We start from the raw sequence: 57,671 nt of genomic DNA on the forward strand, positions 1-57,671 counted from the left end.
AACTGTGAAGATCAATGTCCTGTAATGAATGAGCATGTTGAAAAGGTAATTGATTTACGTCGTTATTTAGTTTTAACAGAAGGTAAGATGCAACCAGATGCTCAACGTGCAATGACAAATATAGAGCGTCAAGGAAATCCATGGGGATTAAATCGTAAAGACCGTGAAAACTGGAGAGAACTTGATGAAAGTATTCATATCCCAACTGTAAAAGAAGCTCAAAAAGCTGGAGAAGAAGTTGATTACTTATTCTGGGTTGGTTCAATGGGTTCATATGATAATCGAAGCCAAAAAATCGCATTAGCATTTGCGAAACTTATGAATGAAGCTGGAATTAAGTTTGCTATTTTAGGTAATAAGGAGAAAAATTCTGGTGATACACCTAGACGATTAGGTCAAGAATTCTTATTCCAAGAGTTAGCAAGTAATAATATAGCAGAAATTGAAAAAGCGGGAGTAAGTAAATTAGTAACAATTGACCCGCATGCTTATAACACATTTAAAAATGAATATCCTGATTTTGGTTTACAAATTGAAGTTTATCATCATACAGAATTATTATCTCAATGGGTTAAAGAAGGTAAGTTAAAGCCAGTTCATCAAGTAAACGAAGTGATTACTTACCATGATTCCTGCTATTTAGGTCGATACAATGAAGTTTACGAAGCTCCTAGGGATATTCTTCGTGCTATTCCTGGCGTCAAGCTTGTCGAAATGGAGCGTAAACGTGAAACAGGTATGTGCTGTGGAGCGGGTGGAGGATTAATGTGGATGGAAGAGCATGTTGGTAATCGTATTAATGTAACGCGTACTGAACAAGCACTTGCAGTTAGTCCAAATGTAATTGGAACAGGTTGTCCTTATTGCTTAACAATGCTATCAGATGGAACAAAAGCAAAAGAAGTCGAAGAAAGTGTTAAAACACTAGATATAGCAGAGCTTTTAGAGTTATCGATTTTTGGTGACAAACAAAACCAAGCTTCATAAAAGTTCTATAACTTTTCAATTTTCATAAATTAACAATGAAAGGTGTGCAATTTGTACACCTTTCAGACTGTAGTTAAGTTTTTCAATCAGTCTGAAAATCGAGTTTCTTGTTTTATAAAACTTTGTATACCTTTTATTTGGAGAATTGATTTTTATAGGATTTTTTTATAGAGGAGAAATTGATAAAATTTTAGGGGGAAAATGGGATGAGTAAAACAGTTATAGTAAGTGCAGTTCGTACACCATTAGGACGTTTTGGAGGCGCGTTAAAGGGCTTTAGTGCTGCCCAGTTAGGTGGTTTCGCAATTAAAGAAACTTTGAGCCGTGTTAACCATCCGTTAGAATCAATTGATGATGTAATAATGGGAACTGTTTTACAAGGTGGGCAAGGACAATTACCTTCAAGACAGGCACTTCGTAATGCAGGACTACCTTGGGAAACAAGATCAGAAACAATAAATAAAGTATGCGCATCTGGTATGCGTAGTGTGATGCTTTCTGATTTATTGATTCGATCTGGTGAAAGTAAACGTATAGTTGCAGGTGGAATGGAATCCATGAGTAATACACCTTTTTATCAAACCTCTTTAAGATGGGGAAATAAAATGGGGAATACAGAGTTAAAAGATGGTCTTCTAGTGGATGGTTTAACTTGTTCATTTACTGGAGTTCATATGGGTACATATGGAAGTGAAGCTGCTAAAATCGAAGACATATCTCGTGAGCAACAAGATGAGTGGGCACTTCGTAGTCATCAACTTGCGATTGAATCGATTAAAACAGGTAAATTTAAAGAAGAGATTGTAACGATTGAGTCCGTTGGCAAAAAAGGAGTCGTTACAAAAATTGAAGTAGATGAGTGTCCAAGGGAGGATACTACTATTGAAAAATTGGCTAAGTTATCACCAGCATTTGATCGTGACGGAACAATCACAGCTGGTAATGCACCTGGACTCAATGACGGAGCTGCAGCTCTTTTATTAATGAGTGAGGAAGATGCAAAACTAAATGGCTACTTACCATTAGCTACAATTGTTGCAACAGAATCAATTGCTGTAGAAGCAAAGGACTTCCCAAGAACTCCAGGATATGTTATTCAAAAATTATTACAAAAAACAAATAAAAAGATTTCTGATATTGACTTATTTGAAATTAACGAAGCATTTGCAGCAGTAGTTTTAGCAAGTTCGAAAATTGCGGATATACCTTTAGAAAAAATAAATGTAAATGGAGGCGCAATTGCTCTAGGACATCCAATTGGAGCAAGTGGTGCAAGAATCATCGTCTCATTAATTAATGCTCTTAAGGCAAGAGGCGGCGGCCTAGGAATTGCTGCAATCTGCAGCGGCGGTGGTCAAGGAGACGCAGTCTTAGTAGAGGTACGATAAGAGAGAAAAGCAAGAAATGCAGTGTATGGGTAGCAGGAAAGGTATGGAGGGAAATACATCCTTCTACCAAAATACTGCCTCCCTTAAGCTGTTATTTTTCTTGCTTTTCTATTTTTGCCTACTAACTTGATCTTGTTTTTCCTTCCTTCCAGACTTAAAAATTTTTCTACAAAAAATAACAGGAATTTTCAGATTTTTGTCTAATATTATACGAAGTAGACTATCTTTTTAGTCAAAGTAGAAAATATTTTGTTAACGCTTACAAAAATCGACAAAAACAACATGGCAGTGATAAGGAAGCAATTAAGTTAAGGGGAATAGGATATAAAATAATTATCTTTAATTAAGACCTTTCATTTGATTGTGATCCTTGTCCTAGCAAAAATCGGGGGAAATGATCTATGCAATTTCGTTTAAGTGAAGAACATGAAATGATTCGTAAAATGGTAAGAGATTTTGCTAGAAATGAGGTTGCTCCGTCAGCTGCTGAGCGTGATGAGCATGAAAAATTTGATCGTTCAATTTTTGATCAAATGGCTGAGTTGGGATTAACAGGTATTCCATTCCCAGAGGAATATGGTGGAATCGGTAGTGATTATTTAGCTTACGTTATCGCAGTTGAAGAGCTTTCTAGAGTTTGTGCATCAACAGGTGTAACTTTATCAGCACACACTTCATTAGCTAGTTGGCCGATATATAAATTTGGTACTGAAGAACAAAAACAAAAATTCTTAAAACCGTTAGCACAAGGAACAAAAATCGGTGCTTATGGATTAACTGAACCAGGATCTGGATCAGATGCTGGTGGTATGAGAACGACTGCTAGAAAAGAAGGAAACGAATATATTTTAAATGGTTCAAAAATATTTATTACTAACGGTGGAGAAGCGGAAATTTACGTAGTATTTGCGGTGACTGACCCTACAAATAAACATGGTGTTTCAGCATTTATCGTTGAAAGTGATACACCAGGTTTTTCAGTTGGTAAGAAAGAAAGTAAATTAGGTATTCGTTCATCGCCAACAACTGAAATTATTTTTGAAGAATGCCGTATCCCAGCTGAAAACCTATTAGGTGAAGAAGGTAAAGGATTTAAAGTTGCAATGCAAACTCTTGATGGGGGTAGAAATGGTATCGCTGCTCAGGCAGTAGGTATTGCACAAGGTGCATTAGATGCGTCAGTTGATTATGCTAAAGAGCGTGTTCAATTTGGTAAACCAATTATTGCTCAACAAGGTATCTCATTTAAACTTGCTGATATGGCTACAAGTATCGAAGCTTCTCGTCTATTAACTTATCAGGCTGCATGGTTAGAATCTAATGGACTTCCTTATGGTAAGGAATCTGCAATGTCTAAATTACTTGCAGGAGATACTGCAATGAAAGTTACAACAGAGGCAGTACAAGTTTTCGGTGGATATGGATATACGAAGGATTATCCGGTAGAGCGCTTTATGAGAGATGCTAAAATCACTCAAATCTATGAAGGAACACAAGAAATTCAAAAACTAGTAATCTCAAGAATGCTGTAAAAATAAAATATTTATTCTTCTTTTCGCATTACGAATGATTAGGATAGCTTGGTACAAGGAATATGGATTACCCTTTACCAAGTTTTCTTTTACAAAAAAAGGTAATTATAATTTCGGGGGATGATTAGTATGGTAGAAAAGTATCAAGCTAAGCACAAGATTCGTTTCGTTACTGCATCAAGCTTATTTGATGGCCATGACGTGTCAATCAATATGATTAGAAGATTACTGCAAGAAAATGGTGTTGAAGTTGTTCATTTAGGCCATAACCGCTCTGTTGAAGAAATTATTAACGCAGCAATTCAAGAGGATGTACAAGGTATTTCAATTTCTTCCTACCAAGGTGGACATATGGAGTACTTTAAATATATGTACGACTTGCTTCAAGAAAGAGGCGCTTCTCACATCAAGTTATTTGGTGGCGGTGGTGGCGTAATTTTGCCTAAAGAGCAAGAGGAGCTAGAAGCATACGGAATCACTAAAATCTATTCACCTGAAGACGGCCGTATAATGGGACTTCAAGGAATGATTAATCATATGTTACAAAGCACAGATTTTCTTCCACCTTTGAAAGACTTAGAGAACGTTCAAAAACTATCTGCTACAAATCATAAAGAAATTGCTAGATTTATTACTTTAGCTGAAAATAAAGGTTCTCTAGATTCAAGCTTAGAGATGGCTGCAACTTTAGAAAAATCAGAAACTAGTAAAAGTGTAGTAATTGGTATGACTGGTACTGGTGGAGCGGGTAAGAGTTCATTAACGGATGAGCTAGTACGCCGTTTTATTCAAGAGTTTCCAGAAAAAACAATCGGTATTGTTTCAATTGATCCAACAAAACGTAAAACAGGTGGAGCACTATTAGGTGATCGTATTCGTATGAATTCAATTCACCATCCAAATGTGTATATGAGAAGTTTAGCTACTCGAGATAGTCAATCTGAAATCTCAAATGCATTAGAGGATGCTATTTCAATCTTAAAATCAGCTGATTTTGACGTTATTTTTGTTGAAACAAGTGGTATAGGTCAAGGTGATGCTGCAATTACCCAATACAGTGATATTCATCTGTATGTTATGACAAGTGAATTTGGAGCACCTTCTCAATTAGAAAAAATTGATATGATTGACTTTGCGGATTTGATTGCAATTAATAAATTTGAACGTCAAGGGTCAGAAGATGCATTACGTCTTGTTCAGAAACAATATCAACGTAGTAGACATCTTTTCCATGATGATATAGCTACAATGCCTGTATACGGAACAATAGCTAGCCAGTTCAACGATGCAGGAACTAATAATTTATTTTTAGCTTTAACAAAATCAATTGAAAAACATACTGCAAATGAGTGGAATACGACATATATTAAGCCGGGTAATGTTGAGAAACAACATGTCATTATTCCAAGTAATCGTCGTTTTTATTTAAGAGAAATTGCAGAAACTGTAAGAAATTATCACGAAAACACTGAAGTTGAGGCAGCAAAAGCTTCAAAGCTTTATCAAATTGAAGGAACACTGTCTGAAATAGAGTCACAAAATATTGAAGACGCAAAACATACATTAATAGATTTGAAAAATAAATTTGAAGAATCTCTTGCTCCATCTACAAAACAAGCTCTAAATCATTTTAAATTGATTAAAGAAGCATATTCACAAGATCAACTAATTCAAAAAATTAGAGATAAAGAAATTAAAGTTGAGTTAACAACGACAACTTTATCGGGCACAAAAATACCGAAAGTATCTGTACCTACTTATCGAGATTATGGAGATTTATTAAGATGGGTAGCGAAAGAAAACGTGCCTGGATACTTCCCATTTACAGCTGGAGTTTTCCCATTCAAGCGTCAAGACGAAGATCCGAAGAGACAGTTTGCTGGTGAGGGACCGCCAAGCAGAACAAATAAACGATTCCACTATCTATGTGAGAATGACCCAGCTAAACGTTTAAGTACAGCATTTGATTCAGTAACTCTATACGGTGAAGACCCAGCAATCCGTCCTGATATTTTTGGGAAAATTGGTGAGAGTGGAGTAAATGTATGTACTTTAGATAATATGATTGAACTTTACAATGGCTTTGATTTATGTAGTCCTTCAACATCCGTTTCAATGACAATTAACGGTCCAGCACCAATTATTTTAGCTATGTTCTTAAATACCGCTATTCATCAACAAGTTGAAATAAAAGAAAAAGAACTGGGCCGAATTTTAACAGTTGAAGAATTCACTGAAATAAAGCGAGTAACTTTACAAAAAGTTCGTGGTACTGTTCAAGCTGATATTTTAAAAGAGGATCAAGGGCAAAATACATGTATTTTCTCAACAGAATTCGCTTTAAAAATGATGGGCGATATTCAACAGTATTTTATTGATAATAGTGTTCGTAATTATTATTCAGTTTCAATTTCTGGATACCATATTGCTGAAGCTGGAGCAAATCCGATTTCGCAACTTGCATTCACTTTATCAAATGGATTTACTTACGTTGAATATTATTTAAGTCGAGGCATGAAAATCGATGATTTTGCACATAATTTATCGTTCTTCTTTAGTAATGGACTTGATGCTGAGTACTCAGTAATAGGACGTGTAGCAAGAAGAATTTGGGCTGTTACTATGAAAGAAAAATATGGTGCATCTGAACGAAGCCAAAAACTTAAATACCATGTTCAAACATCAGGTCGCTCACTACATGCTCAAGAGATGGCGTTTAATGATATACGTACAACGTTACAAGCGTTACTAGCTTTATATGATAACTGTAACTCACTTCATACAAATGCATATGATGAGGCTGTCACAACTCCTACTGAGGAATCTGTACGTCGTGCAATGGCGATTCAGCTTATTATTCAAAAAGAAAATGGTTTATCGAAAAATGAAAATCCAATCCAAGGATCATTTATCATTGAGCAGCTAACAGACTTAGTAGAAGAAGCAGTCTTAAAAGAGTTTGAGAGAATCAGTGACCGTGGTGGCGTATTAGGTGCGATGGAGCTTCAATATCAACGTGGTAAAATTCAAGAAGAGTCACTTTATTATGAAACACTTAAACATAATGGTGATCTTCCAATCATAGGAGTAAACTCTTACATCAATCCTAACGAACAAATGGAATCAATCAATACAATGGAAATTGCTAGATCAAGCTACGAAGAAAAACAATCGCAAATTGATCATGTAGAGCAATTCCAAGTGAAACATAAATTAGATGCACAAGTCGCTCTAGAACAATTAAAACAAGTTGCTCGTCAAAACGGCAATTTATTCGAAGAGCTAATGAATACCGTTCGTGTTGCTAGTTTAGGACAAATCACTCAAGCGTTATATGAAGTGGGCGGACAATACCGTAGAAATATGTAAAATAGAATTGCGAGAAGCCGTTTGTTCTGCTTTAAGACAGCACAAGGGGCATGTGACTGTAGCTAGGTAGAATGGGCGTCTTATAGGCGCTCATTTTACTATTTTCGCGAAAAATTAGTCTAATATTGAAAAATATAGACAAGGTGCTAGCATATTTAACTTAGTTTTGTTTATAATGAAAGATATGTATTTTATAACTAACTAGTAAAATTTATACATAATGTTATTGAATTATGGTGAAAATATTATTTTTAAAGGAGTGCTTACCTTGAGTTTAAAGCAATACTCGGAAGAGCAATTAAAAGAATTATCGCTTATTGAATTAGCATATGAACTTTTTTCTGAAACAAAGGAACCTATTTCTTTTTATGATTTAGTTGACCAAATGGCAACAGTTTTAGGTGTAACTAGAGAGGCACTTTTAGAAAAACTTCCTCAATTTTATACAGAATTAAATATTGATGGCCGTTTCGTATGTTTAGGTGAAAATCGTTGGGGATTACGTGCTTGGTACCCATATGATCAAGCCGAAGAAGAAGTATTACCTGTTGCAAAACCTAAGAAGAAGCGTAAACAATTGGAAGAAGATGATGAGTTCGAAGATTATGACGCATCTGAAGAAGATGAGTTTGAAGAGGAAGAACTTGAATTAGACGAGTTAGATGAAGATCTAGTTGATGATGATGAAACTGATGAGTTTGATGACGAAGAAATCGATGAAGATGACGAAGACCTAGAAATAGATGATGAAGATTTAGAGCTAGAAGATGAAGAAGATGAAGAATTAGATGAATTTGAAGAGGAAGAAGAACTATAAGTTCTTGACTTTTAAGTACTGAATGAGTAGAATTCTTATTGGGCTCTTTAAAAAGAACGAAATATATTTTGACGCTCCCTATTTTAAATAGGGGGCGTCTTTGTTTTTTTACAAATGTAATAAAACAATAATGAAATGTTTGCTTTATATTCAAATGTTAAAAATTTGCATGAAAAAACCCAATTTTGGATGACAATAAAGCATGCATACAAAATGTTATTAAATAATTTTTTATAAAGGTTTAGCTTTGTAATTTCTTGTAAGGAAAAATAAAATACGAATGCTAAAAATGAAAGGGGCTCAATTATGACAAAGTATATTTTTGTAACAGGTGGCGTAGTTTCTTCTCTTGGTAAAGGGATTGTTGCAGCATCTTTAGGACGACTTCTAAAAAACAGAGGATTAAATGTAACAATTCAAAAGTTCGATCCGTACATTAACTTAGATCCAGGAACAATGAGTCCTTACCAACATGGTGAAGTTTTCGTAACAGATGACGGTGCAGAAACAGACTTAGACTTAGGACATTATGAAAGATTTGTTGATATTAACGTTACTAAATTCAACAATGTAACTTGTGGTAAAGTTTATTCTACAGTTTTACAGAAAGAACGTCGTGGAGATTACTTAGGAGGAACTGTACAAGTTATCCCACATATTACAAATGAGATTAAGGATAAAGTTTTCCGTGCGGGTCGCGAAACGAATGCTGATGTTGTTATCACTGAGATCGGTGGAACAGTTGGTGATATCGAGTCATTACCTTTTATCGAAGCTATTCGTCAAATTAAAGGCGACGTAGGTCGTGACAACGTAATGTATGTTCACTGTACACTTCTACCTTATATTAAAGCTGCTGGTGAGTTAAAAACAAAACCAACACAACACAGTGTAAAAGAACTTCGTAGTATTGGTATTCAACCAAATGTCATCGTATTACGTTCAGAAACATCTGTACCACAAGAAATGAAAGATAAAATTGCTCAATTCTGTGATGTAGATGCTAAAGATGTAATCGAATGTGTAGATGCAGATACTCTTTACGAAATCCCATTAGCATTACAAGCACAAGGATTAGACAGTATCGCATGTAATCATTTAAAACTACAAACAAATGAAGCAGATATGACAGAGTGGATTGCTTTAGTAGATAAAGTTAAAAACCTAACTAAATCAACAAAAATCGCTCTTGTTGGTAAATATGTAGAATTGCAAGATGCTTATATTTCAGTAGCAGAAGCATTAAAGCACGCAGGATATGCTTTTGATAGCGAAATTGAAATTAAATGGATTAATGCAGAAGAAGTTACATCAGCTAATGTAAATGAACTTTTAAGCGATGCAGATGGAATTCTTGTACCAGGTGGATTCGGAGACCGTGGTGTAGAAGGCAAAATCTTAACAGCACAATTTGCTCGTGAAAATAACGTACCATTCTTAGGGATTTGTCTAGGTATGCAAATTGCTTCAATTGAATTCGCTAGAAATGTTTTAGGTTTGAAAGGTGCTCACTCAGCTGAAATCGATCCTACTACTAACTATCCAATTATCGATTTATTACCAGAACAAAAAGATGTAGAAGATTTAGGTGGTACATTACGATTAGGTTTATATCCATGTAAATTAGTTGAAGGTTCAAAAGCATACGAAGCTTACGGAGAAGAAGTTGTTTACGAACGTCACCGTCATCGTTATGAGTTCAATAATGAATACCGTCAACAAATGGAACAAGAAGGATTTATCTTCTCAGGTACTAGCCCTGATGGTCGTTTAGTAGAAATTATTGAGTTGCCAAACCACCCATGGTTTGTAGCTTCTCAATTCCACCCAGAGTTTATCTCTCGTCCAAATAGACCACAACCATTATTCAGAGATTTTGTAGGAGCATCGCTACAAAACAAAGGTTAAGGAAATAAAAAGCACCCAACAGATTTTATTAAAGTCATGTTGGGTGTTTTTGCTATTTTAGAATTATTTTTTAGTCGAAATCTGATAGGATCTCACTCATTGTAAGTAATAGGCAATGATAAATAAATAATCCTGTGAGTAGGGTAGGTAAACAAATTCGGTCTCCCTCGTCAGTTGGTACAAGCTTCCTTGTTAATTCATAGTTAATAAATACATCGGCTAGTTCTGATAAATGGTCTTCTCCATTAATCGTGGTAGAGACGATAACTAATCCAATATTTGATTCTGAAAGTTTATTAGCAAGAAGAATAGCTTCTTGATCATCCGTTTGTCTTGTAAATAAAAGTACTCGATCTACTGGAGATAAAGACTGGATTTCGCCGTTAATCAACAAAGGTTTAATTGAGTCGTTGTGTTCTGCTCCATCAGTTATTTCTGCAACAATACCAGCAAATTCTTTTGTTCCATGAACATAAACAGTTCCTTCGCCTATAACTGCCTGTGCTAGGAAGCGTGAAGCATCTTCAAATACTTCCTCTTGCTTAACTATTTTTTGAAAAACTCCATTCAATTGTGTCGAAAAAATTTTTAACATTAAATAATACTCCCTCTTATAAAAGTATGTTCTAACCATTATACTGTAATTTAGGTAGATACAAAAAAATTAAAAAAGTAATTTTTTGTAAAATTTTCATGCTAATGCAGGAAAAAAAGGATTTAAAGTAGAATGTAAAAATTTAGGGGAATTTGTATTTTTTTAAGCAAAGTTATCTGGTTTAGAAAGGTGGTACTATTTTTGGGAAGTAAATTACTTATAGTAGACGATCAGTACGGAATTCGTTTGCTTTTACACGAAATTTTCAAAAAAGAAGGCTATGAGGTATTTCAGGCAGCTAATGGTTTTCAAGCAATTGATATTGTAGTGAAGGATTGTCCCGACTTAGTTATTCTTGATATGAAAATACCAGGTATGGACGGAGTGGAGATTCTAAAACGAATCAAAGAAATTAATAAAGATATTAAAGTTATTTTGATGACGGCTTATGGTGAACTCGATATTATTGAAGAAGCTAAAAAATTAGGAGCACTACAATATTTTCCAAAACCATTTGATATTGATGAAATTAAAAAGGTTGTTAGAGAACATACGTCACAACCACAATCTCAGCAGTAAAAAAGCAGATGGGTAGCGGACCATCTGCTTTTATTTTTATCCACTAATTGAAAGCGTTTTCGGGAATAGCGGATAAAACAAGTAGAAATATTGATTAATTGTCTAATATGTTACGATAATACGAACATTAGATGATATTTGTTGTGTTTTCATTTCATTTTTTGTATTCTTATGTTGTGATATAAATACCTTATAATTTACATAATAAAGAACAATTTGTAGCATTATATTCTTGTTAGTAAAATTATGGGTGCAGATTAATTTTCATAAAAGAGTATATAAGGAGGGCTTAAAATGCCTTTAGTATCTATGACTGAAATGCTTAATAAAGCAAAAGAAGGTAAATACGCAGTTGGTCAATACAATATTAATAACTTAGAGTGGACTTTTGCTATTCTTACTGCAGCTGAAAAAGAACAATCACCTGTAATTCTTGGTGTTTCTGAAGGTGCAGCTAAATACATGGGTGGATTCAATACTGTTGTAAAGATGGTAGAAGGTTTATTAATTGATTTAAAAATTACTGTACCTGTTGCAATTCACCTTGATCACGGTTCAAGCTTTGAAGCATGTAAAGCTGCAATTGACGCTGGATTTACTTCAGTTATGATTGATGCTTCTCACGATCCATTTGAACAAAACGTTGAAACAACTAAAAAAGTTGTAGACTACGCTCACTCTCATGGTGTATCTGTTGAAGCTGAATTAGGAACTGTTGGTGGACAAGAAGATCACGTAGTTGGAGACATTATTTATGCTGACCCAGCAGAGTGTAAAGAACTAGTTGAGCGTACTGGCATTGATTGCTTAGCTCCTGCTTTAGGTTCTGTTCATGGACCATACAAAGGTGAACCAAAATTAGGTTTCGACGAAATGGAACAAATCGGTAACGAGACTAATGTACCATTAGTTTTACACGGTGGAACTGGAATCCCAACTGAACAAATTCAAAAAGCAATCGCTCGTGGCACTGCAAAAATTAACGTAAACACTGAGAACCAAATTGCTTTCAACAAAGCTGTTCGTGAATTTGTTGCAAATGATCAAAAACAATACGATCCACGTAAAGTTCTTGGACCAGGTCGCGAAGCAATTATCGCAACAGTAGCTGGCAAAATCCGTGAGTTCGGTACTAGCAACAAAGCATAATATTTTAAGTTTTTTAGCTTAAAATATGATATATTATAATAAATTAAGCCGTCTAAATTATGTTTAGACGGTTTTCTTGTTTAACAAAGCCGTTTTTAGCAATAAATTCATATGTTTTTTCATTTAGACTTGAAGATATAAGATAATAATGATTAGAATTAGTTTAGGTTAGTTAAGAATTTACCAAATATCTATTTCTACTTTATTAACTAATCAAAATTTATTAAAGGTTTTACTCGATTTTTATTGAAATTCAAGATACTGTCATTAACCAAACCGAAGCAAAAGTCTTTACATTAGACTGTAGCTCTCGTATGAACTAAGATTAGAGAAGTAGAATTTTGGAGAAAATAGGTAGAAACTATTCGACAGTTGAGAAGTTTAAAAACTTTACTTCTCTACTATTTTCTTCTGCTCATTTAGAAGGGAGTATACTATGGAAAAGCTTGTATTAGAAGGCGGTATACCTTTAAAAGGGACAATTCGTGTTAGCGGTGCCAAAAATAGTGCGGTGGCTTTAATCCCAGCAACTATCTTAGCAAGCTCACCTGTAACACTTGAAGGAGTTCCTTCTATTTCAGATGTTCAAACACTATGTGACCTTTTAGAGGAAATAGGTGGTCAAGTAGAAGTATCTGATGAAAAAATAATGATTGATCCAACAAATATGGTTGCAATGCCACTTCCAAGTGGGAAGGTAAAAAAATTGCGAGCGTCTTATTATTTAATGGGTGCAATGTTAGGTAGATTTAAGCAAGCGGTTATAGGCTTACCAGGGGGATGTTATCTTGGACCAAGACCTATTGATCAACATATAAAAGGTTTTGAAGCATTAGGTGCAAAAGTAACGAATGAGCAAGGTGCAATCTATTTAAGGGCAGAAGAACTAAAAGGTGCACGTATATACTTAGATGTAGTTAGTGTTGGTGCAACGATTAATATCATGTTAGCAGCGGTTTTAGCAAATGGTAGAACTGTTATTGAAAACGCTGCAAAAGAGCCTGAGATTGTCGATGTAGCTACTTTATTAACAAGTATGGGTGCTAAAATTAAAGGTGCTGGTACTGATGTAATTCGAATTGATGGAGTAGAATCACTATCTGGCTGCACACATACAATTATCCCTGATCGCATTGAGGCAGGAACTTATGCAATATTAGCTGCTGCAACTGTGCAAGAAGGGGACAAGGTTATTGTTGATAATGTTATTCCTCACCATTTGGAATCGCTTATAGCGAAAATGAGAGAAATGAATATAGATATTGATACGAATGACGATCAAATAATCGTTTCAGGATCAAATAAAGAACTAAAATCAGTAGATATCAAAACTTTAGTTTATCCAGGGTTCCCGACTGACCTACAGCAGCCGTTTTCTGTGCTGTTAACGAAGGCAAATGGGACAGCCGTTATAACTGATACAATTTATGGTGCAAGATTTAAGCATATTGATGAGCTTAGAAGAATGAGTGCAACGATTAAAGTCGAAGGTAGTACGGCTATTATTTCCGGTCCTTCACAGTTACAAGGCGGTCGTGTAAAAGCTAGTGATTTACGTGCTGGAGCAGCGTTAGTTATAGCAGGCTTAATTGCAGAAGGTAAAACAGAACTAACTGGGTTAGAGCATGTTGACAGAGGATATGAGGATTTAGTTGAAAAGCTTTTAGGATTAGGAGCTAATGTATGGCGTGTTCAACTAACCAAGCAAGAAGTTGAACAATTCAAAAATGCGTAAGATTGGGTGTTTACATACTCATAACATAATTTTTAGATAGTTTTCATTTACATCAAAGGGGGAGTTTTGAATGGAAAGAAGTTTATCAATGGAGTTAGTACGTGTTACTGAGGCAGCAGCACTAGCATCTGCAAAATGGATGGGGTTAGGTAAAAAGGATGAAGCGGATGATGCTGCTACAACAGCAATGCGTGATGTATTTGATACGATTCCTATGAAGGGAACAGTTGTAATCGGGGAAGGCGAAATGGACGAGGCTCCAATGCTTTATATCGGTGAGAAACTTGGTAATGGATATGGTCCAAGAGTGGACGTAGCAGTTGATCCACTTGAAGGTACAAATATCGTTGCTTCTGGTGGGTGGAATGCTTTAGCAGTTATTGCAATTGCTGACCATGGCAATTTATTACATGCTCCTGATATGTACATGGAGAAACTTGCAGTAGGACCTGAAGCGGTAGGTAAAGTTGATATCAATGCATCTGTTCTTGAAAACTTAACAGCTGTAGCAGAAGCAAAAGGAAAAAATATTAATGAAGTCGTTGCAACAGTATTAAATAGAGAACGCCATGCGAAGTTAATTGAAGAAATTCGCTCAGCAGGCGCTCGAATTAAATTAATTAACGATGGTGATGTAGCGGGTGCAATTAACACAGCTTTTGATCACACAGGTGTTGATATTTTATTTGGAAGCGGTGGAGCGCCAGAAGGAGTTATCGCTGCAGTTGCTTTAAAATGCTTAGGTGGAGAACTTCAAGGAAAGTTATTACCTCAAAATGAAGAAGAGATCGAACGTTGCAAACGCATGGGTATAGAAGATCCAAACCGTATATTATATATGGACGATTTAGTTAAAGGTGACGACGCAATTTTTGCTGCTACTGGTGTAACTGATGGGGAATTACTAAAAGGTGTACAATACAAAGGGAATGTAGGTTCTACGCAATCGTTAGTTATGCGTGCTAAATCAGGAACTGTTCGTTTTGTAGATGGACGTCACAGCCTAAACAAAAAACCAAACTTAGTTATTAAATAATCAAATCGATTAATAGTTTGGTTTTGATGAGAGTTAATAATGAATCAAAATTCTTTGTTAACGAAATCTGAATCTATATATTAATTTAGTAGAATAATGACTCTTTCCTTTATTTACCAAGGGGAAGAGTCATTAAATAGTTTAGTCGAAAAATAGTTGGCATAAAAAACTCTTTCGAATTATAATCTCAATAGATAGTAAACCTATTAATTCTAATTACTTAGAATATTTTTAGGGGAAAAGGTTACACTAAAGAGTAATACTTTATGTAAGTTTCCTTCAAAAAACCTTCTAAATAACCTTCCGAATTAAGAAAACCCTAATTTGAACGAATAAAAGTAAAGAGTGGTGTTATATGAGTTTAACAATCTCTGCATTAGAAAACATGAAATTAAAAGATTTGTATGAACACGCGAAGGTAATGAAAATTTCGTATTACAGCAAATTAACGAAAAAAGAACTTATTTTTGCAATCCTTAAAGCGCAAGCGGAAAAAGACGGATTAATGTTCATGGAAGGTGTACTAGAAATTATCCCTTCAGAAGGATATGGATTCTTACGTCCAATTAATTATTCACCTAGTTCAGAAGATATTTATATTTCTGCATCTCAAATTCGTCGTTTTGATATGCGAAATGGTGATAAGGTTTCTGGAAAAGTACGTCCACCGAAGGAAAATGAAAGATACTTTGGTCTACTTCAAGTAGAAGCAGTCAATGGAGATAATCCTGAGAATGCTAAAGAACGAGTTCACTTCCCGGGATTAACTGCATTATATCCAAATAGACAAATGAAGCTTGAAACATCTCCTGCTAAGTTTTCAACAAGAATTATTGATATGATCGCCCCAGTAGGATTTGGTCAACGTGGTTTAATTGTTGCCCCTCCAAAAGCCGGTAAGACAGAGTTATTAAAAGAAATTGCAAATAGCATCACAACAAATCACCCAGAAGCTGAACTAATTGTATTGCTAATTGATGAGCGACCAGAAGAGGTAACGGACATTGAACGCTCTGTAAAAGGAGATGTTGTAAGTTCGACTTTCGACGAAACTCCTGATAGTCATATAAAGGTTTCTGAATTAGTATTAGAGCGCGCTATGAGACTTGTTGAGCACAAGAAAGATGTAATTATTTTAATGGACAGTATTACTAGGCTTGCTCGTGCGTATAATTTAGTTATTCCACCAAGTGGTCGTACGTTATCAGGTGGTATTGATCCTGCTGCATTCCATAGACCAAAACGATTTTTCGGTGCTGCACGTAATATCGAAGAAGGTGGAAGTTTAACGATTTTAGCAACAGCTCTAATCGACACTGGCTCACGTATGGATGATGTTATTTATGAGGAATTCAAAGGTACTGGTAATATGGAGCTTCACTTAGATCGTTCATTAGCTGAACGTCGTATCTTCCCAGCAATTGACATTCGTCGTTCTGGAACACGTAAAGAAGATCTATTAATACCAAAAGATCATCTGGACAAGCTATGGTTAATGAGAAAAACAATGTCAGATATTCCAGACTTTGTTGAACGTTATTTCAGAATGCTTCGTCAAACGAAAACAAATGAAGATTTCTTCAATACGATGACTGAAGAAAGTAGAAAAACGCCAGTCTCTAATAAATAGTTGGAAGATATAAGCAATCTGAAAGAGAAATAGTGGGTTGCATTCTCCCGGGTTAGTTGCTATAATTTCATTTGTATGTGAAATGTAAATTATGTGGTATACACATGGTTTCTTATAACTCTGATTTCAAGGATTTCAGGGCGGAAGGAGATGAAAAACATGAAAGCGAATATTCATCCTAATTACAAGAAAGTAGTGTTTATGGATATTAACACTGGTTTCAAATTTTTAAGCGGATCAACAAAATATTCTAACGAAACAATCGAATGGGAAGATGGCGAAACTTACCCTCTAATCAAAGTTGAGGTTTCTTCTGATTCTCACCCATTCTACACTGGACGTCAGAAATTTGCTAACGCTGCAGGACGTGTTGAACGTTTCAACAAAAAATACGGCCTTAAGTAATATTGATGAAAAGCAGGCGAGTTATTGCTACTTTGCCTGCTTTTTTTACGCATTTATAGTCAAATAACATATAAGTATAATTCCATTTAGTGAATTTTTAATATAAATAATTAAGATACTTACACGAATTATAAATACTGATGAATTAACCGTCGTTTAAAATAAATAAAATAGTCTTTGTACTGATCTAGAAAGGTGAGACACATAATGTTCTTTATGATGAAAAAAAATGGTTGGATTGAAATGATTTGCGGAAGTATGTTTTCTGGAAAGTCAGAGGAACTAATTCGCCGCGTTCGTCGTACGCAGTTTGCTAAGCAAAGCTGTGTTACATTCAAGCCATCAATTGATAATCGATACAGTGAAGTAGAAGTGGTGTCTCACACAGGTATGAAAGTACCAGCTTATGCAGTAACACACTCATCACATATACTTAAATACGTTACAGAAGAAGTTGAAGTAGTTGCAATTGACGAGATTCAATTCTTTGACGATGAAATAGTTATGGTAGTTCAACATCTTGCAAACTCTGGAAAACGTGTGATTTGCGCAGGTTTAGACCAGGATTTTAGAGGATTACCATTTGGTAAAGTACCTGAAATATTATCAATTGCAGAACATGTAACGAAATTAAACGCAGTTTGTGCTTCATGCGGATCACCTGCAAGTAGAACTCAAAGATTAATAAATGGTGAACCAGCTTTATTTGAAGACCCTATTATTTTAGTAGGTGCATCTGAATCATACGAACCAAGATGTCGTCATTGTCACGAAGTACCAACGAAAACAATTCAACCAGCGCTTCAAAGTCAGAACGATTAATTTTACAGTAGGTTGAAAATTAGCTATTAAGACCATATACTAAGAAATGTGGAGAAAGCTCGCCCAGCTCTGAATGGAATATTTTCGAAGAGCTAGCTTTCGGAACTGAACAATAATAATTGTGGATAAAGTGTTATAGGCGCTTTTACCTTAGAATTTAGAATTAAAGAAGCGATTTAGAATCGCTTTTTTCGATATATATTTAGAAATTATTTAAGACGAAAATGTCGAGGTGAAAATTATGTTTGATCGATTACAAGCTGTAGAGGATCGCTATGATAGATTAAACGATTTACTTAGTGACCCGGAAATTATAAACGATTCAAAAAAGTTACGTGAATACTCAAAAGAACAATCAGACATACAAGAAACAGTTGATGTGTACCGTCAATACAAATCAGTTAAAGAGCAAATTAAAGATGCAAAAGCTATGCTTGAAGAGAAGCTTGATGCTGATATGCGTGAAATGGTCAAAGAAGAATTAAATGATTTGGAAAACGAATCAAAGGATTTAGAAGAACGTTTAAAAATCCTTTTAATTCCGAAAGATCCTAACGATGATAAAAACGTTATCGTTGAGATTCGTGGTGCTGCAGGAGGAGACGAGGCTGCATTATTTGCTGCTACTTTATACCGTATGTACAGCCGTTTTGCTGAGGTTAACGGATGGAAAACAGAAATCATTGAAGGTAACTATACAGAGCTAGGTGGCTTTAAAGAGGTTATCTTTATGATAAATGGTAAAGGTGCATACTCAAAACTAAAATTTGAAAATGGTGCACACCGTGTTCAACGTGTTCCTGAAACGGAATCAGGTGGTCGAATTCATACTTCAACTGCAACTGTAGCAGTTTTACCAGAAGCTGAAGAAGTTGAAATAGAGATTCATGAAAAAGATATTCGTGTAGATACATTTGCTTCAAGTGGTCCTGGTGGTCAATCAGTAAATACAACGATGTCTGCAGTGCGTTTAACTCATATTCCAACAAATACTGTTGTATCATGTCAGGATGAAAAATCACAAATTAAGAATAAAGAAAAAGCGATGAAGGTTCTTCGCGCTAGGGTTTATGATAAATTCCAAAGAGAAGTACAAGCAGAATACGATCAAAACCGTAAACAAGCTGTAGGTACAGGTGACCGTTCTGAACGTATCCGTACTTATAACTACCCACAAAACCGTGTAACTGACCACCGAATTGGATTAACGATTCAAAAGCTTGATCAAATCGTTGAAGGTAAAATCGACGAAATTATTAATGCGTTAATTATGGATGATCAAGCAAAACGAATGGAACAAAGTCAATAATGACAACAAAGATATATGAAGCCCTAAAATGGGCTTCTTCTTTTTTACAAGAACACGGTCGTGATGAAAATGTGGGTGAAATTGTATTAAAACATATTTTGGACTGCAATCGAACAGAATTATTGTTAAATATGAGAGAAGATTTAGAAGAGAATCATTGGATGCAGTTTCAAGAATTGGTTCATAAGCACATAGATGGCCAACCAATCCAATATTTAATAGGATATGAATACTTTTATGGCCGAAAGTTCTTCGTTAATGAAGAAGTACTAATTCCAAGACCAGAAACAGAGGAGTTAGTGGAAGGTGTACTGCATCGTATTCAAAAGCATTGGAAGAATACAGATCAACTTGAACTAGTAGATGTAGGTACGGGTAGTGGGGCGATTGCAATCTCACTTGCGCTTGAAAATAAACAACTAACAGTTCATACAGTTGATATTGCAGCAGAATCTATTCAAGTTGCTAAACGAAATGCACGAGAGTTACGGGCAAATGTTCACTTTATACACAATGATTTACTGAATTACTTTATTGAAGAAAACAAGAGAGTTGATATTGTTGTATCAAATCCGCCGTATATTCCGCATGAGGATTGGTTGGGTTTAGATGAAGTAGTTAAGGATTACGAACCATACCGTGCTTTAGTAGGTGGTGAAGATGGTCTTGATTTTTATCGTCGTTTTGCAACTGACTTACCTAAAGTATTAAAAGAAAAATCACTGGTTGCATTTGAAGTAGGAGTCAATCAAGGTGAACAGGTTGCAGACATTTTAAGGAAAGTTTATCCGAATTCAAATGTTGAAGTTGTTTTCGATATTAATGGCAAAGACCGTATGGTTTATATGGTAAATGGCTAATTTAAATAGTGAATCGTAATGATATTGACTAGAAAAAGTCTATGTATTACGATTCTTTTTTTTATGTTACAGTTGTAAAAGATGAGAAAAATTTCAATCAAGAAAAAACAAAAACAATACGAAAGAAGATAGTTAGAATGAAAAAGTTTAAAGGTTGGATTGTATTTAATGGTCATATTACAGCTACAAAATTTACTGAACTTTTCGAATGGTTACAAGATACAGCAATCGCAAAAGGAATAGATGTTACTTTAGTTAAACATTATGAACTAATCCCAGTAATCGAGAAGGGTCAAGCGATTTTAAAAGGGAAATTCACGAATGAGAAGCCTGATTTTGTAATTTTTTGGGACAAGGATGTTCATTTAGCAAGGCATTTAGAAAATATGGGACTAAAATTATATAATTCTGCGAGAACGATTGAAGTCTGTGATGATAAAGCTTTAACTTTTCAGGCATTATCGAACTTCGATATACCTATGCCAAAAACAATTACGGCTCCGCTGTTGTTCCCTAATTGTGATTTAACAAACTATGATTTTTACGATGAAGTTGTACAGGAATTAGGCTTTCCTTTAATTATAAAAGAGTCATTCGGTTCATTCGGTAGACAAGTTTACTTAGTTGAGAATAGAGAAGATTTTTTAAAAAAAGTAGATGAACTAAAGCACAAACCTCATATTTATCAAGAGTTTATAGAATCAAGCAGAGGGACTGATATTCGCATCCAAGTAGTAGGTAAACAAGTTGTAACTGCAGTGTTAAGAAAATCAGAATCAGATTTTCGTGCAAATGTTACAAACGGTGGAAAAATGTATAAGTATGAGCCGACAGAAGAGCAAATCAATTTAGCACTTAAATGCTCTGAAATATTGGGAGCTGATTTTGCAGGGATTGACTTATTGTTTGGAGAAGATGGAAAAACATATATATGCGAAGTTAACTCAAACGCACATTTCAAAAATATTTATCTATGTACAGACGTGGATACAACGAAATATATAATTGATTATATTATCGAGGACTTGGAGAAAACCGTATGATTGGTTGGCTAATCTATTCCGAATCAGATGCAGAAAGAAACAGAACGTATATCGACTGGTTAGTAAGCGGAGCCTTGGAAAATGGATTTGAGTTAAAGTTACTCTATACAGAAGATATTGTAATAGGTATTCGAAAAGGTGTTAATATACTTTACTATCAAGGTAAAGAATTGAGTAAACCGGCCTTTGTAATCATGAGGACAATATCACAAATATTATCTTCCCACTTTGAAGAAATGGGAATCAGAACATTTAATAACCAGGCAATTTCAACAATGGCCAACCATAAGTTTCTAACACACCAGAAGCTTTCTAGTCTAGGTATTCCAATGCTAGACACATTTTATTATAAAAAAAGTACAATTACAAAAGCCTTAGATACAGTCCATTTCCCTTGTGTGCTTAAAAATTGCACAGGAAGAGGCGGAAGTGAAGTATATTTTATAAATAATCAAGAAGAGTTACTGGAGATCGTACAGAACTCAAATTTCGATGAACTATTAATTCAAAACGTTGCAGAGCAATTAGGTAAGGACCTAAGAGTTTTCATTATTGGTAAAGAAATTGTTGCAGCTGTTTTAAGATATTCAGAAAAAGACTTTCGAGCGAATTTTTCTCTAGGCGGAGGCGCAATGCTTTACGAACTTTCCGAAAATGAAAAAGAACTTATTCAAAAAATAATAGATCACTTTGACTTTGACTTCGTAGGAATTGACTTCATGTTCGATGCAAACAACCAACTGATCCTAAATGAAATTGAGGATGTAGTAGGAAGTAGAACATTATATACAGTATCAGACATAGATATTGTTTCGTTGTATATGGATTATATTAAAAAGCAGATAAAGTGCTAAAGAAAAAGAAATTGTAAGATATGTAGGAAATAAAGAAAGCTTTTTAAAGGCTTTTCCTGATTTTAACCAGTGTATTTCACACTTCCTTTTTTAATTGATAGCTAATAGAACAGTTAGGGTAAACCTTTTTATCTACGAGTAGATCCGAACATAAGATTCTCGACGTTTATGGAGACGGGGACAGCTGATATCCTGTGGCAGGGAAGGCGACGAGGAGCTCAACATCTGCAAAACGAAAAACGGGCACCCTGAAATGGAAATCATCGTTTACTTCCTAATTAAAAAAAGACTCTATTAAAAAAATAGAATACTAGTGTTTAAGAAATAATCAAATTGTCTACACTGTTCCTAGAGGGATGGTGGAGAGAATGAAAACTAAAAATAAAACAAAAATAACATATAAAATTATTTCTTTATTTATCATATTATTGATTAGTTCTTCAGTGTTAATGCCACTTCGAGATACAAATGCAAAAGGTAATGAAATGGTCGTAATTCCTAAGAAAGCTGTACGACTAAGAATTCTAGCAAATAGCGATTCTAGTGAAGATCAAGCTCTTAAACGTAAAGTTAGAGATGAAGTTAATGCTCAAATTAATACTTGGGTAAAAGATTTAACAACTTTTGAAGAGGGACAAAAGGTTATTAAAAGTCATATTCCAGACTTACAAAAAACAGTTGCCCGTGTTATTAAAGAAGAAGGCTCAAATCAATCATTTACAATTACTTATTCTAAAAAAGTTAAATTCCCTACAAAATTATATGGTAGTTTCTTATATCCTGCCGGTGATTACGAAGCGGTTTTAATTAAACTTGGTGCAGGTCAAGGGGCAAACTGGTGGTGCGTATTGTTCCCGCCATTATGTTTCCTAGATTTTTCAAACGGTGATGCAACTTTAAGTAAAGAGTCACTACAATCGCAACAAAAGGTTGATCATGAAACAAAAATCGAAAAAGAACCAAATAAAGAGTTTAAAAAACAAGAAGCATTACGTTTAAGTGATGATGATTCTATTGCTGCAACAAAACAAAACGATGAATCATCTTTGCAGGATGATACTGAGGTCAAGAGCAGTGAAGATGCTGTTGTGGCTTCTACTCTACCTAGTGATGAACTAAAAGATGATATTAAGGTAGAGAGCTTCTTTGTACAAATGTTAAAGCAATTATTTTAGTTCTAGCAATCTCCCTATGTGCATAAAGTATTACAAGCATACTAGGGAGGTTTTTTTATGAAAATACGTTCAGCGATTCAGGAAGATTTTGAAACAATTTTTTCATTCTTGGGACAAGCAGGATTATCTACAAACGGACTTGAGGAGCAACAAGAATCTTTTTTCATAATGGAAGATGAGTTTGGGAAAGCACAAGCTGTAATAGGATATGAACAAGATGGAGAAGAAGCGTTATTAAGATCACTAGTAGTTGCACCTACCATTTACTCACAGCATATGGTACTCTTTTTACAAAGTGTTCTTGAAAAACTAAATGAAGAAATGATTAGTAAAGTATATTTATTAACAAGACAGCATGTAGTTCAAGACTTATTCCTTTTACTAGGTTTTGAGCAAGTTGAACAGGAAAATGTTTCGAACAGTATTAAAGAAATGAAGCATTACCAAACTACTATTACGAATGAAGAAGTATTAGTTTATCAAAAAGAACTATACACAAAGTTATCCACAAATTAGCAAGTTTTGTCCACAATTTGTGGATAAAACTTGCTTTTCATTCTTTGGATAATGTCTAAATTTGTAAAATATACACTATTATTCACTCTAGAGAGAGGTGCTACGTATGGAAACGAAAATATGGTATGTGGATAATCCTGTGAATAAAGAAGAAGTTTACCCACAGATTGTGGATGCAGCAAAAAATTTACAGTTAGGACAAGTTGTCGCTTTTCCAACAGAAACTGTTTATGGGTTAGGGGCAAATGCTCTTTCAGATGAAGCGGTTCAACGAATCTTCCAAGCAAAAGGTAGACCAAGTGATAATCCCCTTATTGTACATATTGCCAACAAAGAACAGTTAGATAATCTAGTTGAAGAAATTCCATTAGATGCAAAAAAACTAATGGATGCTTTTTGGCCAGGACCACTAACGTTAATTTTAAAAAGTAAAAAACATGTTTCAAAATATGTAACGGCAGGGTTATCCACTGTTGGAATAAGAATGCCTGATCATCCAGTTGCTCTAGCGTTAATTGAAGCTTGTAATTTGCCAATAGCAGCACCAAGTGCAAATACTTCAGGGAAGCCTAGTCCAACTTCTGCTAAGCATGTATTTGAAGACTTAAATGGACGAATTGTAGGAATTGTAGATGGTGGTAATACAGGGGTCGGGGTTGAATCGACAGTTATTGACTGTTCTCAAGATATTTTTACAATCTTAAGGCCAGGTAGTATTACGCCAGAAATGATAAAAGAAATAATTCCTACGGTTGAGGTAGATCCAGCAACAATGAAGGAAAATGAAGCACCAAAATCACCGGGGATGAAATATAAACATTATGCACCAGATGCTCAAATGCATCTTGTAAATGGAAGTATTGAGTTTATGCACAAACTTATACACAATTCCAAAACAGAAGGAAAAAGAGTAGGGATATTAACAACTGAAGAAAATGCAACGCGATATGATGCTGATGTAATTCTTACATGTGGAAAACGTAGTGACTTATCAACCGTAGCTGCAGCATTATATGATTGTATTCGTAAATTTAATGAAGAACATGTTGATATCATTTATTGCGAAACTTTTCCTTATGAAGGTATTGGAATTGCGATTATGAATCGTCTGTGGAAAGCTTGTGGACATTCGGTTATTACAGAGTGTTGAAATATAAAACAGTCAATATTGTGGAAGTAGATTAAGCATGTAATAGAAGCTCCAAATAGAGCTTCTATTATTTTTTTAGGGAGAATAGCCCCTGCCTCTAATTTAAAATTAAATTTTATTAATTTCCCTCATATGATTTGTAGGACGTGCATATCTTTTAATAGCAAGTCCTAGGGGGGGAAGCATGAGTAGCTCATTAATCAATGAACTAATTACATTAACTATAATGGGATCTGCGCTAGGTTTAGATGCATTCTCAGTTGGGTTAGGTATGGGAGTTATCCAACTTAAATTTAAACAGATCATTAATATGGGCATTGTAATCGGGCTCTTTCATGTAATAATGCCATTATTAGGAATGATCATTGGATATGAGTTATCAGAGAATCTAGGACGATTTGCTGTATTACTCGGTGGATTCTTATTAATGGGAATAGGCTTTCACATGATCTATTCAACTTTATTTGGAAAAGAAGAAAATAAATATTCACCGACAGGAGTAGGTTTACTTCTTTTTGCATTTAGTGTAAGTGTGGACAGCTTTTCGGTTGGAATTAGTTTGGGAACATTCGGTGCTAAAACATGGCTAACCATTTTACTATTTGGTATTATCAGTACAATTTTAACTTGGGCTGGATTACTTTTAGGAAGAAGAGTAGAACAGGAACTTGGTAAATTTGGAGAACTATTAGGTGGTTCGTTCTTATTGATTTTCGGAATAAAACTATTATTTTTTTCTTAATAGATACATATGGTGAATAAGAGCTAAGGATGGAGAAAATTGGAGACAATTGCCCCATCCTTTTATTTTTTAGTAAAATAGATTAAATAGAACGTTCAGATAAATGAGGGTGAGGTATTAAGATGAAAAATATACTATTTGTTTGTACCGGAAATACATGTAGAAGCCCAATGGCAGAAGCACTATTAAGACATCATGGTAATGAATTCTATCAGGTTAAGTCTGCTGGGGTTTTTGCAATGTCAGGCGACCCTGCTTCTCAAAATGCAATATTGGCACTTAAAAATAAAGGGATAGAAACAAATCATTCCTCGCAGCAAATAAATGAAGAACTTTTAGAATGGTCTTCGAAAGTCTTATCAATGACATTGAGCCATAAACAAATGTTAGTTTCTACGTTTCCTCAGTATAAGGATAGAATCTTTACATTTTATGAATATATAAACGGTCAAGTTAAAGATATTTCTGACCCTTATGGAGGGTCATTAACAACTTATGAAAATACTTTGAGTGAATTAGAAGAGTTGGTAAAACAGATTGTACAGAAACCAAACGAATATTAATTTAATCAGTGATTGGATGTTAATTAGATACCCTAAATCTGAACATAATAGTGTAAGATAGAAATTGAAGTTATTTTAATACGAAAGAAAATTGAATCAAAGATATCGATACGGGGGTTATCTAATGAAAGTAGCAATAGCGTCTGATCATGGTGGATTAAATATACGTCAAGAAATCATGAGTTTAATGGATGAAATGGGCATTGAATACGAAGATTATGGTTGTGAGTGCGGTACATCTGTAGACTATCCTGATTACGCATTCCCAGTTGCACAAAAAGTTGCAAATGGAGAAGTAGACCGTGGAATATTAATTTGTGGAACAGGAATTGGTATGTCAATTGCCGCAAATAAAGTTGAAGGAATTCGATGTGCATTAGTACATGATACTTTCAGTGCAAAAGCAACTCGTGAACATAATGACACGAATATTCTAGCTATGGGGGAACGAGTAATCGGACCTGGTTTAGCAAGAGACATTGCAAAAATATGGTTAACGACTGAGTTTGAAGGCGGTCGACATGAAAATCGAGTAAACAAAATTAAAGACTACGAAAAAAATCATCAATTATAAAACCTAAACTAAAGCCGCTAATCCAAAACATAATGTGAAGATTATCGGCTTTTTTAATAATGAGTAATAGAATGTTAGTCAATTTAAAGAAATATTCTACGAAAGGAGCAAAATAGATGAATGAAGAATTAAGGTTAGTAGCCGGGCAAATAAAATCATTATTAAACGAGCTAAATGATCATGTAAAGTTTACAAGTGAGCATGTTTTAGTCATTGGATGTAGTACTAGTGAGGTTAGCGGACAAAGAATTGGAACTTCAGGAACAATAGAAGTAGCGGAAGTTTTATTTAATGAGATTAAGGCTTTTCAAGATGAAACAGGTGTACAATTAGCATTCCAATGCTGTGAACACTTGAACAGAGCATTAGTTGTTCAAAGGAAGACGGCAAAAAGTTTACAACTAGATGAGGTAACAGTGGTTCCAGTTCGTACTGCAGGAGGAGCTCTTGCTTCATTCGCATATAGACATTTAGATCATGCTGTAATTGTTGAACACATTAAAGCTGATGCAGGGATTGATATTGGCGATACTTTAATCGGTATGCATTTAAAGCACGTGGCAGTTCCTTTGAGAACAAGTATTAAACAAGTTGGACAAGCTCATATAACGGCGGCAAAAACTCGTCCAAAGTTGATTGGTGGTGCTCGTGCAGTTTACTCAATAGATGAAGACGTGAAATAAAGCGTTTTTTATTATAATAGAATAGTTAAATGTTAGTTATTTGAAAGATATATCTTTCATTTTCAATGCAAAACATGGTAAAATAGAAAGGAATTCGGTCGTTTTATCGAATAATATAGTAAATTTATACTAGTAATGTTCGTGTTTTACAAAAAGGGGGATATAACTGTGGAAAATTTAAAAAAGCAAGATCCATCATTGTATGAGGCAATACAGTTAGAGTTAGGTAGACAACGTACTAAAATCGAGTTAATTGCTTCTGAAAACTTTGTAAGTGAAGCAGTAATGGAAGCCCAAGGTTCAGTATTAACTAATAAATATGCTGAAGGATATCCAAGCAAACGATACTATGGCGGTTGTGAATATGTAGATATCACAGAAAACATTGCAAGAGACCGTGCAAAAGAAATTTTCGGAGCAGAACATGTAAATGTTCAACCTCATTCAGGTGCTCAAGCGAATATGGCAGTTTATTTCACTATTTTAAAACATGGTGATACAGTATTAGGTATGAATTTATCACATGGTGGACATTTAACTCACGGAAGTCCAGTAAACTTCAGTGGGGTACAATATAACTTCGTTGAGTATGGAGTAGATCCAGAAACTCAAGTAATTAACTATGAAGATGTATTAGAAAAGGCTAAAGCTCATAAGCCTAAATTAATTGTAGCTGGTGCAAGTGCTTATCCAAGAGCAATTGACTTTAAAAAATTCAGAGAAATTGCAGATGAAGTTGGAGCTTACTTAATGGTTGATATGGCACATATCGCTGGTTTAGTAGCAACAGGTCTTCATCAAAATCCAGTTCCATATGCTGATTTTGTTACAACAACTACTCATAAAACATTACGCGGACCACGTGGTGGTATGATTTTATGTAAAGAAGAATTCGCAAAAGCGATTGATAAATCAATCTTCCCTGGAATTCAAGGTGGGCCATTAATGCACGTAATTGCAGCAAAAGCTGTAGCATTTGGTGAAGCATTACAAGAAGATTTTAAAAAGTATGCACAAGCTATCATCGAAAACGCTGCTCGTTTAGCAGAAGGCTTGAAATCTCACGGCTTAAATTTAGTATCTGGTGGCACAGATAATCACTTAATTTTAATTGATGTTCGTTCATTAGAGTTAACAGGTAAAGTTGCTGAGCACGTATTAGATGAGGTTGGTATTACATGTAACAAAAATACAATTCCATTTGATCCAGCAAGCCCATTTGTAACAAGTGGTATCCGTATCGGTACAGCTGCTGTAACTTCAAGAGGATTTACTTTAGAAGATATGGATGAAATTGCATCAATCATTGCTGAGACATTAAAAAACCACGAAAATCAAGAAGTACTAGAAGCATCTCGTAATCGAGTTAATGCTTTATCTAGCAAATACGAATTATATCCTACATTTTAATAAATAAAGTATAAAGTAAGCTATCTTTAGAACTGTATTTTCAATTGCTGATATCATTGAAGGTGCAGTAATACTAAAGATAGCTTTATTTTTTAAAAGGTTTGTGATATAGTTCACAAAATGTTCATTTAAACTTGTGAAAAACTTCACATTATGAATTCGAAATAGAGTACAATAACTCATGTAAACAGCAATTAAAAATTATTCCATACGGAGGCAAAAATTATGTTTATTAATTTTTTAAGAACTAATAAAATTGCATCTGGTTTCTTAACTATTATTCGTCTTTATTTAGGTTATGAGTGGATCCATGCAGGTTGGGGTAAGTTATCAGCTGGCGGATTCGATGCTTCAGGATTTTTAGGATTTGCAGTTAAAAGTGCCACAGGTGAACATCCAGCGGTTCAAAGCTGGTGGGCAGACTTCCTTACAAACTTTGCAATACCAAACATCGATTTATTTAACTTTTTAGTACCTATTGGAGAATTCGCAATCGGACTTGGACTTATTCTTGGATGTTTTACAAAAACAGCAATGTTCTTTGGTTTAATGATGAACTTCGCATTTATGTTTAGTGGCACAACTAGTACAAATCCACAAATGGTATTACTAGGAATCTTTATTATAATTGCTGGTTCAAATGCAGGACGTATCGGATTGGATCATTATATTAGCAAGTTTATTAATAGAAAAACTTCTTTCGCTCCAAAAGCACCAGATCATAATTTAAGTAAAGTATCTTAACTATACACACCAAAGAGGGAACCATTTGGTTCTCTCTTTGCGTATAAGATAAAAACTTAACTTCTCTAACTCATTTTAATGAGGAAGAGGAGTTTTTTATTCAAAATGGGTCAAAATAGCAATTAGATTAGTAAAAAAAGGAAATATTGAAGTTTGTATGTAAAAAAGTTCTAAATTAATTCTAAGCGATTGTATGATGTGGCTTGAATTATTTAACCGCTTTCGGTATTCTTTTTAAGAATAATAAATTACTAAGTATTTGCAAGGAGCGATAAAAGTGAGTAAAGTATACGTTTTTGATCATCCGTTAATTCAGCATAAAGTTTCTTTAATTCGTAGAAAAGACACTGGAACAAAAGAATTTCGTGCACTAGTTGATGAGGTTGCAGGCTTAATGGCATTTGAAATCACACGAGATCTACCACTACAGGAAGTGGAAATCGAAACACCAGTAGCTACTGCAAAGGCAAAAGTTATTGCTGGTAAAAAATTAGGGATTGTACCAATTCTACGTGCAGGTCTAGGAATGGTTGATGGCTTCCTTCAATTAGTTCCTGCAGCTAAAGTTGGACACGTTGGATTATACCGCGATCCTGAGACTTTAAAACCGGTTGAATATTACGTTAAACTTCCTACGGATGTAGAAGAGCGTGACTTCATTGTGATTGATCCAATGCTTGCGACAGGTGGATCAGCAGTTGAAGCAATCAACTCTTTAAAAACACGTGGTGCTAAAAATATTAAGTTTATGTGCTTAATTGCAGCTCCAGAAGGTGTTGAAGTTTTACAAAAAGCACACCCAGATGTGGACATTTACATAGCTGCCCTTGATGAAAAATTAAACGATCATGGTTATATTGTTCCGGGTCTTGGTGACGCTGGAGATCGTTTATTCGGTACAAAGTAATTACATTTTAAAAGCTTTCCTAGCATAGGAGAGCTTTTTTTCACATTAAGAAAGTATAAATTGGCAGCGAGGTAGCTTACTCGACGTAGTCGCCAATTTTAGGAATTAAGTATAAGTGCAACTACGCCTCTGCCTTCGCCTAAAAGGCTCGTCAGTCGACGAGTTTTCTTTAAATTAAAAGGGGTATAATAATTAAAAATTTGAACGTGAAATAAGGATTGGTAAGTTAAAGGGGATTAGGGAATGTCACTCGAAAAACAAAGGTTAATAATAGATGCTGCAAGACTTTACTATGATTCTGACTTTAGTCAACAAGAGATCGCGACACAATTAGGAATCTCTCGTCCAACTGTATCAAGATTACTCCAACAAGCAAAGGAATTGGGTTATGTACGCATTGAAATTATTGACCCCCTAGAAGGCAATCAAGATTTAGCCCGTGAGTTAAAAAAGAAATATAGTTTACAATCTGTTGAGGTTTGCTATTCACCAATTGATGACTACAATGAAGTTTTGCAAACAATCACCAAAAAGGCTGCGGATGTGTTAGTAGATTTAGTCCATGATGGTGACGTTGTAGGAGTAACTTGGGGAACAACAATGTATCATATTGCAACAAAGTTAAGTAATAAACAAGTAAAGGGTGTAGAAGTAATTCAGCTAAATGGTGGAGTAAGTTACTCTAAAACGAATACTTATGCATCTGAAACGGTAAATTTGTTTGCCGAAGCATTTAACACCGTTCCAAGATATTTACCATTACCAGTTATATTTGATAATCCGCAAGTAAAACAAATGGTCGAGGAAGATCGCCATATTGGTCGATTAATCGAATTGGGAAAACAATCAAATGTCGCAATTTTTACTGTAGGAACTGTTAAAAAAGATGCCCTGCTATTTAGAGTTGGCTACTTAAACGAGAAGGAAGAGACAGATTTACAAACATTTGCTGTAGGAGATATTTGCTCACGCTTTTTTGATAAAGAAGGAAATATTTATTCTGAACTTCTTGATCGAAGAACGATTGGAATTGAGTTAGATGAGCTAAGAAGTAAAGAAAAGTCTATTTTAGTCGCAGGTGGAGAAAGAAAAATAAACGCTATTCACGGTGCTTTAATGGGTAAATATGCAAACATATTAATAACCGATCAATTTACTGCAAAAAGATTGCTAGCGCAAGGATAAGAATGGGAGGGGTAAAGTTATGAAAAGACTTTGCCCTTCCCTATGTCATGTATCCAACTAGTAACTCTTAAAAAAGAGGGTGTCACAATAGTGGATATCCTCGAAATCAGATATTTTTACAATTAAAAAGGAGGAGTCTTTTGTGTCAGTTAACCTGACTTAGGAGACAGCCCCTTTTTTATTTTGATAGGAAAAATTATCTTTGAACATAAGTTCAATTTGTATTTTACAAAATTTCACGGCGGTGTTATAGTAAAGACATATTTAAAGTAACTTAGTAAATAAACATTTATTTAAAATAAAACCATTAAGGGAGCGACTATATATGAATTACGCAAATTTAGTAGATCACACATTATTACGAGCTGACGCAAAAAGAGAGGAAATTGCAAAACTAGCTGAAGAAGCAAAAGAGTTTAGCTTTGCATCAGTTTGTATCAATCCTACATGGGTTTCTTATGCAAGTGAATTATTAAAGGATTCTTCTGTAAAGGTTTGTACGGTAATTGGTTTCCCTCTAGGAGCAAACACTCCAGAAGTAAAAGCATTCGAAACTACAAACGCAATTGAAAATGGTGCTGAGGAAGTTGATATGGTTATCAATATTTCTGCATTAAAAGAAAAAAATGACGAATTAGTTGAAAGAGATGTACGTGCGGTTGTTGAAGCTGCTAAAGGTAAAGCTTTAGTAAAAGTAATTATTGAGACTTGTCTTTTAACTGATGAAGAAAAAGTTAGAGCGTGTGAATTATCAGTAAAAGCTGGTGCTGACTTTGTAAAAACATCAACAGGATTTTCAACTGGTGGAGCAACAGTAGAAGACGTTGCATTAATGCGTAAAACTGTTGGAGAAAACGTAGGCGTTAAAGCTTCTGGTGGTGTTCGTAACTTAAAAGACGTAGAAAATGTAGTGGCTGCTGGTGCAAACCGTATCGGAACAAGTTCAGGTGTTAAAATCGTTCAAGGTGAAGAAGCAAACACAGCTTATTAATTTCAAAATAATTTTAAAATAAAAAAAAGTGAGTGAGTTATTGCTCTTTAGCTCTTACGTTGGTAATATGGTAAGGCGAAGACAAAACTCACACACTTTAATAAAGAATTACCTAACAATTCGTTAAAGGGTGATAAATATGAATACACAATCATTAATCAATGAAGCTTTAAAGGCTCGTGAAAACGCATACGCTCCTTACTCTAAATTTAAAGTAGGTGCAGCAATTTTATTGAATAACCAAACGGTCTACACAGGTTGTAACGTAGAAAATGCTTCTTATGGACTAACAAATTGTGCAGAAAGAACTGCTATATTTAGTGCGGTCGCTGCGGGTAACGGTTCAGCAAAGATCGAATCAATCGCAATAGTAGGGGACACTGAAGGACCAATTTCACCATGTGGTGCATGTAGACAAGTAATCGCAGAATTTAGTGATGAAAATACAAAAGTTTACTTAACCAACTTAAAAGGTGACATCGCTGAAACAACTGTTAAGGAATTACTTCCTGGATCATTTAGTTCAAAAGATTTACAAGGTTAATCCTTGTCTGACATCCAACTTCTATATGATGTCTGACATCCAACAAATAAAAAGTTGTGTTCGTTTTGAAAGCGCTTATATTATATAAAAATAAACTTATTGGATTTTCGGGGGAGAAACATGAAATATATTATTGCTCTTATTGGACTTCTAGTTGTTTTCGGTCTTGCTTTCATCGCTAGTAGTGATCGTAAAAACATTAAATACCGTCCAATTTTAATCATGGTGGTTATTCAAATCATTTTAGCTTTCTTATTATTAAACACAGAAGTAGGTTTAGTTTTAATTAAAGGTATTTCAAATGGATTTGGAAAGTTATTAGAATATGCTGGTGAGGGTGTAGATTTCGTATTTGGCGGAATGGCAAATAAAGGTGCATTTCCTTTCTTCACAGGTGTACTATTACCAATCGTATTTATTTCAGCTTTAATTGGTATTTTACAGTTTACAAAGATTTTACCATTTGTCATCAAATACATTGGTGTAATTTTAAGTAAAATTAATGGTATGGGTAAATTAGAGTCTTATAATGCCGTAGCTTCTGCAATTTTAGGACAATCTGAAGTATTTATTTCAGTAAAAAAACAACTTGGTCATTTACCTAAAAATCGTTTATATACTCTTTGTGCATCAGCGATGTCAACAGTATCTATGTCAATCGTAGGTGCATATATGACAATGGTTGAGCCAAAATACGTAGTAACAGCAATTGTTTTGAACTTATTTGGTGGATTTATTATTTCATCAATCATCAATCCGTATACGGTTTCAGCTGAAGAGGATATCTTAACAGTACAAGAAGAAGAAAAGCAAACATTCTTCGAAATGCTTGGTGAGTATATTTTAGATGGTTTCAAAGTAGCAATCATCGTTGCAGCAATGTTAATTGGATTTGTTGCATTAATTGGTGGAATCAATAATGTTTTTGATATGATTTTTGGAATCTCATTCCAAGGGATTTTAGGTTATGTATTTGCTCCATTCGCATTCATAATGGGCGTACCATTTAAAGAAACGGTTGATGCGGGTAGTATTATGGCAACAAAACTTGTTTCAAATGAGTTCGTTGCGATGATGGATTTAGCAAAACAAGGTAAAGAATTCTCAACTCGTACATTAGGAATTGTATCAGTATTCCTTGTATCATTTGCTAACTTCTCATCAATTGGTATTATTGCAGGAGCAGTTAAAGGTTTACATGAGAAACAAGGTAATGTTGTCGCTCGTTTCGGTTTAAAATTATTATTTGGTGCAACATTAGTAAGTGTTTTAACGGCAATTATCGTAGGGATCGTTTTAAAATAATTTAATCCAAGCGTTTGACTTTGATCAGGCGCTTGTATTTTTTTCTAATTCTTAAAGTAGGAGGGTTGAGTTAAAAAGTGAATTTTTAACAATTTTCTTTTTAACAAGTCACTATGGGATCTGTAGGTTTACTTTTATCTGGTGCAACTCTGTTTTTAAATAGTCTTGTTTTATTAAATAAAGCGAATGCTAAAAGTGCAGCTTTATTAAACTTATTTGTAGGTACATTACAAATCGTTTTTCCTATTTACTTATTAATGCATTTAGGTGCTGGTAAGTGGGAATTATTTAATACGGCAAGCATTTTCTTTTTTGGTATAACTTATTTATATAATGGATTTACAAATCTTAAAGGTTTTAATGGAACTGGCTTAGGTTGGTTCTCACTTTGGGTATCCATCATGTCTGTACTTTGGGCTTTCGTGAATTTTGCTATTATTCATGATGTTGTAAGCGGACTATTATGGGTTATGTGGGCATATTTATGGTATCTATTTTTTGCTGGTCTAGTATTAGGTAAGAAAATAGAACGATACACAGGTATTGTTGCAATGATTCAATCTTGGACTACAATTACTCTTCCTGCATTTTTTATGCTTTTAGGGATTTGGCAGGAGACAGTAATTTCAAATGCATGGATCGTAGTTTTAGGAGCATCAATATTGTATTTTGTCATACATGAGGTTAAAGCGTACGTTACAAATAAAAAATTCCAGTTGTTTAACCAACCTGAATTAAAAAACTAATGATAATACAAAAAGACTAACTTTTTAGGGAAGCTTAATGCTTTACCTAGAGTTAGTCTTTTTTTATTTTGAAAACTTTGTAGGTTCTAGAGAAAATTACCTTTTTATACATGAATGAACGATTAGTGAGAAAGCTAAAAAGAAAATATCTTATATAAAGGAGAACCTGCATTGAATGAAAAATTACTTTCTTAAAATAATTATTTGTTTAGTTTTTTTACTATTTCCGTTTAAAGATGTTTATGTAAATGCACATGAACAACAAAAACAAGTAGCTTTAATTTCGATTAAAGACGGAATGATTACACAGGCCATAAAATATATTGGTGACCGTTTCCCAAATGTAACCGTAAGGCAACAATACACTGAGACGTACTATGGTTTTTCAGTATCGGGTTCTCTTGAAGAGTTATCACAGTTAGCTAAAATGCCGTTAGTAAAGGATATGCATTTTGTTACAACTTATAGAGCTCATTTAGAAGATAGCATCCCTTTTATTGGAGCGGACGAAGCTCAATTATATAAGGATCAAAGGGGAAGAAAGATTACTGGTGAAGGCGTTAAGGTAGGAGTAATCGATACTGGTGTAGATTACAGACATCCTGATTTGAAAGCAAATTATGGTGGCGGTTACGATACGATTGATTTAGATAAAGACCCAATGGAAACTAAGCTTGAAGAAAAAAGTACATTTCATGGTACCCATGTAGCTGGTGTAATAGCGGCTAATGGAAAAAGAAAAGGCGTTGCCCCTAAGGCAAAAATCTATGCATACCGTGCTCTTGGCCCTGGTGGCGTTGGTACATCTGAAACTGTTATGGCTGCAATTGAGCGAGCAGTGAAGGACAAAGTAGATATTATTAATTTATCACTAGGTAATGATGTGAACGGTCCAGACTGGCCGACAAGTATTGCATTAGATAAGGCAGTAGAGAAGGGTGTACTTGCAATTACGGCTGCAGGAAACTCTGGACCAGGACTATGGACTGTTGGTTCTCCCGCAACTGCTTCAAAGGCTTTAACAGTGGGTGCGAGCTATCCACCTGTTCTTTTCCCATCTATACACGTGAAAAATAAGGAGACAATTATTAGTCCTATGATTGGATCTGCTAAATGGAGCAAAGGTTTAAATGGGCGATTTGTATTTAAGAAATATGGGGAAAAACGCGATTTAAAAAGAGTAAAAGACAAAATTGTCTTGCTTGAAAGGGGAAAAATCACATTCACTGATAAAGTGAAAAATGCTCAAGATGCTGGTGCTAAGGCTGTTATTGTCTTCAATAATATTGATGGAAATTTCATCGGACAAATTAAAGGGAAATTTACTGTTCCAGCTGCGACTATTTCAAGAAAAGAAGGCTTAATGATTAAGAAAATCATTGAAAAAAGTAAAGTGGAAGCTAAAACTGGACATGAAAAGAAGGTTGATATTCTAGCGGATTTCAGCTCTAGAGGACCGGTAACAGGTACTTGGCAAATGAAGCCGGATTTATTAGCTCCAGGTGTACAAATAAAAAGTACAATTCCAGGTGGATATTTAGCACTTCAAGGAACGAGTATGGCAAGTCCACATGTTGCTGGGGCAGCTGCACTAGTAAAACAATTGCACCCAGATTGGAGTATGGACGATTTAAAAAGTGTGCTAGTCAATACAGCAACACCATTATATAAGAATAATAAAAAGATGTATCATGCGTACGAACAAGGGGCTGGAAGATTAGATATTGAAAAAGCACTAGAGACTGAGACAACATTATTCCCGACGTCTTTATCTTTAGGAGTAACTAGAAAAACAGATTTACAAATAAAGAAAGATTTTGTAGTAAAAATATCTAATAAATCAAATATGCCAAAACAAGTTACAGCTATAAATAATCAGCCAGCCACTGGAATACAATGGGTATTACCTAAGCCTTTTACAATCCCAGCGCACACTAGCAAAAAGATTAGTCTTACTGCAACAGTTGATACGAAAGTATTAAGAGATGGATTTTATGATGGGGCAATTACGTTCAGTACAAATGATGATGAAAATCTAAGAATGCCATTTTTATTACTACAAGGAGAACCGAACTTTCCGTCAGTAATGGGATTTCACTTTGGAAGAGTAAAAGGTAAAAATCGCTATAAATATGAACTCTATTTACCAAGTAAGGTTGAGGAATACAAAATCGCTGTTTTTGAATCAGAAACATTCCGTTTGTTAGGTGTAATTGATGAACAGGAGAATAGTAAAAGGGGGATTATCAAGAAGGAACTAGTTTTAAAAGATTTTCCTAAAAGTGGAATTTATAAGTTTGTGATCTTTTATAAACGTAAACAATATGAAAGTGCAACTGAATCTTACATCAATGTCGCTAAAATTTATGTAGAAGACTAAAAATTGGTAAGTAATTTTTAATAGTTTTTTAATTTAGGTAATTGACACTTTTTTGTAACATATTGTATGCTTAACAGGAATGTTTAAAAGGGTTTTCATCGAATGTAAATACTATGTTATTAAAATTTTTTGAACGTTTTGTGAACAATTTGTGAACGTTTTCAATGTTTAGAGATTTTAGCAAATATTTGTTGTAGAATTAACCATGATAAGACTTTTGGCAATTTTTTGGAGAATGAAAATTGACATGGAGGGATTTTGTATGAAAAACAACAATCAACATCCTCTTAAAGCAATGGCACTCATGTCTTCCATTCTAGCTCAGCTTGTCGGTTCTATTCTCATAGGCATCTTTCTAGGAAGATGGATTGATTCATTTTTTAATTGGCCAGTACCAGTATTTATGATCATCTTTTTACTGTTAGGATTATTTACTGGAATCTACGGCACGCTTAAATTAGTTAAGCAATTCACACCAGGGGACTAGTTACATGCAAAAAGATAATTTTAGACGATTCACACGAGATATGTTGTATATCATTTCTTTAGCTGTTTTGGGTTGGGCATTTACCGACTATAAAACAATATTCACAGGCTATATTCTCGGAACAGTAACTAGCTTTTATTGTATATGGATTCTACACAGAAAGATAAATACCTTCTTTGACCGAGTTTTAAAGCAACAAAAAGTTCGTTCTTTAGGTACTGTAATTTGTCTTTCAGCGGTGGCTCTAGCTATGGTCATCGCGCTTCGGTATGAAAATTTTGTGAGCATACCGGCACTAACTGCGGGACTAATGACAGGACATCTTGTCATTATGATACATTTTGCATTACAACAAACGTCTTTTGCAAGGAAGAGAGGTGAATAAATTGGAACACGGCACTTATAATTATCATTTTCTTGGTTTAGATTTTACGTTAACAAATGTTCTGATGACTACCATTGCTGCAGTAATCGTTTTTATCATCGCAGTTACATGTTCAAGAAGTCTGCAATTACGCCCAACAGGTAAGCAAAACTTTTTAGAATGGGTTGTAGATTTCGTTAAAAACATTATTGGAAGTACAATGGATTGGGAAACTGGTGGTCGCTTCCTTACATTAGGTGTGACATTGCTGATGTACATATTTGTATCAAATATGTTAGGTCTTCCTTTCGATATTTCAGTCGATGGAAAGTCTGTTTGGAAATCACCTACATCTGACCCAGTTATTACGTTATCGTTAGCAATCTTTATTGTTGGTTTATCACATTATTATGGTATTAAAATGAGAGGCTTTAAGGCTTATGGAAAAGGATTTTTCCAGCCAATGGGATTCTTATTTCCACTAAAGATTATTGAGGAATTAGCAAACACATTAACGCTAGGTCTTCGTCTTTATGGAAACATTTTTGCGGGTGAGATCTTACTAGGATTACTTGCAACTATGGGAACACATGCTTATGCAACAAGTGCAGGAGAAGGTATCCTTTGGACAATCGCAGCAGCAATACCAATGCTAGTATGGCAAGGTTTCTCTGTATTCGTAGGTTCAATCCAAGCGTTTATCTTCGTAATGTTAACAATGGTATACTTGTCACATAAAGTGGCGGACGAGCATTAATCTGCTCATTAAGTAGTTAGTTAAAAATTATTATAAAAAATATATTTCTTATTTATAAGAAGGAGGAAATTTAAAATGGCTTTAATCGCAGCGGCAATCGCAATAGGTTTAGGTGCACTAGGTGCAGGTATTGGTAACGGTTTAATTGTATCACGTACAGTAGAAGGTGTTGCTCGTCAACCAGAATTACGTTCAACTCTTCAAACTTTAATGTTCATCGGGGTTGCATTAGTTGAGGCACTTCCAATCATCGCAGTAGTTATCGCATTCATGGCATTTGGTAAAGCTTAAGATTATACAAATTATTAAAAAATGGCGAGGTTTGTGTTCACATTTACTTCGCCATTCCTTTATGACACTAAGTGTTTGAAGGATTCCTTTTGAAAGTTAAGTCCAGGTCGGTAAGAGATTAGGGCTATGTTATAAAAAAATAATTAAATGAAACCCTTGAAGGGAGTGAAAGCTTGTGTTAAACGGATCACTATTCGTATTAGCTGAAGCAGGGCATGTTTCTGGTGTACCTTGGGGCAATGTCGTGTATCAATTAGTAATATTCCTGATTTTACTTGCTCTTCTGAAAAAGTATGCTTTAGGACCAGTAATGGGAATTATGAAACAACGTGAAGATCACATCGCTAATCAATTAGATTCAGCTGAGAAAAACAACGCTGATGCAATGAAACTAGTTGAAGAGCAAAAGCAAGAGTTAGTTGCTGCTCGAACTGAAGCTCGTGAGCTTCTTGAGAAAGCTAGAAAGCAAGCTGATGTACAACGTGAAGAAATCGTTGCCGCAGCAAAAGCAGAAGCTGAAAACTTGAAAGAAAGCGCTAAACGTGAAATTACTCGTGAGAAAGAGCTTGCAGTACAATCAGTTCAACAACAAGTTGCTTCATTATCTGTATTAATTGCTTCTAAAGTACTTGAAAAAGAAGTGAAGTCTGAAGACCAATCTGCTATTTTTGATCAATATCTTAAAGAAGTAGGCGAAGCTAAATGAGTAACGAATTAGTTGCAAAACGCTACGCAAACGCTCTTTTTGAATTAGCAACTGAACAAAATTTAGTAGAAACTGTTGAACATGATTTACAAGTAGTGAAAAAGGAGTATGTAGAAAACTTAGAATTAAATAAGTTTTTACAACACCCTGGTATCACAAAAGAAAGCAAAAAGTCTGTCTTAAATGACACGTTTGCTTCAATCTCTGAAACGGTATTAAATCTAGTATGCTTATTAGTTGATCGTGGGCGAATGAGCACTATTTCTAACTTAGTAACTGAATATGTAAAAATTGCAAATGAAACTCGTAATATTGCAGATGCAACAGTTTACTCTGTAACGGCAATGTCTTCGGAAGAACTAGATAAAATTGGAGCGTTATTCGCTTCTAAATTAGGTAAAAACTCAATACGTTTGAAAAACGAAATTGATCCATCTTTAATCGGTGGTTATAAAGTTCGTGTAGGAAACCGTATTTTTGACGGCAGTTTAAAAAATAAACTTGTTCGAATTGAACGTGAATTAATCGCAAAATAGTTTGTAGATAGGGGTGAAATGCATGAGCATCAAAGCTGAAGAAATCAGTGCGCTGATTAAAAAGCAAATCGAAAATTACCAAACTGAAATAGAAGTTAGTGATGTTGGTACAGTTATCCAAGTTGGTGACGGTATCGCTCGTGCTCATGGTCTTGACCAATGTATGTCTGGAGAACTAGTTGAGTTCTCTAACGGCGTTATGGGACTAGCACAAAACTTAGAAGAAAACAACGTAGGTATTATCATCTTAGGACCTTACACAGGCATTAAAGAAGGCGACGAAGTTCGTCGTACTGGACGCATCATGCAAGTTCCAGTTGGTGAAGCATTAGTAGGACGTGTAGTAAACTCATTAGGTCAACCAGTTGATGGATTAGGCCCAATCGAAACGACTAAATCTCGTCCAATTGAAAACGCTGCTCCAGGCGTAATGGCACGTAAATCAGTACATGAGCCATTACAAACAGGTATCAAAGCGATCGACGCTCTTGTACCAATCGGACGTGGACAACGTGAGTTAATCATCGGTGACCGTCAAACTGGTAAAACAGCTGTAGCAATCGATACAATCCTTAACCAAGCTGACCAAAACATGATCTGTATCTATGTAGCAATTGGTCAAAAAGAATCAACAGTTCGTGGACTTGTTGAAACTTTACGTAAGCATGGCGCATTAGATTACACAATCGTTGTAACTGCACCTGCTTCATCTCCAGCTCCAATGTTATACTTAGCTCCTTTCGCTGGTGTAACAATGGGTGAAGAGTTTATGTACAATGGTAAACACGTATTAGTAGTATACGATGATTTATCAAAACAAGCGGTAGCTTACCGTGAGCTTTCACTATTATTAAAACGTCCTCCAGGTCGTGAAGCATATCCAGGGGATGTATTCTACTTACACTCTCGCTTATTAGAGCGTGCAGCTAAGTTAAATGATGAGTTAGGTGGCGGTTCATTAACTGCATTACCATTCATTGAAACACAAGCTGGTGATATCTCAGCTTATATTCCAACAAACGTAATCTCGATTACTGACGGACAAATCTTCTTACAGTCTGACTTATTCTTCTCTGGCGTACGTCCAGCGATTAATGCAGGTCTTTCTGTATCACGTGTTGGTGGTTCAGCGCAAACTAAGGCGATGAAATCAGTAGCAGGTACGCTACGTCTTGACTTAGCGTCATTCCGTGAGCTAGAAGCATTTGCTGCGTTCGGTTCAGACTTAGATAAAGCAACTCAAGCTAAACTTAACCGTGGTGCTCGTACAGTTGAAATCCTTAAACAAGGTTTACACAAACCATTAAAAGTAGAAAAACAAGTAACATCTTTATATGCATTAACACGTGGCCACTTGGACAGCGTAGCAGTTGAAGACATTACTCGTTTTGAAGAAGAAATGTTAGCTTGGATGGACGCTAACGCAAAAGGTCTATTAGATGCTATTCGTGATACTGGTAAATTACCAAACGAAGCTGACCTTGACGCTGCAATCACAAGCTTTAAAAAGAACTTTATTGCTTCTAAATAATAAGGCGATTTAAATATCTGGATTTGAAGGATCGGGCTCTAGCTCGTCCTTCATTTAACTGTTTACCAAAAGGTGGTGAAAACCTGTGGCATCATTACGCGATATAAAAACAAAAATTAATTCAACAAAAAAGACAAGCCAAATCACAAAAGCGATGGAGATGGTTTCTGCTGCGAAATTAAACCGTGCTGAGCAAAACTCTAAGCAATTCGTTCCTTACATGGAAAAAATGCAAGAGGTAGTTGGTAGCGTGGCAAAAGGTGTAAACAGTAGACATCCGATGCTAGTAACTCGTCCAGTTAAAAAGACTGGTTACATTGTCATCACTTCTGATCGTGGTTTAGCTGGTGCATTTAATAGTAACGTATTACGTGCGGTAACAAATACAATTAAAGAACGTCATAAATCAAATGATGAATTTGCAATTATTGTACTAGGTCGAGTTGGACGTGACTACTTTAAGCGTTTAGGTTACCCAATCGTTGAAGAGGTTCTTGGAATTCCAGATCAACCTTCATTCGATGATATTCAAAAATTTGCTAATCGTACAGTTCAAATGTACACAGACGGCATTTTTGATGAGCTTTACTTATCATATAATCATTTCGTAAGTAAGATTTCTCAAGAAGTTACTGAGAAAAAGCTATTACCTTTAACAGATATTGACACAGGTAAGGCAACAACTAATTACGAATTTGAACCATCTGATGATGAAATCTTAGAAGTTTTACTGCCTCAATATGCAGAAAGCTTAATCTTTGGTGCATTATTAGACAGTAAAGCTAGTGAACACGCTTCACGTATGACAGCGATGAAAAGTGCAACTGATAATGCGAAAGAAGTTATTAGTAAGCTTACTCTTCACTATAACCGTGCGCGTCAAGCAGCAATTACACAAGAAATTACTGAAATCGTCGGTGGAGCAGCGGCACTTGGCTAATCTGCTTACAACGGCTATATAAATCGATCGGCTTTTAATGAAACAATGCTAGGAGGAAAAGCGATGAGCAATGGTATTATTACTCAGGTATTAGGTCCGGTTGTAGACGTAAAGTTCGAAAACGGCCAATTACCACAAATATATAATGCGTTACGTGTTCGTAAAGAAGCGGGCGACGCAAACGAAGTAAACATTGATTTAACATTAGAAGTTGCTCTTCACTTAGGTGACGATACTGTTCGTACAGTTGCAATGGCTTCAACTGATGGATTAGTACGTGGAATGGAAGCAGTTAACACAGGTAAACCAATTTCGGTTCCAGTTGGTGACGCTACATTAGGACGCGTATTCAATGTGTTAGGTGACAACATTGACTTAGACGAAGAACTTGGAGAAGACGTACGTCGTGACCCAATTCACCGTCAAGCACCTAAATTTGAAGAATTAACTACAAAAGTAGAAATCCTTGAAACTGGTATCAAAGTAGTAGACTTATTAGCTCCTTACATCAAAGGTGGTAAAATCGGTCTGTTCGGTGGTGCGGGTGTAGGTAAAACTGTACTAATTCAAGAATTAATTAACAACATCGCACAAGAGCACGGCGGTATCTCTGTATTCGCTGGTGTAGGTGAGCGTACTCGTGAAGGTAACGACTTATACCACGAAATGAGCGACTCTGGCGTTATCAAGAAAACAGCGATGGTATTCGGACAAATGAACGAACCACCTGGTGCACGTCAACGTGTTGCCCTAACTGGTTTAACAATGGCTGAATATTTCCGTGATGAGCAAGGACAAGACGTGTTATTCTTTATCGATAACATCTTCCGTTTCACTCAAGCAGGTTCTGAGGTTTCTGCCCTATTAGGTCGTATGCCTTCTGCGGTAGGTTACCAACCAACTCTTGCTACTGAAATGGGTCAATTACAAGAGCGTATCACTTCAACAAACAAAGGTTCTGTAACTTCGATTCAAGCGATTTACGTTCCTGCCGATGACTATACGGATCCAGCACCAGCTACAGCGTTCGCTCACTTAGATGCAACAACAAACTTAGAGCGTCGTCTATCTGAGATGGGTATTTACCCAGCGGTAGATCCATTAGCGTCTACATCTCGTGCATTAAACCCTGAAATCGTTGGTGAAGAGCACTATGAAGTAGCTCGTCAAGTACAATCAACTTTACAACGTTATAGAGAACTTCAAGATATCATCGCAATCTTAGGTATGGATGAGTTATCAGAAGAAGATAAATTAGTCGTAGCTCGTGCTCGTCGTATTCAATTCTTCTTATCTCAAAACTTCCACGTTGCGGAGCAATTCACAGGACAAAAAGGTTCTTACGTACCAGTTAAAGAAACTGTTAGTGGATTCAAAGAGATCTTAGAAGGTAAATATGATACTCTTCCAGAAGATGCATTCCGTTTAGTTGGACGCATTGAAGAAGTAGTAGAAAAAGCAAAAACACTAGTATAATAATTGTCTAATCGACAGCTTGTTCATCATTCTAACTGAATGGACTTGATTAGCTCACGAAGCTAGACAGGAGGAGTTCACTATGAAGACAATGAAAGTCAGTATCGTCACTCCTAATGGACCGGCTTATGAAGGCGAAACAGAATTCGTTAGCACGAAAGCAACTAGCGGTGAGCTAGGTATTTTACCAGGACACATTTCAACTGTGGCACCGTTAGCAACAGCACCTGTTAAAATTAAAACACCAGCTGGAACAGATTACGTTGCAGTTAGTGGCGGATTCATTGAAATTCGACCTGAAGCCGTTACAATATTGGCTCAATCTGCTGAAGCATCAACTGAAATCGACGTTGAGCGTGCAGTAGAAGCAAAAAAACGTGCAGAAACACGTCTACAAGATAGACGTCCTGACACAGATATCAAACGTGCAGAACTTGCTTTACACAAAGCAATGAACCGTTTAAACGTAGCACAATATAAGTAATTAAAAAAAGAGCCCTTGTTGGGGCTCTTTTTTTGTTGGGGTAAGTGGGGGGATTAGTAAACTGATAGGTGGAAATATAATCGGAGTAACTGCTATTAAAATCGAAGAAACTGCAATTAAATTTTGCAAAACTACAATTAAAATTGAGATAACTACAATTAAATCTACTAAATATCAGAAAAAAGACACTAATTTAGAGACTTTCTTCATATACCCTCTATCTATAACGCTTCAAGACTGCTTCGCAAACTAAACCTACCATCATCAGGATCAAAAAAGACAAAATACACTATTTAGACGAGTTGTCACAGCAATCCTCTTTTTAGTTTAATTCCAATCCCGCTGTTGTTAAAATTCCACTTCTTGAGATTTTTAAAAGGTATTCTGCCATGTGTTTTTTTGTGTACGGCATATCATTTTCAACCCAAAATGAAATTACGCTGAGAGTTGCGCCTGAAATATAGCTTATTAGTAGGTCACCTGGGACAAGGTATTTATTCTTTTTTGGCTGAATGAATGCAATACCTTTTTCGAACGTTGTTGATAATACTTCGTAAAGTCTTCTTCTAAAAATATTTGGTCCTTGTCGTTTTAGTAGGACTTTGTAGAAGTAACTGTTTTTTTCGATATGTTCGAATAGATGGAAGTATGATTGTAAGGCCATTTCATCGAGTGAGTTTGGGTTTCCGTCATACGTACTAAAATCTACATTCTTCATGGCGCTGTCCAAATCAACTAGTTTTTCTCTAACGATTTGGCGGACCATTTGGTATTTGTCTTCGTAGTGGCTATAAAAGGTTGCTCTGTTGACATTGGCTTTTTTAGTTATATCTTGTACACTTATCGCTTCGAATTCTTTATCAGCTAATAGCGAAATTAATGCATCTTGTAAAAGTTGTCTAGTTCGAATGACACGAGGGTCAAGATTATTTTTTATGCTCATTTTAAAACTCCTTTATTAAATAACTTTAAGAAATTAAACAATTAATAATAGTAGTGTTGCTTAAACAACAAATTTTAAATTATTAACGGTTGAGTACGTTTATAAATCAATTATAATTAAAAACTATGAGAAGTAAAACGACAACGTGTTGCTTTACTTTTGTTACCTATATAGAGAAACGATTAAAAATTTAGGAGGAATTTTATTTATGGGGAACATGAAGAAAATGGTGTTTGTTAACATAATTACTTTAATCATATTAGTTGCTGGTGGATTTGCTGGTTACTACTATTATGATCAATCAACAAATTATATAAAAACTGATAATGCAAAAATAGATGGGCAACAAATTGTTATTTCATCTCCTGCTGCTGGTAAGCTTGAGTCATGGTCTGGTACTTTCGGAAAAACATTTTCACCAAATGAATCAATCGGGAAAGTTTTAACTGCGCCTCAAGCAGCTGGAGATACTGCACGTGAAGTATCAGTTTCAGTACCAACAAATGCAACGATTGTTCAAGCAAATGCAATTAAAGATCAATTGGTAGGAACAGGTTCAACTCTTGGTTATGCTTATAACTTAGATAATCTTTGGGTTACTGCAAATATTAAAGAAACTGAAGTAGAAGACGTGAAAAAAGGTCAAGAGGTTGATGTGTATGTTGACGCATATCCAGATACTACTTTAACAGGTACTGTAGAGTTTGTTGGATTAACAACTGCAAATACATTTAGTTTATTACCTTCTGGAAACTCTAATGCAAACTATACGAAAGTAGAGCAGGTTGTACCTGTAAGAATTGCTTTAGATCATAATAAGTCATTTGAAATTGTTCCAGGAATGAATGCTTCTGTTCGTATCCATAAGTAAGGAGGAATTTCTATGTCTACAGGAATGATCATAGCATATGGAGGGTTTTGCTTAATTGTTTTCTTTATAATTAATCGAATCGTATTAAGAAATAAAGAAAATGACCTAAAAATAGATAAAAGAGAAGAAATGGTCCAATCGGAAGAACCGAATAAAATAGAAAAAACTGAAGAAATTCAAAAGAAGTCAATTCCATCTGAGTCAAGTGAAAATCAAAGCTTTAGCATGGGAAAAGTTTTGACAGTACTATTACTAGGTATGTTCGTATCTATTTTAAATCAGACTTTAATAAATGTTGCTTTACCGAAGTTAATGGCAGATTTTAATGTAACTACTTCGACTGCACAATGGTTATCGACTGGTTTTATGTTAGTGAATGGTATTTTAATTCCAATCAGTGCTTACTTAGTTGATACATTTACTTATCGAAAATTATTTATCTTTTCGATGATTGCCTTTACAATCGGTTCAATTATTTGTGCTTTATCAGGAAACTTCCCAGTTATGATGGCAGGTCGCGTAGTTCAAGCAGTCGGGGCCGGTATTTTAATGCCGCTTGGAATGAATATCTTTATGACAATCTTCCCTCCTGAAAAGCGTGGGGCAGCAATGGGATTAATGGGGATTGCAATGATTTTGGCACCAGCTATTGGTCCAACAATAACTGGGTATGTAGTACAAGATTATTCATGGCATTTCTTATTTTATGGAATGGCTGTGTTTGGTGTCATTTCAATCATTTTGGCTAATTCTTGGTTTCATATTTCACGTAAACGTTCATTCCCGACTTTAGATATATGGGGAGTACTAAGTTCGTCAATTGGATTTGGTAGTTTATTATATGGATTTAGTGAAGCAGGGAATAAAGGTTGGGGTAGCACTGAGGTTGTTCTTTCTTTATTAATTGCTTGTATAAGCTTAGGCTTATTTGTTTGGAGAGAATTAACTGCAAAACAACCTTTAATAAATTTAAAAGTATTTAAATCTTTTTCGTTTTCTTACACATTATTAATTAACTTAATCGTTACAACAGCATTATATGGAGGGATGATTTTACTACCTCTATATTTACAAAACATCCGTGGATTTACACCGATAAAAGCAGGATTATTATTACTACCTGGTTCATTAATTATGGGTGCTCTTGGACCACTTACAGGTAAATTATTCGATAAATATGGTATCCGTCCTTTAGCTATTTTTGGTTTACTCATTATGACATTTACAACGTATGAGTTCACTAAATTATCTATTGATACACCGTATTTAAAAATTATGTTTTTCTATACTTTACGTTCATTCGGTATGTCATTTATTATGATGCCAATTATGACTGCTGGTTTAAATAAGTTGCCACTTAAGATGATTTCGCATGGTACTGCAACTCAAAATACATTGAGACAAGTTGCTGGTTCGGTAGGTACAGCAATTCTTGTTACAATCATGACGACTCAAACGACAAATCACATGGCAGACTTCTCAAATGAAGTAACGTCAACGAATCCATTCATCATGGATTGGATTCATCAAACTGGTGCACAGCTTGCTGCCGTAGCTGGATTAACACCAGCACAGGGTGGATCTTTAGCGGTAACAACTCTTTATAGCCAGGCGTCTAAATTAGCATCTATTAATGGAATCAATGATGCATTTATCTTTGCAACTGCATTGTCTGGTATTGCTTTAGTACTTTCATTCTTTATGGGTAGTACAAAAAGTAGAAAGTTTGCACAACCTAAATCTAAAAATCAAAATAAGCAGTCTTCAGAAACGATTGCATCTTAAAAAAAGACCAGTTCATGTTTTGAACTGGTTTTTTTTTCGACAATTATCACTATTTTTTAATTTGTGGGAATTGTGAATAACTTTCTGTGGATTTGTGGATAACTCTTATACTGATATACAATTTTAGTAACTGGTAATGACAATTAAAATATTAGAAATTTATTAGAACGACATACATATAAGATAAATTAAGAATAATGGAATTTATTTTCCAGCTATATTATTCAATTTTAGGATTAATGGCAATAAATATCGACACGTTTTTGTCACATTTGTTATAATGGATACGATTACAAAACTGAATAGTAAAAATTAATGAAAAATACATTATATTTATAATAAGTATATAATGTAGAGCTCTGTAGTTAGAGGAGGGACAAGTTTCGTGAATGCTTATTTAAATAATTATGTGATCGTAGTTGTGTTTCTAGTGATAGGAATTGCGCTTCCAGTTGTGGCACTCTCGGTAATAGGAAAAATTTTAAGACCGAATGTACCAACTGAAGCAAAAGCAACGACCTATGAAAGTGGTATTGAACCATTTCATGATGCGAAGGTTCGTTTCCACGCTGGATATTACATTTTTGCACTATTATTCGTCATTTTTGATGTTGAAACTGTTTTCTTATATCCGTGGGCGGTTGCATATGATCAATTAGGGCTTTTTGCTTTTGTAGAGATGATTATTTTTATTCTTATGCTACTACTTGGACTTATTTATGCTTGGAAGAAGAAGGTGTTGAAATGGTTATGAAGTTAGATGGAATTTCTGTTGCTGAAATGGAAGAACTCCAAAAGAATATTTTTTTCACGACTTTGGAAGAAGTGAAGGCATGGGCAAGAAGTAACTCGTTATGGCCATTAACATTCGGGTTAGCTTGTTGTGCAATCGAAATGATGGGTGTAGGTTCATCTCATTATGACTTAGACCGTTTTGGATCATTTTTCCGTACTTCTCCTCGTCAATCTGACTGTATGATTGTTTCTGGAACTGTTACGAAAAAGATGGCGCCAATTGTTAAACGCTTATATGATCAGATGCCTGAACCGAAATGGGTAATTGCGATGGGCTCATGTGCCACTGCTGGTGGACCATATGTTAACTCGTATGCAGTTGTTAAAGGAGTGGACCAGATTGTTCCTGTGGACGTGTATATCCCGGGATGTCCACCGAATCCAGCAGCATTAATTTATGGTATCAACAAATTGAAAGAGAAGATTCGTTACGAAGCTAAAACTGGAAAGCAGGTGACGAATAAGTGAGTGAAGATAAGTCAAAAGAACAGTTAAAGAAAGAAGCAGCTGAGAGGGCTAAAGAAGCGGCTCGACGTAAAATGGAACAGTTGAAGGCAGAAAAGGAAGCTGCAAAAAGTACTGAAGTTCAAAAAGAAGAAGTTTCTGTAGTTGAGGAACCAACTGTTGAAAATGAAGTTAAACAAGAGGAACCAGCTTCAGAAGATGAAAAAGCGAAAGCACTTGCACTAGCGAAAGCAAAAGCAGTAGCAGCAGCGAAGGCAAAGGCGGCAGCAATCGCAAAACAAAAAGCTGCAGAAGCAAACGAACAGGCTAAAGCAGAAGAGCCAGAGGTGACTTCTGATGATGATAAGGCAAAGGCCTTAGCAGCGGCGAAGGCAAAAGCAGTAGCAGCAGCGAAGGCAAAAGCAGTAGCAGCAGCGAAGGCAAAAGCAGTAGCAGCAGCGAAGGCAAAAGCAGTAGCGGCAGCGAAAGCAAAGGCAGCAGCATTAGCAAAGCAAAAAGCAGCCGGTGAAGAAGCGCAGGCAGATGGTGCAGATGATGAAAAAGCGGAAGCAATTGCAGCAGCAAAGGCAAAAGCAGTAGCGGCAGCGAAAGCAAAGGCAGCGGCATTAGCAAAACAAAAAGCAGCCGGTGGAGAAGACACTGCAACTGCTGGTTCAGACGATGAAGCGGCGAAAGCGAAGGCAATTGCAATTGCGAAGGCAAAAGCAGCAGCAGCGGCAAAAGCGAAAGGCAAAACAGATGGTGGTAAAGATGCTCCAGTTGAAGAAGTGAAAGCTTCTCACAATCAACCATTTTTAGATGAAGTAAAGGCATTAATTGAAAAAGAGTTTGGAGCGGAAGTTATTGAGGAAGCAATTATTAATACGCTATCTAAACATGATCCAACTTTTACAATTAAAAGGGATGCTTATTATAAAGTAGCACAGTTCTTAAAGAATAATGAACAGCTACAATTTACTTATTTATCTGGTTTACATGGAACAGATTTTGTTGAGTACATGGAAGTATACTCTTACATATATTCATATAAACGTAAACATGGAATCGCTTTAAAAGTAAGAGCAGACCGTGAACAACCTATTGTTGATAGTATTACTCCAATTTGGGAAGGTGCAAACTGGCCAGAGCGTGAGACTTACGACTTACTTGGTATTCAGTTTGAAGGACATCCAAAATTGGAGCGTATATTACTGCCAGATAATTGGGTTGGCTATCCACTAAGAAAAGATTACGTTCAATTTGACGAGGGGGTGTAGGATAAGCCATGATTCGTACGGAAGAAATGCTATTAAATGTCGGACCTCAGCATCCAAGTACACACGGTGTATTTCGTCTTGTGTTAAAGATTGATGGAGAGATCATTAAAGAGGCGACACCTGTCATCGGTTATCTACACCGTGGGACAGAGAAAATCGCTGAAAATCTTCAATATACACAGATTATTCCATATACGGACCGTATGGATTATCTATCAGCAATGACAAATAACTATGTTATCTGCCATGCTGTTGAAACAATGATGGATATTAAAGTTCCAGATCGCGCAGAGTATTTACGCGTTATTTCAATGGAATTAGGACGCGTTGCTAGTCATTTAGTTTGGTGGGGTACAAACCTTCTAGATATTGGGGCAGTGAGTCCATTTCTTTATGCTTTCCGTGAGCGTGAAATGATTATCAATCTATTGAACGAACTTTGTGGAGCGAGACTGACTTTTAACTACATGCGTGTAGGTGGGGTTAAGTGGGATGCACCTGAAGGATGGATTGAAAAAGTAAAAGAATTTATTCCTTATATGAGAGAGCAATTAAAAGGATATCACGATTTAGTTTCTGGTAATGAAATCTTTATTAATCGTGTAAAAGGTATTGGTGCATATTCACAAGAAGATGCAATTAATTTTTCATTAAGTGGTGCAAATCTACGTTGTACTGGTGTTAAATATGATCTACGAAAAGATGCTCCATATTCTATTTACGATCGCTTTGATTTCGATGTACCAGTGGGAACAGTTGGCGATGCATGGGATCGATATATGTGCAGAATGCTAGAAATTGAAGAGTCATTAAAGATTTTAGAACAAGCTGTTGAACAATTTCCTGCTGAAGGTGATATTTTAGCAAAAGTTCCTAAAATCATCAAAGCTCCTAAAGGTGAAGGATACGTTAGAATCGAGTCGCCGCGTGGAGAAATCGGTTGCTATATTGCAAGTGATGGAAAAAAAGAGCCTTACCGTTTGAAGTTTAGACGACCATCTTTTTATAACCTGCAAATTCTTCCAAAGTTATTAAAAGGTGAAAACATTGCAAACTTAATTACTATTTTAGGTGGTATTGATATTGTACTTGGGGAGGTAGACGGATAATGATAGAAAATCTTCTACAAAGTACACCGTCTTGGATAAATTTTCTCATCTATTTAGGCTTAGGGGTTATTTTTCTATTTGTAGTTTTAGGTTTCGTTACGTTTGGAATCCTATCTGAACGTAAAGTAATGGGTTTCATGCAAGGGCGTATTGGACCCAACCAAGTTGGTGGACGTTATGGTTTACTTCAAACTGTTGCTGACGTATTAAAACTACTTTTAAAAGAAGATACAATTCCAAAAGCGGCAGATAAACCATTATTTATAATTGCACCGATTATTGCATTTGCACCAGCGTTTATGGTATTAGCAACTCTACCTTTTACAGAGAACTTACAGTTTGCTGATATAGGTGTTGGATTACTTTACTATATTGCTGTTTCAGGGTTAACAACAGTTGGTGTTGTTACAGCGGGTTGGGCTTCAAATAATAAATACTCACTTATTGGTGGTATGCGTGCTGCAGCACAGATGATTTCATATGAAATTCCGTTAGTAATGAGCGTATTAGGTGTTATTTTATTAACTGGAAGCTTAAATCTAAATGATATTGTTAATGCACAAGAGAATGTATGGTTCATTGTAACTCAGCCGATTGCTTTTATCGTTTTCTTAATTGCAGCTGTAGCTGAATTAAACCGTACACCTTTTGACTTACCAGAGGCTGAGTCAGAACTAGTTGCAGGTTATCATACAGAGTTTTCAGGATTCCGTTGGGCATTCTTTATGCTTTCAGAGTATGTTTACTTTTTTGCAATGTGTTCGTTAATTACGATTCTATTTTTAGGTGGATGGAAACCAATTGCGGGTCTAGACTTTATTCCTGGAGCTGTTTGGTTCTCTTTAAAATTTAGTGTAATTTTATATTTATTAATTTGGTTCCGTGTAACGTTCCCACGTTTACGTGCTGACCAATTAATGGAGTTCGGTTGGAAAGTATTGTTACCAGTTTCATTAGCTAATATTTTAATTACTGCATTAGTAAAAAGTTTGTTCTTCTAAACAAATAGACCAATCTAAAGGGGTGTGAGTCATGATTGGGTTAGTAAAAGGTTTAAAATATACTCTTCAAAATTTAACGCGCGAGAAAGTAACGTATGATTATCCAAATCAGCCGATTCCGTTACCAGATCGTTTTCGTGGTATTCAAAAGTTTTATCCAGAAAAATGTATTGTTTGTAATCAATGTTCAGCAATCTGTCCTACAGACTGTATTACATTAACTGGGAAAAAACATCCTGATCCTACGAAAAAAGGAAAAATTATCGACACATACGATATTAATTTCGAAATTTGTATTCTTTGTGATTTATGTACTGAAGTTTGTCCAACAGAAGCGATTATTATGACAAATAATTTTGAACTTGCTGAATATTCACGTGATGAATTGTTTAAAGACCTTCAATGGCTTGATGAAAACGATCAAAATATTCGAAAGGAGAATAAAGCATGAGTGGTTTTGTAGTTGCTTTCTTTCTTCTTTCTTTATCAGCCATTTTAGGTGGCGTTATGATGTTAAACTCAACGAAGGTTATGCATATGATGCTTTCACTTGTTTTAACATTCATTAGTATTGCAGGGATTTATGTCCTTCTATCAGCTGAATTCGTAGCTGTTGTTCAAATTCTTATTTATTCCGGTGCAGTTACAATCTTAATGATTTTTGGAATCATGTTAACGAAACATGATATTGAAAGTGAAAAGCCAAAAAGAAATTGGAGAAATATTGCTACATTAGTCGGTATTGTTGCATTTGGGGTCGTTATGTTTTTAGGTGTAAATGGACTTTCAATTGACGCATCAGATGTTGATTTAGCAACAAATAATACGAAAAATATTGGGTTACAACTATTTTCAAATCATATCGTGCCATTTGAAGTAATGTCTGTATTATTACTAATTGCTTTAGTAGGTGCGATCATTTTAGCAAAATCAGATGATTCAAAAGAGGAGGGTACGAAGGAATGAGTTCAGTTCCAATTAATGCTTATCTTCTTTTAGCGCTAATTTTATTTTGTATCGGATTATATGGTGCATTAACAAAACGAAACACAGTAATCGTGTTAATTTGTATTGAGTTAATGTTAAATGCCGCAAATATTAATTTAGTGGCATTTAGTAAGCTTGGTGTAGCACCGTCGTTAACAGGACAAATTTTTTCATTATTTACGATTTCAGTTGCAGCTGCTGAAGCTGCAGTGGGCGTGGCAATTTTAATTGCATGGTATCGTCATCGTCAGACAGTCAATATCGATGAAGCTGATTCATTGAAAAGATAAATAGGAGGTGGAATTTGATGATGCAGTATGCTTGGCTTGTTCCGGTACTTCCGCTAATTTCCTTTCTAATCCTAATATTAGCTGGTACAAAAGGAAAGAAAGGTAGTGGGATTTTAGGAGCAACTTTAACAGGAATCTCATTCATCATCTCCTTGTTCGTCTTATTTGACCGTCTACAAGGGGATACAGTGCAGAAACTATACACTTGGTTAACAATTGGAAATATCGATATTCACGTTGGATATGTAGTAAATGCACTAAATTCGTTAATGCTAGTAATCGTTACGTTTGTTAGTACATTAGTACATATTTATTCAACAGCATATATGGAAGAGGATGACCGAATTACAGTGTTCTTCGCATACTTAGGCTTATTTACATTTGCGATGTTAGCACTTGTCATTTCACCTAGCATTCTACAACTTTATGTATTCTGGGAGTTAGTAGGTTTAGGTTCATTTTTACTTGTTGGTTTCTACTTTTATAAAGAAGAAGCAAAAGCAGCGGCTAAAAAAGCGTTCATTATGACCAGAATAGGGGACGTTGGTTTATTTATCGGGATGGTACTTTTATTTTGGAAAACAAAGAGCTTTGATTTTGATCAAATTTTCAATGTAATCCAAGGTGGACAGGTGAGTACTGGTATGTTAACACTTATTGCTATCTTGATTTTCGTAGGAGCAATGGGTAAATCAGGTCAGTTCCCACTTCATACATGGCTTCCTGATGCGATGGAAGGTCCAACACCTGTTTCTGCATTAATTCACGCAGCAACAATGGTAGCTGCCGGTGTTTACTTAGTAGCAACGACTTATCCAATCTTTATTGCTAGTGGAACTGCTTTAACTGTAGTTGCGATTGTCGGAGGATTTACTGCGATCTTTGCAGCGAGTATTGGTCTTGTACAAAGAGATATTAAGCGAGTACTAGCATACTCTACAGTCAGTCAATTGGGCTATATGATGCTTGCACTAGGTGTAGGCGGTTATACAGCAAGTATTTTCCACTTAACAACTCATGCGTTTTTTAAAGCATTGTTATTCTTAGCTGCAGGTAGTGTAATTCATGCCGTACACACTCAAGACATCTTTAAAATGGGTGGATTACGTCAGAAAATGAAATGGACATCTACACTATTCTTAATTGGTACATTAGCTATTACAGGTGTACCATTACTATCTGGTTTCTTTAGTAAGGATGAGATTTTAGCTGCAACTTGGGAAAATGGAAATTACGTTTTATTCGTTGTTGCTTTAACTGCGGCATTCTTTACTTCTTTCTATATGTTCCGATTATTTTTCTTAGTTTTCACTGGAGAAGAAAAGACAAAAGGTGCGCACGAGTCACCGATGTCAATGGTTCTTCCAATGTCACTATTAGGGATCCTTGCTATATTTGCAGGTTATATTAATACGCCATTCTTTGGTCGTCACTTAAATGAGTTTTTATTAGACGGAGCTCCATTTAAAATTGCTGAGCATAGTCATGAGCCGGTTTGGATTATGATCGTAGCAACGCTTGTTTCTTTAGCTGGTATTACGCTTGCTTACAATATGTATGGAAGAAAAGTGAAGCAAACAAAACAAGAAGAAAATGGATTATTCTATGAAATTCTTCTTAATAAATATTATATTGACGAATTATATAACGGTTCAATCGTAAAAGGTATGTTTGCAATCGGACATGTAATGTTTGCAATTGAGCGTTTTGTAATTGAAGGGCTTGCAGTTCTAGTAAAAGGAATTGTAAGTAGTATCGGTGGAATTGGTTCAAGGCTTCAAAGTGGTCAAGTCCAAACTTATGGATTTATTACATTACTTGGTCTTGCTCTAATCTTATTAGCAATCGTTGTGACAGGGGGGTACAACTTATGATGTCTCATTTCTTATTATGGGTTGTTTTCTCACCTTTATTGGGATTATTACTAGTTTCTTTTGCTCCAAAGAATTCTTATAAGCTTTGGGCATTATTGACTTCGGTTTTATCATTTGCAGTTACTATACTAGCTTATATAGCAGGTCAAAACCATTCTAGTTTAAAAGATTGGAATATTTCATATGATTGGTTTTCATTTGGAAAATTTTTCGCTGGATCAACTAGATTGTTTCAAGTTAAGTTTGAGCTTGGAGTAGACGGTCTATCATTAGTGATGATTTTACTTACTGGTATTATCTCATTAATCGCTGTAATAGCAGGTTACTCAATTAATAAAGGTTCAAAAGGCTTCTATCAACTACTATTCATTTTACAAGTAGGTATGTTTGGTGTATTTGCAGCTCAGAACTTAGTGTTATTCTTCTTATTCTTTGAATTAACGCTAGTTCCAATGTTCTTCTTAATTGGTAAATGGGGCCGATTTGATAGTGAACGTGCTGGATACCAATTCTTAATTTATAACGGATTAGGATCTGCATTCTTACTATTTGTTATTGCAGTCTTATTTGCTCGCACAGGCACAACAAATTATGAAGTGTTAGCAAATATCATTCCAACGGGACAACAAACAGTTAGTCCAATTTCAGAGCATTTAAAAATGGTTCTATTAATTTGTTTATTAATTGCATTTGCAATCAAACTACCATTATTCCCGTTCCATCGATGGATGGTGAATGTTCATACACAAGCAAATCCTGCTGTAGTAATCATTCACGCTGGTATCCTATTAAAAATTGGAACTTACGGTTTAATTCGTTTTGCTTTAGGTGTTTTCCCAGAGCAATTTGAAAAGATGTCGGTAGCTCTTGCGATTATTGGTGTAATTAATTTACTGTACGGAGCTTATATTGCTTTAATTCAAAAGGAATTACGTTCTGTATTGGCATATTCAAGTTTCTCACACATGGGTATTGTTATTATTGGATTAGCAGCAATGAATAGCGCTGGAATCCAAGGAGCAATTTTACAATCAGTTTCTCACGGTTTAATTGCAGCACTTCTATTTTTAATAGTTGGCATGTTAGAAAA

The 57,671-nt window shown here is 35.3% G+C and carries 57 protein-coding genes (2 of these 57 only partly in view); 55 read left to right on the forward strand and 2 right to left on the reverse strand.

Translation table 11 applies throughout. The features are described from left to right. The 6 genes from EP747_RS09540 to EP747_RS09565 all read left to right on the forward strand — a co-directional run. Positions 1-987, forward strand: partial view of a heterodisulfide reductase-related iron-sulfur binding cluster gene (locus EP747_RS09540; RefSeq protein ID WP_129689669.1) — the end only. It extends 1,122 nt beyond the left edge of the window; 987 of the gene's 2,109 nt are visible here — the last part of the coding sequence; the start codon falls outside the window, past its left edge; the stop codon is at positions 985-987. A 206-nt stretch (positions 988-1,193) separates the two neighbouring features. After that, positions 1,194-2,375: an acetyl-CoA C-acetyltransferase gene (locus EP747_RS09545; RefSeq protein WP_129689670.1), complete on the forward strand. Its 1,182-nt coding sequence runs from the start codon at positions 1,194-1,196 to the stop codon at positions 2,373-2,375. Between the two features lie 401 nt (positions 2,376-2,776). Continuing rightward, positions 2,777-3,907, forward strand: coding sequence for an acyl-CoA dehydrogenase (locus EP747_RS09550; protein ID WP_129689671.1), 1,131 nt, complete (start codon positions 2,777-2,779; stop codon positions 3,905-3,907). A 129-nt stretch (positions 3,908-4,036) separates the two neighbouring features. Continuing rightward, complete coding sequence (gene icmF / locus EP747_RS09555; protein WP_129689672.1) at positions 4,037-7,276, forward strand: fused isobutyryl-CoA mutase/GTPase IcmF; 3,240 nt, start codon at positions 4,037-4,039, stop codon at positions 7,274-7,276. Positions 7,277-7,544: 268 nt separating this feature from the next. After that, entirely contained in the window at positions 7,545-8,093 is a 549-nt protein-coding gene (gene rpoE / locus EP747_RS09560) for a DNA-directed RNA polymerase subunit delta (RefSeq protein WP_129689673.1), read from the forward strand. A gap of 306 nt (positions 8,094-8,399) precedes the next feature. After that, positions 8,400-10,001 (forward strand): CTP synthase, encoded by a 1,602-nt coding sequence (locus EP747_RS09565; RefSeq protein WP_129689674.1) that lies wholly within the window; start codon positions 8,400-8,402, stop codon positions 9,999-10,001. 70 nt (positions 10,002-10,071) lie between these two features. On the opposite strand, the gene EP747_RS09570 is transcribed toward EP747_RS09565, so the two are convergent. Next, complete coding sequence (locus EP747_RS09570) at positions 10,072-10,596, reverse strand: DUF2529 family protein (RefSeq protein ID WP_165346953.1); 525 nt, start codon at positions 10,594-10,596, stop codon at positions 10,072-10,074. Positions 10,597-10,797: 201 nt separating this feature from the next. On the opposite strand from EP747_RS09570, the gene EP747_RS09575 reads away from it, so the two are divergent. From EP747_RS09575 to EP747_RS09755, 37 genes are all read left to right on the forward strand, one after another. Further along, entirely contained in the window at positions 10,798-11,175 is a 378-nt protein-coding gene (locus EP747_RS09575; protein ID WP_025671030.1) for a response regulator, read from the forward strand. A gap of 294 nt (positions 11,176-11,469) precedes the next feature. Next, on the forward strand, positions 11,470-12,324 hold the full coding sequence (locus EP747_RS09580) for a class II fructose-bisphosphate aldolase (protein WP_069033722.1): 855 nt from the start codon (positions 11,470-11,472) through the stop codon (positions 12,322-12,324). 436 nt (positions 12,325-12,760) lie between these two features. Further along, on the forward strand, positions 12,761-14,059 hold the full coding sequence (locus EP747_RS09585; protein ID WP_098232143.1) for a UDP-N-acetylglucosamine 1-carboxyvinyltransferase: 1,299 nt from the start codon (positions 12,761-12,763) through the stop codon (positions 14,057-14,059). Between the two features lie 70 nt (positions 14,060-14,129). Continuing rightward, complete coding sequence (gene glpX / locus EP747_RS09590; protein WP_129689676.1) at positions 14,130-15,095, forward strand: class II fructose-bisphosphatase; 966 nt, start codon at positions 14,130-14,132, stop codon at positions 15,093-15,095. Positions 15,096-15,450: 355 nt separating this feature from the next. Next, a complete protein-coding gene (gene rho / locus EP747_RS09595) occupies positions 15,451-16,725 on the forward strand; it encodes a transcription termination factor Rho (protein WP_129689677.1) in 1,275 nt (424 codons plus the stop codon). Positions 16,726-16,884: 159 nt separating this feature from the next. Next, positions 16,885-17,130: a type B 50S ribosomal protein L31 gene (locus EP747_RS09600; RefSeq protein WP_025671035.1), complete on the forward strand. Its 246-nt coding sequence runs from the start codon at positions 16,885-16,887 to the stop codon at positions 17,128-17,130. Between the two features lie 207 nt (positions 17,131-17,337). Beyond that, positions 17,338-17,952, forward strand: a complete 615-nt coding sequence (locus tag EP747_RS09605) for a thymidine kinase (protein ID WP_129689678.1) — start codon at positions 17,338-17,340, stop codon at positions 17,950-17,952. A gap of 241 nt (positions 17,953-18,193) precedes the next feature. Further along, positions 18,194-19,261, forward strand: a complete 1,068-nt coding sequence (prfA, locus tag EP747_RS09610) for a peptide chain release factor 1 (protein WP_025671037.1) — start codon at positions 18,194-18,196, stop codon at positions 19,259-19,261. Continuing rightward, positions 19,261-20,121 carry a peptide chain release factor N(5)-glutamine methyltransferase gene (prmC, locus tag EP747_RS09615; RefSeq protein ID WP_129689679.1) on the forward strand — a complete coding sequence of 287 codons (861 nt, stop codon included), beginning with the start codon at positions 19,261-19,263 and terminating at the stop codon, positions 20,119-20,121. The genes prfA and prmC overlap by 1 nt, the downstream gene beginning before the upstream one ends. A 137-nt stretch (positions 20,122-20,258) precedes the next feature. Beyond that, positions 20,259-21,164 carry an ATP-grasp domain-containing protein gene (locus EP747_RS09620; RefSeq protein WP_129689680.1) on the forward strand — a complete coding sequence of 302 codons (906 nt, stop codon included), beginning with the start codon at positions 20,259-20,261 and terminating at the stop codon, positions 21,162-21,164. Next, positions 21,161-22,018 (forward strand): ATP-grasp domain-containing protein, encoded by an 858-nt coding sequence (locus EP747_RS09625; protein ID WP_129689681.1) that lies wholly within the window; start codon positions 21,161-21,163, stop codon positions 22,016-22,018. The genes EP747_RS09620 and EP747_RS09625 overlap by 4 nt, the downstream gene beginning before the upstream one ends. Before the next feature lie 368 nt (positions 22,019-22,386). Next, complete coding sequence (gene spoIIR, locus EP747_RS09630; protein WP_129689682.1) at positions 22,387-23,193, forward strand: stage II sporulation protein R; 807 nt, start codon at positions 22,387-22,389, stop codon at positions 23,191-23,193. Between the two features lie 57 nt (positions 23,194-23,250). Then, entirely contained in the window at positions 23,251-23,709 is a 459-nt protein-coding gene (locus EP747_RS09635) for a GNAT family N-acetyltransferase (RefSeq protein WP_129689683.1), read from the forward strand. A 106-nt stretch (positions 23,710-23,815) separates the two neighbouring features. After that, positions 23,816-24,859 (forward strand): L-threonylcarbamoyladenylate synthase, encoded by a 1,044-nt coding sequence (locus EP747_RS09640; RefSeq protein ID WP_129689684.1) that lies wholly within the window; start codon positions 23,816-23,818, stop codon positions 24,857-24,859. A 184-nt stretch (positions 24,860-25,043) separates the two neighbouring features. After that, positions 25,044-25,601 (forward strand): manganese efflux pump MntP family protein, encoded by a 558-nt coding sequence (locus EP747_RS09645; protein WP_129689685.1) that lies wholly within the window; start codon positions 25,044-25,046, stop codon positions 25,599-25,601. A gap of 122 nt (positions 25,602-25,723) precedes the next feature. Beyond that, on the forward strand, positions 25,724-26,164 hold the full coding sequence (locus tag EP747_RS09650; protein WP_129689686.1) for a low molecular weight protein arginine phosphatase: 441 nt from the start codon (positions 25,724-25,726) through the stop codon (positions 26,162-26,164). Positions 26,165-26,288: 124 nt separating this feature from the next. Further along, on the forward strand, positions 26,289-26,738 hold the full coding sequence (rpiB, locus tag EP747_RS09655; protein WP_129689687.1) for a ribose 5-phosphate isomerase B: 450 nt from the start codon (positions 26,289-26,291) through the stop codon (positions 26,736-26,738). 116 nt (positions 26,739-26,854) lie between these two features. Next, positions 26,855-27,421, forward strand: a complete 567-nt coding sequence (locus EP747_RS09660) for a TIGR01440 family protein (RefSeq protein ID WP_129689688.1) — start codon at positions 26,855-26,857, stop codon at positions 27,419-27,421. Between the two features lie 168 nt (positions 27,422-27,589). Further along, entirely contained in the window at positions 27,590-28,831 is a 1,242-nt protein-coding gene (gene glyA / locus EP747_RS09665) for a serine hydroxymethyltransferase (protein WP_129689689.1), read from the forward strand. Between the two features lie 225 nt (positions 28,832-29,056). Beyond that, on the forward strand, positions 29,057-29,575 hold the full coding sequence (locus tag EP747_RS09670) for a DoxX family protein (RefSeq protein ID WP_129689690.1): 519 nt from the start codon (positions 29,057-29,059) through the stop codon (positions 29,573-29,575). A 277-nt stretch (positions 29,576-29,852) separates the two neighbouring features. Beyond that, positions 29,853-30,482, forward strand: coding sequence for a uracil phosphoribosyltransferase (upp, locus tag EP747_RS09675; RefSeq protein WP_129689691.1), 630 nt, complete (start codon positions 29,853-29,855; stop codon positions 30,480-30,482). Positions 30,483-30,725: 243 nt separating this feature from the next. After that, positions 30,726-31,667 (forward strand): sugar-binding transcriptional regulator, encoded by a 942-nt coding sequence (locus tag EP747_RS09680; protein WP_129689692.1) that lies wholly within the window; start codon positions 30,726-30,728, stop codon positions 31,665-31,667. A 325-nt stretch (positions 31,668-31,992) separates the two neighbouring features. Further along, positions 31,993-32,658, forward strand: coding sequence for a deoxyribose-phosphate aldolase (deoC, locus tag EP747_RS09685; RefSeq protein ID WP_114345152.1), 666 nt, complete (start codon positions 31,993-31,995; stop codon positions 32,656-32,658). 139 nt (positions 32,659-32,797) lie between these two features. Next, positions 32,798-33,202 (forward strand): cytidine deaminase, encoded by a 405-nt coding sequence (locus tag EP747_RS09690; RefSeq protein WP_069033737.1) that lies wholly within the window; start codon positions 32,798-32,800, stop codon positions 33,200-33,202. Positions 33,203-33,322: 120 nt separating this feature from the next. Then, positions 33,323-34,507 carry a NupC/NupG family nucleoside CNT transporter gene (locus EP747_RS09695; protein WP_129689693.1) on the forward strand — a complete coding sequence of 395 codons (1,185 nt, stop codon included), beginning with the start codon at positions 33,323-33,325 and terminating at the stop codon, positions 34,505-34,507. 113 nt (positions 34,508-34,620) lie between these two features. Continuing rightward, entirely contained in the window at positions 34,621-35,253 is a 633-nt protein-coding gene (locus tag EP747_RS09700; protein WP_129689694.1) for an AmiS/UreI family transporter, read from the forward strand. 175 nt (positions 35,254-35,428) lie between these two features. Then, a complete protein-coding gene (locus EP747_RS25085) occupies positions 35,429-37,633 on the forward strand; it encodes a S8 family serine peptidase (RefSeq protein ID WP_129689695.1) in 2,205 nt (734 codons plus the stop codon). A 262-nt stretch (positions 37,634-37,895) separates the two neighbouring features. Next, positions 37,896-38,120 (forward strand): AtpZ/AtpI family protein, encoded by a 225-nt coding sequence (locus EP747_RS09710; RefSeq protein ID WP_025568596.1) that lies wholly within the window; start codon positions 37,896-37,898, stop codon positions 38,118-38,120. A gap of 40 nt (positions 38,121-38,160) precedes the next feature. Continuing rightward, positions 38,161-38,505 (forward strand): ATP synthase subunit I, encoded by a 345-nt coding sequence (locus EP747_RS09715; protein WP_165346955.1) that lies wholly within the window; start codon positions 38,161-38,163, stop codon positions 38,503-38,505. 1 nt (position 38,506) lies between these two features. Then, positions 38,507-39,241: a F0F1 ATP synthase subunit A gene (gene atpB, locus EP747_RS09720; protein WP_129689696.1), complete on the forward strand. Its 735-nt coding sequence runs from the start codon at positions 38,507-38,509 to the stop codon at positions 39,239-39,241. 75 nt (positions 39,242-39,316) lie between these two features. After that, positions 39,317-39,532, forward strand: a complete 216-nt coding sequence (atpE, locus tag EP747_RS09725) for a F0F1 ATP synthase subunit C (RefSeq protein ID WP_025568599.1) — start codon at positions 39,317-39,319, stop codon at positions 39,530-39,532. 175 nt (positions 39,533-39,707) lie between these two features. Beyond that, complete coding sequence (atpF, locus tag EP747_RS09730) at positions 39,708-40,238, forward strand: F0F1 ATP synthase subunit B (protein ID WP_129689697.1); 531 nt, start codon at positions 39,708-39,710, stop codon at positions 40,236-40,238. Continuing rightward, positions 40,235-40,774 carry a F0F1 ATP synthase subunit delta gene (locus EP747_RS09735; protein WP_056469304.1) on the forward strand — a complete coding sequence of 180 codons (540 nt, stop codon included), beginning with the start codon at positions 40,235-40,237 and terminating at the stop codon, positions 40,772-40,774. Before atpF ends, EP747_RS09735 begins: the two co-directional genes overlap by 4 nt. A 22-nt stretch (positions 40,775-40,796) precedes the next feature. After that, complete coding sequence (atpA, locus tag EP747_RS09740; RefSeq protein WP_056469307.1) at positions 40,797-42,305, forward strand: F0F1 ATP synthase subunit alpha; 1,509 nt, start codon at positions 40,797-40,799, stop codon at positions 42,303-42,305. Between the two features lie 85 nt (positions 42,306-42,390). Then, complete coding sequence (locus EP747_RS09745) at positions 42,391-43,245, forward strand: F0F1 ATP synthase subunit gamma (protein ID WP_129689698.1); 855 nt, start codon at positions 42,391-42,393, stop codon at positions 43,243-43,245. Between the two features lie 63 nt (positions 43,246-43,308). After that, positions 43,309-44,721, forward strand: coding sequence for a F0F1 ATP synthase subunit beta (gene atpD, locus EP747_RS09750; protein WP_025568604.1), 1,413 nt, complete (start codon positions 43,309-43,311; stop codon positions 44,719-44,721). An 82-nt stretch (positions 44,722-44,803) separates the two neighbouring features. Next, on the forward strand, positions 44,804-45,205 hold the full coding sequence (locus EP747_RS09755) for a F0F1 ATP synthase subunit epsilon (RefSeq protein ID WP_129689699.1): 402 nt from the start codon (positions 44,804-44,806) through the stop codon (positions 45,203-45,205). Positions 45,206-45,527: 322 nt separating this feature from the next. Here the strand turns inward: EP747_RS09755 and EP747_RS09760 are convergent, their stop codons facing one another. Then, positions 45,528-46,148 (reverse strand): TetR/AcrR family transcriptional regulator, encoded by a 621-nt coding sequence (locus tag EP747_RS09760; RefSeq protein WP_129689700.1) that lies wholly within the window; start codon positions 46,146-46,148, stop codon positions 45,528-45,530. Between the two features lie 226 nt (positions 46,149-46,374). On the opposite strand from EP747_RS09760, the gene EP747_RS09765 reads away from it, so the two are divergent. The 12 genes from EP747_RS09765 to EP747_RS09820 all read left to right on the forward strand — a co-directional run. After that, positions 46,375-47,019, forward strand: a complete 645-nt coding sequence (locus EP747_RS09765; RefSeq protein ID WP_419179304.1) for an HlyD family secretion protein — start codon at positions 46,375-46,377, stop codon at positions 47,017-47,019. A gap of 12 nt (positions 47,020-47,031) precedes the next feature. Beyond that, the gene (locus EP747_RS09770; RefSeq protein ID WP_129689702.1) at positions 47,032-48,804 is read left to right on the forward strand and encodes a DHA2 family efflux MFS transporter permease subunit; all 1,773 of its coding nucleotides are present in this window, start codon (positions 47,032-47,034) and stop codon (positions 48,802-48,804) included. A gap of 385 nt (positions 48,805-49,189) precedes the next feature. Then, positions 49,190-49,558, forward strand: a complete 369-nt coding sequence (locus tag EP747_RS09775) for an NADH-quinone oxidoreductase subunit A (RefSeq protein WP_056469320.1) — start codon at positions 49,190-49,192, stop codon at positions 49,556-49,558. Beyond that, positions 49,549-50,067 (forward strand): NuoB/complex I 20 kDa subunit family protein, encoded by a 519-nt coding sequence (locus tag EP747_RS09780; RefSeq protein WP_056469321.1) that lies wholly within the window; start codon positions 49,549-49,551, stop codon positions 50,065-50,067. Before EP747_RS09775 ends, EP747_RS09780 begins: the two co-directional genes overlap by 10 nt. Next, positions 50,064-51,320, forward strand: a complete 1,257-nt coding sequence (locus tag EP747_RS09785; RefSeq protein ID WP_129689703.1) for an NADH-quinone oxidoreductase subunit C — start codon at positions 50,064-50,066, stop codon at positions 51,318-51,320. The genes EP747_RS09780 and EP747_RS09785 overlap by 4 nt, the downstream gene beginning before the upstream one ends. A gap of 8 nt (positions 51,321-51,328) precedes the next feature. Beyond that, positions 51,329-52,429 carry an NADH-quinone oxidoreductase subunit D gene (locus EP747_RS09790; protein WP_025568980.1) on the forward strand — a complete coding sequence of 367 codons (1,101 nt, stop codon included), beginning with the start codon at positions 51,329-51,331 and terminating at the stop codon, positions 52,427-52,429. Then, complete coding sequence (gene nuoH / locus EP747_RS09795) at positions 52,429-53,430, forward strand: NADH-quinone oxidoreductase subunit NuoH (protein WP_129689704.1); 1,002 nt, start codon at positions 52,429-52,431, stop codon at positions 53,428-53,430. Before EP747_RS09790 ends, nuoH begins: the two co-directional genes overlap by 1 nt. Positions 53,431-53,461: 31 nt before the next feature. Continuing rightward, the gene (gene nuoI / locus EP747_RS09800) at positions 53,462-53,881 is read left to right on the forward strand and encodes an NADH-quinone oxidoreductase subunit NuoI (RefSeq protein WP_025568978.1); all 420 of its coding nucleotides are present in this window, start codon (positions 53,462-53,464) and stop codon (positions 53,879-53,881) included. Then, the gene (locus tag EP747_RS09805; RefSeq protein WP_129689705.1) at positions 53,878-54,396 is read left to right on the forward strand and encodes an NADH-quinone oxidoreductase subunit J; all 519 of its coding nucleotides are present in this window, start codon (positions 53,878-53,880) and stop codon (positions 54,394-54,396) included. The genes nuoI and EP747_RS09805 overlap by 4 nt, the downstream gene beginning before the upstream one ends. Further along, a complete protein-coding gene (gene nuoK / locus EP747_RS09810; RefSeq protein ID WP_025568976.1) occupies positions 54,393-54,707 on the forward strand; it encodes an NADH-quinone oxidoreductase subunit NuoK in 315 nt (104 codons plus the stop codon). The genes EP747_RS09805 and nuoK overlap by 4 nt, the downstream gene beginning before the upstream one ends. A 17-nt stretch (positions 54,708-54,724) precedes the next feature. Then, entirely contained in the window at positions 54,725-56,581 is a 1,857-nt protein-coding gene (nuoL, locus tag EP747_RS09815) for an NADH-quinone oxidoreductase subunit L (RefSeq protein WP_129689706.1), read from the forward strand. Continuing rightward, on the forward strand, positions 56,578-57,671 hold the 5' portion of the coding sequence (locus tag EP747_RS09820; protein WP_129689707.1) for a complex I subunit 4 family protein. The gene runs 415 nt beyond the window's last position; 1,094 of the gene's 1,509 nt are visible here — the first part of the coding sequence; it begins with the start codon at positions 56,578-56,580; its stop codon lies beyond the right edge, outside the window. Before nuoL ends, EP747_RS09820 begins: the two co-directional genes overlap by 4 nt.

Source organism: Gottfriedia acidiceleris, assembly GCF_004138285.1.
Classification (GTDB): domain Bacteria; phylum Bacillota; class Bacilli; order Bacillales; family Bacillaceae_G; genus Gottfriedia; species Gottfriedia acidiceleris_A.

What these genes read in the sequence shown, in the direction of transcription:
- EP747_RS09710 (WP_025568596.1), top strand. Translation starts at nt 37,896, where the DNA reads ATGAAAAACAACAATCAACATCCTCTTAAAGCAATGGCACTCATGTCT.
- EP747_RS09550 (WP_129689671.1), top strand. Translation starts at nt 2,777, where the DNA reads ATGCAATTTCGTTTAAGTGAAGAACATGAAATGATTCGTAAAATGGTA.
- atpA (WP_056469307.1), top strand. Translation starts at nt 40,797, where the DNA reads ATGAGCATCAAAGCTGAAGAAATCAGTGCGCTGATTAAAAAGCAAATC.
- EP747_RS09645 (WP_129689685.1), top strand. Translation starts at nt 25,044, where the DNA reads ATGAGTAGCTCATTAATCAATGAACTAATTACATTAACTATAATGGGA.
- EP747_RS09695 (WP_129689693.1), top strand. Translation starts at nt 33,323, where the DNA reads ATGAAATATATTATTGCTCTTATTGGACTTCTAGTTGTTTTCGGTCTT.
- EP747_RS09640 (WP_129689684.1), top strand. Translation starts at nt 23,816, where the DNA reads ATGGAAACGAAAATATGGTATGTGGATAATCCTGTGAATAAAGAAGAA.
- EP747_RS09760 (WP_129689700.1), bottom strand. Translation starts at nt 46,148, where the DNA reads ATGAGCATAAAAAATAATCTTGACCCTCGTGTCATTCGAACTAGACAA.
- EP747_RS09635 (WP_129689683.1), top strand. Translation starts at nt 23,251, where the DNA reads ATGAAAATACGTTCAGCGATTCAGGAAGATTTTGAAACAATTTTTTCA.
- EP747_RS09790 (WP_025568980.1), top strand. Translation starts at nt 51,329, where the DNA reads ATGATTCGTACGGAAGAAATGCTATTAAATGTCGGACCTCAGCATCCA.
- rho (WP_129689677.1), top strand. Translation starts at nt 15,451, where the DNA reads ATGAGTTTAACAATCTCTGCATTAGAAAACATGAAATTAAAAGATTTG.
- EP747_RS09680 (WP_129689692.1), top strand. Translation starts at nt 30,726, where the DNA reads ATGTCACTCGAAAAACAAAGGTTAATAATAGATGCTGCAAGACTTTAC.
- EP747_RS09660 (WP_129689688.1), top strand. Translation starts at nt 26,855, where the DNA reads ATGAATGAAGAATTAAGGTTAGTAGCCGGGCAAATAAAATCATTATTA.
- rpiB (WP_129689687.1), top strand. Translation starts at nt 26,289, where the DNA reads ATGAAAGTAGCAATAGCGTCTGATCATGGTGGATTAAATATACGTCAA.
- EP747_RS09620 (WP_129689680.1), top strand. Translation starts at nt 20,259, where the DNA reads ATGAAAAAGTTTAAAGGTTGGATTGTATTTAATGGTCATATTACAGCT.
- EP747_RS09625 (WP_129689681.1), top strand. Translation starts at nt 21,161, where the DNA reads ATGATTGGTTGGCTAATCTATTCCGAATCAGATGCAGAAAGAAACAGA.
- EP747_RS09585 (WP_098232143.1), top strand. Translation starts at nt 12,761, where the DNA reads ATGGAAAAGCTTGTATTAGAAGGCGGTATACCTTTAAAAGGGACAATT.
- EP747_RS09650 (WP_129689686.1), top strand. Translation starts at nt 25,724, where the DNA reads ATGAAAAATATACTATTTGTTTGTACCGGAAATACATGTAGAAGCCCA.
- icmF (WP_129689672.1), top strand. Translation starts at nt 4,037, where the DNA reads ATGGTAGAAAAGTATCAAGCTAAGCACAAGATTCGTTTCGTTACTGCA.
- EP747_RS09770 (WP_129689702.1), top strand. Translation starts at nt 47,032, where the DNA reads ATGTCTACAGGAATGATCATAGCATATGGAGGGTTTTGCTTAATTGTT.
- spoIIR (WP_129689682.1), top strand. Translation starts at nt 22,387, where the DNA reads ATGAAAACTAAAAATAAAACAAAAATAACATATAAAATTATTTCTTTA.
- EP747_RS09780 (WP_056469321.1), top strand. Translation starts at nt 49,549, where the DNA reads ATGGTTATGAAGTTAGATGGAATTTCTGTTGCTGAAATGGAAGAACTC.
- EP747_RS09600 (WP_025671035.1), top strand. Translation starts at nt 16,885, where the DNA reads ATGAAAGCGAATATTCATCCTAATTACAAGAAAGTAGTGTTTATGGAT.
- EP747_RS09690 (WP_069033737.1), top strand. Translation starts at nt 32,798, where the DNA reads ATGAATACACAATCATTAATCAATGAAGCTTTAAAGGCTCGTGAAAAC.
- prfA (WP_025671037.1), top strand. Translation starts at nt 18,194, where the DNA reads ATGTTTGATCGATTACAAGCTGTAGAGGATCGCTATGATAGATTAAAC.
- EP747_RS09565 (WP_129689674.1), top strand. Translation starts at nt 8,400, where the DNA reads ATGACAAAGTATATTTTTGTAACAGGTGGCGTAGTTTCTTCTCTTGGT.
- EP747_RS09805 (WP_129689705.1), top strand. Translation starts at nt 53,878, where the DNA reads ATGAGTGGTTTTGTAGTTGCTTTCTTTCTTCTTTCTTTATCAGCCATT.
- EP747_RS09545 (WP_129689670.1), top strand. Translation starts at nt 1,194, where the DNA reads ATGAGTAAAACAGTTATAGTAAGTGCAGTTCGTACACCATTAGGACGT.
- glpX (WP_129689676.1), top strand. Translation starts at nt 14,130, where the DNA reads ATGGAAAGAAGTTTATCAATGGAGTTAGTACGTGTTACTGAGGCAGCA.
- nuoL (WP_129689706.1), top strand. Translation starts at nt 54,725, where the DNA reads ATGATGCAGTATGCTTGGCTTGTTCCGGTACTTCCGCTAATTTCCTTT.
- EP747_RS09715 (WP_165346955.1), top strand. Translation starts at nt 38,161, where the DNA reads ATGTTGTATATCATTTCTTTAGCTGTTTTGGGTTGGGCATTTACCGAC.
- nuoH (WP_129689704.1), top strand. Translation starts at nt 52,429, where the DNA reads ATGATAGAAAATCTTCTACAAAGTACACCGTCTTGGATAAATTTTCTC.
- EP747_RS09765 (WP_419179304.1), top strand. Translation starts at nt 46,375, where the DNA reads ATGGTGTTTGTTAACATAATTACTTTAATCATATTAGTTGCTGGTGGA.
- EP747_RS09670 (WP_129689690.1), top strand. Translation starts at nt 29,057, where the DNA reads ATGTTTATTAATTTTTTAAGAACTAATAAAATTGCATCTGGTTTCTTA.
- EP747_RS09700 (WP_129689694.1), top strand. Translation starts at nt 34,621, where the DNA reads ATGGGATCTGTAGGTTTACTTTTATCTGGTGCAACTCTGTTTTTAAAT.
- EP747_RS09755 (WP_129689699.1), top strand. Translation starts at nt 44,804, where the DNA reads ATGAAGACAATGAAAGTCAGTATCGTCACTCCTAATGGACCGGCTTAT.
- nuoI (WP_025568978.1), top strand. Translation starts at nt 53,462, where the DNA reads ATGATTGGGTTAGTAAAAGGTTTAAAATATACTCTTCAAAATTTAACG.
- prmC (WP_129689679.1), top strand. Translation starts at nt 19,261, where the DNA reads ATGACAACAAAGATATATGAAGCCCTAAAATGGGCTTCTTCTTTTTTA.
- EP747_RS09735 (WP_056469304.1), top strand. Translation starts at nt 40,235, where the DNA reads ATGAGTAACGAATTAGTTGCAAAACGCTACGCAAACGCTCTTTTTGAA.
- EP747_RS09570 (WP_165346953.1), bottom strand. Translation starts at nt 10,596, where the DNA reads ATGTTAAAAATTTTTTCGACACAATTGAATGGAGTTTTTCAAAAAATA.
- deoC (WP_114345152.1), top strand. Translation starts at nt 31,993, where the DNA reads ATGAATTACGCAAATTTAGTAGATCACACATTATTACGAGCTGACGCA.
- EP747_RS09580 (WP_069033722.1), top strand. Translation starts at nt 11,470, where the DNA reads ATGCCTTTAGTATCTATGACTGAAATGCTTAATAAAGCAAAAGAAGGT.
- atpE (WP_025568599.1), top strand. Translation starts at nt 39,317, where the DNA reads ATGGCTTTAATCGCAGCGGCAATCGCAATAGGTTTAGGTGCACTAGGT.
- atpD (WP_025568604.1), top strand. Translation starts at nt 43,309, where the DNA reads ATGAGCAATGGTATTATTACTCAGGTATTAGGTCCGGTTGTAGACGTA.
- nuoK (WP_025568976.1), top strand. Translation starts at nt 54,393, where the DNA reads ATGAGTTCAGTTCCAATTAATGCTTATCTTCTTTTAGCGCTAATTTTA.
- EP747_RS25085 (WP_129689695.1), top strand. Translation starts at nt 35,429, where the DNA reads ATGAAAAATTACTTTCTTAAAATAATTATTTGTTTAGTTTTTTTACTA.
- EP747_RS09605 (WP_129689678.1), top strand. Translation starts at nt 17,338, where the DNA reads ATGTTCTTTATGATGAAAAAAAATGGTTGGATTGAAATGATTTGCGGA.